49 protein-coding genes and 1 other RNA gene (1 of these 50 running past the window's edge) are annotated in these 57671 nt (G+C 58.0%); 17 read left to right on the plus strand and 33 right to left on the minus strand.

The window, feature by feature from the left end:
• Window positions 1-340: 340 nt before the first annotated feature.
• Entirely contained in the window at window positions 341-1621 is a 1281-nt protein-coding gene (locus tag AD948_RS10070; RefSeq protein WP_061471799.1) for an SGNH/GDSL hydrolase family protein, read from the minus strand.
• Window positions 1622-1722: 101 nt separating this feature from the next.
• Here AD948_RS10070 and AD948_RS10075 point away from each other — a divergent pair, with 101 nt between their 5' ends.
• Window positions 1723-2148 carry an AAA family ATPase gene (locus AD948_RS10075; protein WP_061471801.1) on the plus strand — a complete coding sequence of 142 codons (426 nt, stop codon included), beginning with the start codon at window positions 1723-1725 and terminating at the stop codon, window positions 2146-2148.
• A 404-nt stretch (window positions 2149-2552) separates the two neighbouring features.
• Here AD948_RS10075 and rpsI read toward each other — a convergent pair whose 3' ends face one another.
• Both rpsI and rplM read right to left on the minus strand, forming a co-directional pair.
• Window positions 2553-3038, minus strand: a complete 486-nt coding sequence (gene rpsI / locus AD948_RS10080) for a 30S ribosomal protein S9 (RefSeq protein WP_006560058.1) — start codon at window positions 3036-3038, stop codon at window positions 2553-2555.
• Window positions 3039-3043: 5 nt separating this feature from the next.
• Window positions 3044-3520 carry a 50S ribosomal protein L13 gene (gene rplM, locus AD948_RS10085; protein WP_006560057.1) on the minus strand — a complete coding sequence of 159 codons (477 nt, stop codon included), beginning with the start codon at window positions 3518-3520 and terminating at the stop codon, window positions 3044-3046.
• Between the two features lie 219 nt (window positions 3521-3739).
• Here rplM and AD948_RS10090 point away from each other — a divergent pair, with 219 nt between their 5' ends.
• Together AD948_RS10090 and AD948_RS10095 are read left to right on the plus strand one after the other, a co-directional pair.
• Window positions 3740-5089, plus strand: a complete 1350-nt coding sequence (locus AD948_RS10090) for a hypothetical protein (protein WP_061471803.1) — start codon at window positions 3740-3742, stop codon at window positions 5087-5089.
• Window positions 5090-5224: 135 nt separating this feature from the next.
• Window positions 5225-6067 carry an SDR family oxidoreductase gene (locus AD948_RS10095; RefSeq protein WP_061471832.1) on the plus strand — a complete coding sequence of 281 codons (843 nt, stop codon included), beginning with the start codon at window positions 5225-5227 and terminating at the stop codon, window positions 6065-6067.
• 529 nt (window positions 6068-6596) lie between these two features.
• On the opposite strand, the gene AD948_RS10100 is transcribed toward AD948_RS10095, so the two are convergent.
• The 6 genes from AD948_RS10100 to pstC all read right to left on the minus strand — a co-directional run bounded on the left by AD948_RS10100 (window position 6597) and on the right by pstC (window position 14585).
• The gene (locus AD948_RS10100; protein WP_082782391.1) at window positions 6597-9683 is read right to left on the minus strand and encodes a Hint domain-containing protein; all 3087 of its coding nucleotides are present in this window, start codon (window positions 9681-9683) and stop codon (window positions 6597-6599) included.
• Between the two features lie 493 nt (window positions 9684-10176).
• The gene (locus AD948_RS10105) at window positions 10177-11127 is read right to left on the minus strand and encodes a retroviral-like aspartic protease family protein (RefSeq protein ID WP_061471805.1); all 951 of its coding nucleotides are present in this window, start codon (window positions 11125-11127) and stop codon (window positions 10177-10179) included.
• Window positions 11128-11171: 44 nt separating this feature from the next.
• Complete coding sequence (gene phoU, locus AD948_RS10110) at window positions 11172-11876, minus strand: phosphate signaling complex protein PhoU (protein WP_006560290.1); 705 nt, start codon at window positions 11874-11876, stop codon at window positions 11172-11174.
• Window positions 11877-11893: 17 nt separating this feature from the next.
• A complete protein-coding gene (pstB, locus tag AD948_RS10115; protein ID WP_058987393.1) occupies window positions 11894-12697 on the minus strand; it encodes a phosphate ABC transporter ATP-binding protein PstB in 804 nt (267 codons plus the stop codon).
• A gap of 23 nt (window positions 12698-12720) precedes the next feature.
• Entirely contained in the window at window positions 12721-13599 is an 879-nt protein-coding gene (gene pstA / locus AD948_RS10120; RefSeq protein ID WP_006559568.1) for a phosphate ABC transporter permease PstA, read from the minus strand.
• Window positions 13596-14585, minus strand: coding sequence for a phosphate ABC transporter permease subunit PstC (gene pstC, locus AD948_RS10125; RefSeq protein WP_039905138.1), 990 nt, complete (start codon window positions 14583-14585; stop codon window positions 13596-13598). Before pstC ends, pstA begins: the two co-directional genes overlap by 4 nt.
• Window positions 14586-14869: 284 nt before the next feature.
• On the opposite strand from pstC, the gene ilvD reads away from it, so the two are divergent.
• Window positions 14870-16738, plus strand: a complete 1869-nt coding sequence (ilvD, locus tag AD948_RS10130; RefSeq protein WP_006559570.1) for a dihydroxy-acid dehydratase — start codon at window positions 14870-14872, stop codon at window positions 16736-16738.
• A gap of 331 nt (window positions 16739-17069) precedes the next feature.
• Here ilvD and AD948_RS10135 read toward each other — a convergent pair whose 3' ends face one another.
• The 8 genes from AD948_RS10135 to AD948_RS10180 all read right to left on the minus strand — a co-directional run bounded on the left by AD948_RS10135 (window position 17070) and on the right by AD948_RS10180 (window position 26959).
• Window positions 17070-17315: a hypothetical protein gene (locus AD948_RS10135; protein WP_006559571.1), complete on the minus strand. Its 246-nt coding sequence runs from the start codon at window positions 17313-17315 to the stop codon at window positions 17070-17072.
• 158 nt (window positions 17316-17473) lie between these two features.
• Window positions 17474-18199, minus strand: coding sequence for a hypothetical protein (locus AD948_RS10140; RefSeq protein WP_061471807.1), 726 nt, complete (start codon window positions 18197-18199; stop codon window positions 17474-17476).
• A gap of 251 nt (window positions 18200-18450) precedes the next feature.
• The gene (locus AD948_RS10150; RefSeq protein ID WP_408736066.1) at window positions 18451-19698 is read right to left on the minus strand and encodes an autotransporter strand-loop-strand O-heptosyltransferase; all 1248 of its coding nucleotides are present in this window, start codon (window positions 19696-19698) and stop codon (window positions 18451-18453) included.
• Window positions 19699-20217: 519 nt separating this feature from the next.
• Window positions 20218-21207 (minus strand): quinone oxidoreductase family protein, encoded by a 990-nt coding sequence (locus AD948_RS10155; RefSeq protein ID WP_082782393.1) that lies wholly within the window; start codon window positions 21205-21207, stop codon window positions 20218-20220.
• A 512-nt stretch (window positions 21208-21719) separates the two neighbouring features.
• Entirely contained in the window at window positions 21720-22745 is a 1026-nt protein-coding gene (locus tag AD948_RS10160) for an FUSC family protein (RefSeq protein ID WP_061471811.1), read from the minus strand.
• A gap of 25 nt (window positions 22746-22770) precedes the next feature.
• On the minus strand, window positions 22771-24348 hold the full coding sequence (locus AD948_RS10165; protein WP_006559578.1) for a DegQ family serine endoprotease: 1578 nt from the start codon (window positions 24346-24348) through the stop codon (window positions 22771-22773).
• A gap of 379 nt (window positions 24349-24727) precedes the next feature.
• On the minus strand, window positions 24728-25594 hold the full coding sequence (locus AD948_RS10175; protein WP_248845990.1) for an SGNH/GDSL hydrolase family protein: 867 nt from the start codon (window positions 25592-25594) through the stop codon (window positions 24728-24730).
• Window positions 25595-25747: 153 nt separating this feature from the next.
• A complete protein-coding gene (locus AD948_RS10180; protein WP_081939048.1) occupies window positions 25748-26959 on the minus strand; it encodes an OpgC family protein in 1212 nt (403 codons plus the stop codon).
• 162 nt (window positions 26960-27121) lie between these two features.
• On the opposite strand from AD948_RS10180, the gene AD948_RS10185 reads away from it, so the two are divergent.
• Window positions 27122-28255: an Mrp/NBP35 family ATP-binding protein gene (locus AD948_RS10185; protein ID WP_061471815.1), complete on the plus strand. Its 1134-nt coding sequence runs from the start codon at window positions 27122-27124 to the stop codon at window positions 28253-28255.
• Between the two features lie 54 nt (window positions 28256-28309).
• Here AD948_RS10185 and AD948_RS10190 read toward each other — a convergent pair whose 3' ends face one another.
• Window positions 28310-28585: a hypothetical protein gene (locus AD948_RS10190; protein WP_407922294.1), complete on the minus strand. Its 276-nt coding sequence runs from the start codon at window positions 28583-28585 to the stop codon at window positions 28310-28312.
• A 288-nt stretch (window positions 28586-28873) separates the two neighbouring features.
• On the opposite strand from AD948_RS10190, the gene AD948_RS10195 reads away from it, so the two are divergent.
• Genes AD948_RS10195 through AD948_RS10205 form a run of 3 tightly spaced genes read left to right on the plus strand, consistent with a single transcriptional unit; the run spans window position 28874 to window position 31324 of the window.
• Window positions 28874-29686 carry a MetQ/NlpA family ABC transporter substrate-binding protein gene (locus AD948_RS10195; protein ID WP_006560177.1) on the plus strand — a complete coding sequence of 271 codons (813 nt, stop codon included), beginning with the start codon at window positions 28874-28876 and terminating at the stop codon, window positions 29684-29686.
• Window positions 29683-30672, plus strand: a complete 990-nt coding sequence (locus AD948_RS10200; RefSeq protein WP_061471817.1) for a methionine ABC transporter ATP-binding protein — start codon at window positions 29683-29685, stop codon at window positions 30670-30672. The genes AD948_RS10195 and AD948_RS10200 overlap by 4 nt, the downstream gene beginning before the upstream one ends.
• Complete coding sequence (locus AD948_RS10205) at window positions 30653-31324, plus strand: methionine ABC transporter permease (RefSeq protein WP_045542616.1); 672 nt, start codon at window positions 30653-30655, stop codon at window positions 31322-31324. Before AD948_RS10200 ends, AD948_RS10205 begins: the two co-directional genes overlap by 20 nt.
• A gap of 84 nt (window positions 31325-31408) precedes the next feature.
• On the opposite strand, the gene AD948_RS10210 is transcribed toward AD948_RS10205, so the two are convergent.
• The 3 genes from AD948_RS10210 to thyX all read right to left on the minus strand — a co-directional run bounded on the left by AD948_RS10210 (window position 31409) and on the right by thyX (window position 33072).
• Window positions 31409-31717, minus strand: a complete 309-nt coding sequence (locus AD948_RS10210) for an AAA family ATPase (RefSeq protein ID WP_061471819.1) — start codon at window positions 31715-31717, stop codon at window positions 31409-31411.
• Between the two features lie 141 nt (window positions 31718-31858).
• The gene (locus AD948_RS10215) at window positions 31859-32158 is read right to left on the minus strand and encodes a hypothetical protein (protein ID WP_006558915.1); all 300 of its coding nucleotides are present in this window, start codon (window positions 32156-32158) and stop codon (window positions 31859-31861) included.
• A gap of 5 nt (window positions 32159-32163) precedes the next feature.
• On the minus strand, window positions 32164-33072 hold the full coding sequence (thyX, locus tag AD948_RS10220) for an FAD-dependent thymidylate synthase (protein ID WP_006558914.1): 909 nt from the start codon (window positions 33070-33072) through the stop codon (window positions 32164-32166).
• A 265-nt stretch (window positions 33073-33337) separates the two neighbouring features.
• On the opposite strand from thyX, the gene AD948_RS10225 reads away from it, so the two are divergent.
• From AD948_RS10225 to AD948_RS10245, 5 genes are all read left to right on the plus strand, one after another.
• Window positions 33338-34042, plus strand: coding sequence for an HPP family protein (locus AD948_RS10225; protein WP_211264470.1), 705 nt, complete (start codon window positions 33338-33340; stop codon window positions 34040-34042).
• Window positions 34043-34148: 106 nt separating this feature from the next.
• Window positions 34149-34482, plus strand: a transfer-messenger RNA (tmRNA) gene (gene ssrA, locus AD948_RS10230).
• Window positions 34483-34667: 185 nt separating this feature from the next.
• A complete protein-coding gene (locus tag AD948_RS10235; protein WP_035380140.1) occupies window positions 34668-35219 on the plus strand; it encodes an SspB family protein in 552 nt (183 codons plus the stop codon).
• Between the two features lie 43 nt (window positions 35220-35262).
• On the plus strand, window positions 35263-36921 hold the full coding sequence (locus AD948_RS10240; RefSeq protein WP_061471844.1) for a fumarate hydratase: 1659 nt from the start codon (window positions 35263-35265) through the stop codon (window positions 36919-36921).
• 58 nt (window positions 36922-36979) lie between these two features.
• The gene (locus AD948_RS10245) at window positions 36980-37372 is read left to right on the plus strand and encodes a VOC family protein (protein ID WP_006558909.1); all 393 of its coding nucleotides are present in this window, start codon (window positions 36980-36982) and stop codon (window positions 37370-37372) included.
• A gap of 131 nt (window positions 37373-37503) precedes the next feature.
• Here the strand turns inward: AD948_RS10245 and AD948_RS10250 are convergent, their stop codons facing one another.
• The 3 genes from AD948_RS10250 to alr all read right to left on the minus strand — a co-directional run bounded on the left by AD948_RS10250 (window position 37504) and on the right by alr (window position 41749).
• Window positions 37504-39204, minus strand: a complete 1701-nt coding sequence (locus tag AD948_RS10250; protein WP_248845991.1) for a glucoamylase family protein — start codon at window positions 39202-39204, stop codon at window positions 37504-37506.
• 113 nt (window positions 39205-39317) lie between these two features.
• Complete coding sequence (locus AD948_RS10255) at window positions 39318-40574, minus strand: D-amino acid dehydrogenase (protein WP_006558907.1); 1257 nt, start codon at window positions 40572-40574, stop codon at window positions 39318-39320.
• 41 nt (window positions 40575-40615) lie between these two features.
• Window positions 40616-41749: an alanine racemase gene (alr, locus tag AD948_RS10260; protein ID WP_061471821.1), complete on the minus strand. Its 1134-nt coding sequence runs from the start codon at window positions 41747-41749 to the stop codon at window positions 40616-40618.
• Between the two features lie 138 nt (window positions 41750-41887).
• On the opposite strand from alr, the gene AD948_RS10265 reads away from it, so the two are divergent.
• The gene (locus tag AD948_RS10265; protein ID WP_006558905.1) at window positions 41888-42340 is read left to right on the plus strand and encodes an Lrp/AsnC family transcriptional regulator; all 453 of its coding nucleotides are present in this window, start codon (window positions 41888-41890) and stop codon (window positions 42338-42340) included.
• A gap of 24 nt (window positions 42341-42364) precedes the next feature.
• Here AD948_RS10265 and rbfA read toward each other — a convergent pair whose 3' ends face one another.
• The 5 genes from rbfA to rimP are packed head-to-tail and all read right to left on the minus strand — an operon-like array spanning window position 42365 to window position 48360.
• Window positions 42365-42847: a 30S ribosome-binding factor RbfA gene (gene rbfA / locus AD948_RS10270; RefSeq protein WP_035380149.1), complete on the minus strand. Its 483-nt coding sequence runs from the start codon at window positions 42845-42847 to the stop codon at window positions 42365-42367.
• Entirely contained in the window at window positions 42844-45528 is a 2685-nt protein-coding gene (gene infB, locus AD948_RS10275; RefSeq protein WP_006558903.1) for a translation initiation factor IF-2, read from the minus strand. Before infB ends, rbfA begins: the two co-directional genes overlap by 4 nt.
• Window positions 45525-46181 (minus strand): RNA-binding protein, encoded by a 657-nt coding sequence (locus AD948_RS10280; protein WP_006558902.1) that lies wholly within the window; start codon window positions 46179-46181, stop codon window positions 45525-45527. Before AD948_RS10280 ends, infB begins: the two co-directional genes overlap by 4 nt.
• Window positions 46182-46215: 34 nt before the next feature.
• Window positions 46216-47742, minus strand: a complete 1527-nt coding sequence (nusA, locus tag AD948_RS10285) for a transcription termination factor NusA (RefSeq protein ID WP_035380151.1) — start codon at window positions 47740-47742, stop codon at window positions 46216-46218.
• Window positions 47743-47772: 30 nt separating this feature from the next.
• Complete coding sequence (gene rimP / locus AD948_RS10290; protein ID WP_006558900.1) at window positions 47773-48360, minus strand: ribosome maturation factor RimP; 588 nt, start codon at window positions 48358-48360, stop codon at window positions 47773-47775.
• Window positions 48361-48586: 226 nt separating this feature from the next.
• Between rimP and AD948_RS10295 the strand changes: the two genes are divergently transcribed.
• The 3 genes from AD948_RS10295 (at window position 48587) to AD948_RS10305 (ending at window position 51492) form a co-directional block, all read left to right on the plus strand.
• Window positions 48587-49183, plus strand: a complete 597-nt coding sequence (locus tag AD948_RS10295; protein WP_058987403.1) for a hypothetical protein — start codon at window positions 48587-48589, stop codon at window positions 49181-49183.
• Window positions 49180-50463: an AAA family ATPase gene (locus AD948_RS10300; protein ID WP_035380153.1), complete on the plus strand. Its 1284-nt coding sequence runs from the start codon at window positions 49180-49182 to the stop codon at window positions 50461-50463. The genes AD948_RS10295 and AD948_RS10300 overlap by 4 nt, the downstream gene beginning before the upstream one ends.
• Window positions 50464-50535: 72 nt before the next feature.
• Complete coding sequence (locus tag AD948_RS10305; protein WP_006558896.1) at window positions 50536-51492, plus strand: hypothetical protein; 957 nt, start codon at window positions 50536-50538, stop codon at window positions 51490-51492.
• Window positions 51493-52002: 510 nt separating this feature from the next.
• Here AD948_RS10305 and AD948_RS10310 read toward each other — a convergent pair.
• The 4 genes from AD948_RS10310 to acnA all read right to left on the minus strand — a co-directional run.
• A complete protein-coding gene (locus AD948_RS10310; protein WP_045542610.1) occupies window positions 52003-52908 on the minus strand; it encodes a LysR family transcriptional regulator in 906 nt (301 codons plus the stop codon).
• Between the two features lie 480 nt (window positions 52909-53388).
• Window positions 53389-54906: an ABC transporter substrate-binding protein/permease gene (locus tag AD948_RS10320; protein WP_061471846.1), complete on the minus strand. Its 1518-nt coding sequence runs from the start codon at window positions 54904-54906 to the stop codon at window positions 53389-53391.
• Between the two features lie 35 nt (window positions 54907-54941).
• The gene (locus AD948_RS10325) at window positions 54942-55670 is read right to left on the minus strand and encodes an amino acid ABC transporter ATP-binding protein (protein WP_006560151.1); all 729 of its coding nucleotides are present in this window, start codon (window positions 55668-55670) and stop codon (window positions 54942-54944) included.
• A gap of 100 nt (window positions 55671-55770) precedes the next feature.
• Window positions 55771-57671, minus strand: the 3' portion of a protein-coding gene (gene acnA / locus AD948_RS10330) for an aconitate hydratase AcnA (RefSeq protein ID WP_006560152.1). Its footprint extends 793 nt past the window's final position; only the last 1901 of its 2694 coding nucleotides appear in the window; its start codon lies off the right edge, out of view; the stop codon is at window positions 55771-55773.

A 57671-nucleotide genomic window follows, 5' to 3' on the forward strand; every position in this document is an offset into this window, starting at 1 on the left:
CGGCTCAGGGCTCAGGGCTCAGGGCTCAGGGCTCAGGGCTCAGGGCTCAGGGCTCAGGGCTCAGGGCTCAGGGCTCAGGGCTCAGGGCTCAGGGCTCAGGGCTCAGGGTGTGGCGATACGCCATACTCTGACAAGGGTTTTCTCCTTTTTATTGAACGTCGTTTGAGAACCAGCCTTACAGGCTTGCAAAAGAGTTCCGGGCTGGCCAAGGGGAAAAAGATGCCCCCTGCCAAGCCCTTGAAGCGCAGAGAAACCGCTGCTCCCGCCTGTGTTCCGCTCACAGGCCCTTCCGAACGTGCTGCCATCTTCCCCAACACGCCCGCATCTCCGCAATGAACGGCTAAGGGGCTTGTAGCAGAGAGAGGGACACGGCATCGGCCATGTGATGGTATCCCTCGGCATTGGGGTGCAAATGGTCCCCGCTGTCATATGCTGGGAGCATATGGTCCGGGTGGGCCGGGTCACGTAAGGCGGCATCCATGTCCACCACGCCATCAAACGCGCGGCCAGTCCGAATCCATTGATTGACGGCCTGCCGTTTGGCTTCCCCGGCTGGTGAGTAATAGCCGGGAAAAATGGTACCCGCGAAAGGCGTCAATGTTGCGCCAATAACGCGCAAACCATGCTGATGGGCCCGCAGAACAAGCTGTTGCAGCCCGGCGATGAGATCTTCCGTGCTGACCGCCTGCTCCGCCAACCCCTGCGCGCCGGGATGCCCGATATCATTGATGGATTCCATGATGATCACCGTCCGCACACCGGGCACGGACAGCACATCACGATCAAACCGGGACACAGCGCTTGGGCCGCTTTCCGCCAAAGGCAGATCGTGCTGCACGCGATTGCCGCTGATGCCTGCATTCACAACCGATACAGCCATTCCTGCCCGGATCAACCGTTGGCTGAGATCATCTGGCCAGCGCTGGTTGGCATCCACCGGAGAGCGCAGACCATCTGTAATGGAATCCCCAAGGGCGACGACTGCCTGCCCACCATGGCGCACCACGCTCACACCCGAAAGAAACAGCCGGGCCTGTGTTGTGGTGGCGTTTGGCAGGATGGAAGCCGTGCTGGCATCTGGCCCGCGGGACACATAGGTTGTAGCGAGCCCGAGCGGATGCGTGGCTACCGGCCCGGTAGAACGGGACACATAAAAACTGATGACCACATCCTGCCCGGCAGAAGTCGGTACCGGCGCAACATCACTGATAGCAACGCCACCGGCAGGAATGACAATGCCCTTGCGGCCACCAAACGTAAGGGCATGATCACTTGCGGGGTCAATACTGCCTTTCTGTGCACCGGGCAGCGCTACATGCGCGGCCTCAATCACCAGCGGCGCCTGCCCCATCTCATTGCTCAGACGGATGGAAACACCCTCACCACCCAGAGAAAGCCGCACTGTCTGGCGGATCGTGCTGGCCACAACGGCGGGGCTTGTCGGGAAGGCCGGTGCGGCTCCCCACACGCCCACCGTTATGGAAGGTACATTCTGAGCCTCCTGAGGCGCTGCGTGCACAGGGCAGGCTGTAGCAACTGCAGCAAAGGCCGCACCCAGCAGCACCGGAAGAATATCTGCAACGCTTCGCTTTCTGTTTCTTTCAGGCACGGCAGCAACCACGGCACATAACTCCCTGTTCCGGAACGCGCGTTGCGCTATCCTCTTCGCTCAACCATGCACCCACCGAAGGGCTGGCGTATAGCCCCCTGAGAAGGCCCCTTATGCCCGTTCCGCATCGTATTCTGATTCTGGGAAATAGTGGTTCTGGAAAGACCTGGCTGGCCCAGACACTGGCGCACCGCCTGCAAAGCACCGCGATTGAACTGGACACGCTGCACTGGCTGCCGGGAGGTTTTCAGCAAAGACGACCGCCTGAGGCTGCCAAAAGCGCAGTGCGGGACCATGCTCTAGCTGAAAAATGGGTGATTGAGGGCGTTTTCGGCTGGCTGGTCGCCGAGGCGATACCCAGAACACAGCAGTTGATCTGGCTTGTTTTGCCGGAAGAAGAGTGCGTGAGAAACCTGGAATCTCACCCCACCAAAAGCGGGGAAGATGATGCCTCCCGCTCAGCCCTGTTCCAATGGTGCCGGGAATATAGAACCCGTCAGAATGCCAACGCCTTTGCTGGCTCATCAGGGCCTGTATGACCAGTTCACGGGCGAAAAACACATTCTTGGCAGCAGGCAGGAGATTGCCCGTTTCCTGTCGGAATTTCCCTGACGCGACTGTCAAAAACGGCAGGCAAAGCAGGCGAGGACTATGTGACGCTGCAAAGGGGGAAGATTTTATCGCCACGCCCCATGCCGTCCCATCAGAATGAAACAGCCCTCTTCACGCTCCAGCCAAAACAAAAAAGAGCCGCCAAACCGATCTGGCAGCCTTTTTGAACACTCATTTTGAAAGAACTCCTGAGCGCACCATTTCCCGAAGCGGAAACAGCCGCGTAAAACACCAAGCGGCCAGACTGCGCTGCCCCACAGGCACAAAAAAAGGCGGAAGAGGAAACCCTCTCCCGCCCTTTTCGGCGTTGCAAAAGCAGCGTTCCGGTAGATCAGCGCTTGCTGAACTGGAAGGAACGACGGGCTTTGGCGCGACCGTATTTCTTACGTTCAACCTGACGGGAGTCACGGGTCAGGAAGCCAGCAGCCTTCAGGATGCTGCGCAGGCCGGGTTCATAGTGCGTGAGCGCACGGCTGATGCCGTGACGGACAGCGCCAGCCTGACCGGACAGACCACCACCAACAACCGTGCAGACAACGTCAAACTGGTTGTAGCGGTCAGCCACAAGGAAAGGCTGTGTCAGCAGCATACGCAGCACGGGGCGGGCAAAGTAGGTGCCAACCGGGCGGCCGTTAACCGTGATATCGCCTTTGCCGGGCTTGATCCATACGCGGGCCACGGCATCCTTACGGCGGCCGGTTGCGTAGGAGCGACCCTGCGCATCGCGCTTGGCTTCATAAACAGGGGCTTCTGGAGCTGTGGGAACAACGCCCTTCAGATCAGCCAGCGTGCCTGTACGTTCCTGAGTTTCAGACATGTTGCTCAGCCTTTCTGCGCGTTAACAACGTTTTTGCGGTTCAGCGCCGCAACATCCAGCACCTGCGGCTTCTGGCCATCATGCGGATGGTTCGGGCCAGCATAAACATGCAGGCTGCGCATCTGTTCACGCTGCAGCGGGCCACGGGTGATCATGCGTTCAACAGCCTTCACCACAACGTGGTCAGGGTTCTTGCCACCCAGACGCTGCGCAATGGTGCGGGTCTTGATTCCGCCCGGATAACCGGTGTGGTAGTGGAACAGCTTCTGGCCGGCTTTGTTGCCCGTCAGCGCCACCTTTTCCGCATTGATGACAACAACGTGGTCGCCACAATCAACATGCGGGGTGAACTGGGGTTTGTGCTTGCCGCGCAGACGGTTTGCGATGATGACGGCCAGACGACCAAGACCGAGGCCTTCGGCATCGATCAGGATCCAGTTCTTCGTCACCTCCGCGGGTTTCAGCGAGAGGGTGGTCTTCATAGAGTATGATTCCGTTAAGACTGTATGCTTAAAGATGCTGCCTTATGAGCATGCGTACCCGCTTCGTCAAGAGAAATTGGCGTTCATGACCGTTATTTCAACGGTTTTTCTTCAGGTAACATGTTACCGTATCCTGACTTGCTCTCCGCCCCCGCAGTGCACTAAAGGAGAAGAAGCGTTGAAGAGTTTCTTGTAAAAAACAGGCAGGATTTCCGGCTGGTGAAGAAAAAAGTTCTTGTAACTATAGGCAGTGTTGCCGCCGTTGCCTGCCTTGGCTGGCTGGCGGCCCGTCATGCCGAACATGTCATGCTGGACAAGAGCATTGACAGTTTCCGCCAGACTCTGGGCCCGGATGCCTCCTTCACCTATCAGAAAGCATGGCCCGGCCTGCTGGGCCGCAGCGTGAAGTTCACCGGCCTTGTCTTCCGGCAGGGGCCGGAAACCATTACGGCGGATGATGCGGAAATCTCCAAGATCGCCGCAGCTGGCGAGGATGCACGCCGAATCGGGCGGCTAACGTTCCGCAATTTCCAGTTGGCAGACCCGGCAGGCAGCCTGCATCTGGATACGCTGGCGCTGGACGATGTAACCATGCCCACCAAGGCGGACGAGCAGCACGGCACCCCGGCGCAGGCGCTTGAAATTCGCCATGCGGAAGCGGGCAAGCTGCATGGGTTTGTCAGCAGCCTGCAATCTGATCTCTCGGCCCGCTCTCTTATTGTAGATGATTATGGCCCCAACGAGGCCTCCCGCTTGGAAGCGCACGAAGCCGGGCTTTCAACTGATGTTGCGCCCCAACGCCATATCAAGGCGGCCTCCATCATTCTGGATGGGCTTGATCTGGCGGGGCTGTACGCCAGCCTTTCCTCCGGCACGCCCTACACACAGCATAACGGCACGCGCGATATCCAGATTGAAAAGCTGAGCATCGATGGCACCACCCCGCTGCTGCGGGTTGGCGCGCTGCATTCTCACGCCACCCGTACGGACGCGAATGAAAAGGAAGTCTCCAGCCTGCAGGGGCTGGAACTGTGGCCGGATGTGCCCAACCTCTCCATGCTGCCTGCGCTGGGCTATGACCGCTTTCGGGGGTCACTGGTCCTGAACGACACGCATGACTTCAAGGCCTCCAAGCTGCATGTGGAAGAATTCAGTCTGGATGCGCCGGGCATGGGCCGCCTGCATCTGGATGGAGATTTCAGCCAGACCAGCACCACCACCCTGCTTTCTGCTGGCGCGGCAGACATGCAGGTGCAGAGCCTGAACATCACCTACACAGATCACGGGCTGGTGCCCCGCGCGCTTGGGGCGGCAGCCAAGGCACGCGGCGTAAAGCCGGAAGAACTGAATGCCGCGCTGCAGGCCCAACTGGCCCCGCAGGGATCAGACCCCAAGGCCGTCATGCCGCAGATTGCCACCTATCTGCGCCAGCCGGGCAAAGGACCGCTGACCATTACCATCCGGCCACCACAGCCCTTGCCGGTGATGGCTATTGCCGCTGCCATGAGCATGCTGACCACCACCCCCCAGATGGCCCAGCAGATTGGCCTGAGCATCAAGGCCCCATAAGCGAGGCCCAGGGAGACAAACGCCGTGAGCCAGCCCTCGGACGCAGAAAAGGCCGAAGGGCCAGCCTCTTCCCAGCAGCCACAACCGGCAACTGGGCAAGCGGGAGCACCCGGCCAGACAGGCAGCAGAGAGCCGGTGCATGTCATCGGTGCCTCTGGCCGGTCTGGGCAGGCTGTCTATAAGGCACTCAGGGCACAGGGCACGCCTGTTGTGCCTCTTATCCGTAACCCGGCGTTTGCCTCCGGCCTGCCGGGAGCGCGCCTGATTGATCTGACGGGCCCCACAGGCCAGCTTCGCGCTGCGCTGGCGGATGCCACGGCCATTGTCTGCACCGCCCATGCCCGGAACATTCCCGCCCTGCTGGCCGCAGCGCCCCCGAATGCCAAGCTGATCTGTCTTGGCAGCACCCGCAAGTTCACCCGCTGGCCAGATGCCCACGGGCAAGGCGTGTTACGGGGAGAAAAGGCGCTGATGGCGTCCGGCCGCACCGGCATTATCCTTCACCCCACCATGATTTATGGCGCACAGGGGGAAAATAATGTGCAGCGGCTGGCAGCCCTGCTGCGCTTTATGCCCGTTGTCCCGTTGCCTGCTGGCGGCAAGGCACTGGTGCAGCCCATCTGGCAGGGGGATGTCACGGCTTCCATTCTCGCCGCACTGGACCGTCACTGGCAGGGGTCAAAATCTCTGGTTATTGCCGGGGCACGGGCTGTTTCCTACCGGCATTTCATTGAACTTGTCTGTCAGGCAGCCGGATTGAAGCCGCGCCCCGTCCTCCCCGTGCCAGCGGCCCTGCTTATGGCGTTAGCGCGGCTGACGCCCTTCCTGCCCGGCATCCCCCGCATTGACCCTGCGGAAATACGCCGCCTGCTGGAAGACAAGAATTTTGACATCACTCCCATGCAAACCTTTCTGGGCATAAAGCCGGTTCCGCTGGAAAAAGGCTTGGCCACCTTATGGCCAACACCAGCCCCCTGATCTGCTCGAATTGCTTTCAAGGCAAAGGGTTTTCCAAAACACCTCGCCTAAGGATTGTTTGAAAACCCTGCTTGATCGGTCTGGCGGGTCTTTTATGGTCGAATATGTTGGATACTCGTCCTGATAGCCCCGCATCGCGCTGTCAAATCCGCCGTTCCACTCTCCGCCCCCCCCGTTACCTGCTGGCATCTGAGGGCTGAAAAAGCGGTTTCGCCGCCGCAGCATAATGTCATTAAGACGAAAAAATACCGTCTTCAGGCATAGAAGGGAATGTCACACAGATCTGGATTATTTTTGAAACGTCCTTTTAAAAATGAAACTCTAAAAAAGAATCTTTTTTATGGAAGTGCCAGCCAGCATTACGGTTGACGTGGCTTTACCCAACACCACGCCATTTCCTGAAAAAATTCAGGAAACGCATTTCTTTTAAAAGTGCTTTTGCGGAACACAGCACAAAAAAAAGCCGGACATTCCAGAGGAACATCCGGCCTTCTCACAGCATGATGCGGCTTTTAAACAGCCACCCTTCTTATTTCTGCATGATACGACGGCAGGTTTCCGCAGCGTCCTGCTTTACGTCATACGGTCCTGCGGCGAGGATTTGCAGTGTAAGCATGCTCACACCCTGCGTTGGCGCATCACCCAGCGGAAGAACGGCGTTACCGTTTGTCCAGCGTACGCCACCCTGCTCAAGACCATGCCAGCCGGACAGATCTGCATCGGTCAGATGCGTTGTTACCGGCTGCATCTGGTTGGCATGCAGCACCATCACGCTACCGACCAGCACCCCAAGCGTGCGGCGATCATCCACAAACGGGCCAATCACATCACACGGACGGCTTGCGCGAGAGACAAGGCGCACGGTGCTTACACCCGCAGGCACCATGAAGGACACCATCTGCCCTTTGGTCTGCCGCACCGGACGGATGAAGCTCCCGGCCTCAGTCAGCAAGGACAGTTCAGCGTCCTGCGTCACATGCCGGCCCTGCGCGTCTGGTGCGGTACCTGCCACCACACCTGCGCGCTCTGCCAACGCCCGGAACAGTGGCTCAACAAAATCAGCACGCACTTCCAGCGGGGCAGCAGCATCAGCCGCCCAGGTCTTTCCGCGAGAATGGAGGGACACAACATTACTGTCAGACACAAAGGAAGAACGGTTTCCTGTATCCAGATAGCTTTCTGTCAAAACGCCATCTGCCACCAGCACGGAATGATCTTCCGTCTCAACGTGATAATACTCATAGGTGGTGAGGGTACGATCGTAAAAGATGCTTGTGCCGTTTACCAGCATCCGCACAGGAACAAACCTGCCATCCATCAACAGGCAATGTTCTGATGTTACCAGCATGTCCTGATATGGCACGCCTTCCGCCAAAGCATCTTTCAGAACGCGTACAGGATAACCCGCTTCGTCATCAGGAAGACCGGCAGAGACAATTTTCCGGTTTTTACCAACCCATACAACAGGCTTTTCACACTCACGCCCATCATGCTGAACCAGAAGCATATCCCCTTTGCGGATATCTTCCACAGATACGTCACCAGACACCGTGCGCAGCTTCACGCCCGTCAGGAAGCAGGCTGCCGGGGTAGTGTCTTCAATCAGCCAGCCGGTCGTGCCATCCGTCACAATGGTTGTCTGGGCCGGGGGTGCATAACCGGCAGCCATGTTCACGGTTGGGTAGGTAATGCTTCGTCCGTTAGTCAGTTTGATAACCAACGTGTAGGAGCCATCATCATTTTTGGTGTAATTGGCTGAAGCTGGCTCGGAGGACGTACCCAGAATACCAAAATGCGTGTTGCCAGAAACATTGTTGATCACCGCGCCCTGCACGTTACCATCATTGTTGGCGTATCTGTCATTCACGTAAATGGTATTAACGGTATTGGGGTCCACGTTGATGGTTGCACTTTCCCCCCACAGATTGGCAAGAATGGTGCTGCCCTGCTGAAGGTTGACCGTACCGCCGCTGACTGTAATGGGGGTATCGGTGGTGCCCAGTGTGGCGTTGATCAGATTGACCGTGCCACCACCATTATTAACCTGCCCGTTATCAAAAACCACGTTGCCATCATTGTTCATGATGGTCAGTGTGCCGGACTGCGAATTGATACCACCCAGTTCAACCTTGGCTGATGTATCAACAATAATCGTGCCGTAATTTTCAAAACCGGCAGACGCGAAAACATAGCCGTCACTACTGCCGTTCTGATAATTGGCCGTGATCTTTAAGGTGCTGTCCTGCCAGACGCTTAGGCTACGAAGCTGATTATAGTATGGCGCATTGACCACAACCGTACTCGGCGTTGTACTGCCCGAGTAGCCAACATTGACATCCGCATTCTGTTCGGCCTGCGGGATGGCGGGAGAACCCGTGATGTCCTCGGTAGGGATACGGTTGTTGGAGCTATCATAAAGCGCCCAGTTGTTCGGATCAGACCAGTCTCCACCACTGGTCGGCCCAACCCAGCGCCAGGAACCATCATGCTCATGATAGTTGTGCCCGTCACTGCTTGCGGTAATGCCTGCGCCGGTCGTGTCAGTATCCGTCGCAATCTGAGCAAGGGTCTGGTGTGTGGTGTCATCCGTGTAGGAAGAGCCAGGAACCGTTGATTTATCTTCAATCAGCCAGCCTGTGGTGCCATCCGCCACAATCTCGGCATGGGCAGGCGGGGTGTAGCCACTCGCCATGTTGACTGTGGGATAGGTAATGCTACGCCCATCCTCCAGGGAGATAACCAGCTTGTAGGACCCATCCGAATTCTGCGTGTAATCAGCAGCAACAGGTTCGGATGACGTACCCAGAATGCCAAAATGCGTGTTTTCCGAAACACCGTTGATGGTCGTGCCCTGCGCGTTACCATCATTGTTGGCGTATCTGTCATTTACATAAATGGTATTAACGGTGCTGGGGTCTACATTGATGGTTGTGCCCTCGCCCCACAGATTAGCCACCAGGGTGCTGTTCTGCTGAAGGTTGACCGTACCGCCAGCGACTGTGATGGGATTGGCAGTAGTACCCAATGAGGCATTGATCAGATTGATGGTGCCACCATTGTTCACCTGATCATTATCAAAAACCACGTTGCCATCATTGTTCTTGATGGTCAGCGTGCCGCCCTGCGAATTGATGCCGCCCAATTCAACCTTGGCGGCTGTATCGACAAGAATGGTGCCATAGTTTTCAAAACCGGCAGTGGCGAAAACATAGCCGTTGGTATCACCATTCTGATAATTGGCGGTGATTTTCAGCGTGCTGTTCTGCCAGACACTCAGGCTGCGGATCTGGTTGTAATAAGGGGCGTTGACCACAACCGTCATAGGGGTTGTGTTGCCATAATACCCGACATTGGCGTCCGCGTTCTGCTCGCTCTGCGGTACGGCAGGAGACCCGGTAATGTCTGAAATGCTGTTGCCGCGGGGGTCCTGAAGTTCCCAGTTCGCCGGGTCTGACCAGTCACCCCCCGTAGCCGGGCCTACCCATCGCCACGCATTGTCGTGCTGATGGAAATTGTGGCCGTCGCTGCTGTACTGAGACGTATCCCCGCCTGCTGCTGCGGCATCCGCCGCTATTTGTGCAAGCTCCTCGGGACTGACGGCGTTGTTGTTGGACATCGCGTGTTCTCCTGATTTGTCATCGCGAGTTTTTCCAACCCAACCGACGTCTAGCGACTCGAATGTTTTGAAAAAACTATCAGAAGAGTCATAAAGGGAAAAATTCGTTAATCAAATGTTAATTAAAGATGTACAATTTACGAATATTATATGCGATGACTCGTTGCGATAAATTTATTCAAATAATTAAAATATGGGATTTCCCATCCATACATTTTTTTCTCTTCTTATTTTCATATGTTCTGCAATGATTTATTTTTTATACTATAGAACAAATATTATTGAATATTAACAAACTAAATATTGCGTCATGTTCTGTTCATGTCAATTGAGGACTCAGGAACATCATCCATATTTTGAATGATATCGTGCCTCAGAAATCAGAGAACACAGAGGTATTTTATGCAAAAAGTTTATAAAAGATTTTGCACCGCGTCAGGCAATTTTTTCTTTTATTCTGTCCCGCTGGCCCAAAAACGGAAGGAAACAGTCCTTACGGCTGCATCATTTCCGGCTCAAAGGTCGGGTCTTTGCGGGGTGGCGGCACCAGACGCTGAATGTAGATTTTCTCATTCTGATTGGAGACCCACACACGGTTGTGGCGCAGAAAATCCGCCCCCAGCAGGGCTTCTCCCTCTGTCTGCATCGCACCTACAGCCAGAACAGGATTGATAAAAACCTCTTCCCCTACCTTCAACTGCTCAAAACGATGCAGACGAACCTGCAAGACGTTTCGGTCAATGCCTCTGGAAGGAAAAGAAACGTCGGTTTTCAGTTGTTCCTCATGCACACCGGCATGGTGCGCCTGCCGTGGCAGAATGACCGTCATGCTTGAGCCACTATCCAGCACCGCATCAATCTTGTGGCCGTTCAGTTCAAGCGGAACCTCGATATGTGATCGGCCTATCCGCTGAAAGGAGAGACTGGAAACCGGCCCGTCCCACATGGGGGTGGGAGAAGAACAGCCATTTATCTGATAGAGATTGATGGTATGCGCGGGCAGATCAAACACGACCTCGTACTGTTTCAGGAAATCTCCACCGAACAAACCCACAACAGGCACGGTGTTGATGTACCCGAACACACGAGGGGTATCGACCAGCACCACGTTCCGCGCTTTGGCGGAGCCCAATCCCATGGAAGGAACCTGAAACAGGGAGGACTGAACAAGACCACCCACACCCTGAATGGATACATCGCCTGAAAGTGCTGTCAGTTTGTAATCGTGCGCCGCCTTGCGCGAGACTATGGAGACACTGGCCCCGGTATCCACAATCATCGCGGCTTTCTGGCCGTTGAGTGTGACTTCCACAATGGGAGAACCGGTGGCATTCAGCACCGGCAACGTGCCAAGCGTTGCCACCTGACACCCGGCGGGGGTTTGCGCGCACCCTGCCACGCCCGCCAGAAGGGCCAGATAAACTGCCCGAAGCGTCTGCTTCATTCCCGCTCTCCTTCTCTATGGAGCGGGAATGAGAAACCTGTTTCTCAGCCGCCCTTTCTGGCAGCGCCCCCACGCGGGCGCACAGCCGGAAGCATCTCTCCGGTTACCGCGTAATAGACACGCTCCGCAATATTGGTGGCGTGATCCCCAATACGCTCCAGATTCTTGGCCACAAACAGCAGGTGAATACAGGGCCCGATCTTGCGCGGATCTTCCATCATGTATGTTACAAGTTCACGGAACATGGTTGTGTAGAGTTCGTCTACCACCGTATCCGCATTCCAGACTTCCATGGCGCGGGTGCTGTCATTCTTGGCCATGGCCTCGATGGCCTTGTTCAGGTTTTCCTGCACAAGGCGACCCATGCTGCGGAGCGCCCCGAAGGACAACGCACCATCCAGCGGTTCCACCTTCATGGCGCGCCGGGCGATGCTTGAGGCATAATCCCCAATGCGTTCCAGATCACCGGTTATTTTCAGCACGGCCACAATCAGGCGCAGATCAACCGCCATGGGCGCGCGCAGGGCCAGAATACGGATGGCCAGACTCTCGGCATCCCGTTCAAGCGCATCCACCTCAACATCCAGTTCAGGTGGCTCTACTGCGGCTTCTTCATTCTGATCCACCACGGCGGCAATGGCCTGTGCGGTCTGGCGTTCCACAAGGCCGCCCATCCGGGCCACAATACCCCGCAGGCGGTCCAGTTCCTGATCATAGCGGGTGACGGTATGTGCGGGTTCGTTTCCCATCGGTCTGCCCTCCCTGTTCAGCCAAAGCGGCCGGTAATGTAGTCCTGTGTACGGCTTTCACGCGGGTTGGTGAACATGCGGGCTGTGCTGTCCACTTCCACCAGTTCCCCCAGATAGAAAAACGCAACCTGATCAGCACAACGCGCAGCCTGCTGCATATTGTGCGTTACAATCGCAATAGTGAACTCGGTTTTCAGTTCATCAAGCAGTTCTTCAATGCGGGCGGTAGAAACCGGATCAAGCGCTGATGTGGGTTCATCAAGCAAAATCACTTCCGGGCGGGTGGCAATGGTACGGGCAATGCACAACCGCTGCTGCTGACCGCCAGACATGGCGGTAGCGGAAGCCTGAAGGCGGTCTTTCACTTCCCCCCACAGCGCCACGCGGCGCAGGGCATCTTCTACCCGGCCATCCATTTCAGACCGGCTGACGCGTTCATGCAGGCGGATACCAAAAGCGATGTTGTCATAAATGGACATGGGGAACGGCGTTGGTTTCTGAAACACCATGCCAATGCGCGACCGCAGCAGGTTGAGATCAACCCCCGGCGCCAGAATGTTCTGACCATCATACAGCACTTCCCCGGTAGCCTTCTGGCCGGGGTAGAGATCATACATACGGTTGAGCACACGCAGCAGGGTAGATTTGCCACAGCCGGAAGGCCCGATCATGCCTGTTACGCTACGTTCGGGAAAATCGAGCGAGATATCATGTAGCGCGCGTGTTTTGCCGTAATAGAAGTCCAGATTCCGCACCTGAATGGCCAGCGGACGCGATGCCTCCGCCACATCCTGCCCTGCCGTGATCGTATCCGCCTGCATGGGGCTGCTCCTGGTGTCTCCGTTCATGTCCGTCCTCCGCGGATGCCCACCCGCACCACAATATTGATAATCAGAACACCCATTGTCACCAGAAGCGCGCCGGTCCACGCCTGCTGCATCCAGTCCTGATAGGCGGAGCCCGCATACTGGTAGATGGCAACAGGCAGGCTGGCCATGGGCCGCTGCATGTCCAGAGACCACTCGGAATTCCCCAGCGAGGTAAACAGCAGCGGCGCTGTTTCACCCGCCACGCGGGCAATGGCCAGCAGCACACCCGTCATGATCCCGCCCCGTGCGGCCCGCACGCAGATAAACAGGGTGACACGCCATTTTGGTGCGCCAAGTGCAATGCCCGCCTCACGCATGGCAACAGGCACCAGCCGCAACATGTCTTCCGTGGTACGCACCATGATGGGCATGGCCAGAATGGCCAGCGCCACGGAGCCCGCATAGCCAGAGAAATGCCCCAGCGGCGCCACCAGAACCATGTAGATGAACAGGCCGATCAGAATGGACGGGGCGGACAGCAGCATGTCTGATACAAAACGCACGGTACGGGCCAGTGCACTGTCAGCCCCATATTCCGCCAGATAGATGCCGGTCAGCAGCCCTGCGGGCGCCCCCAGCAGAATGGCCAGCCCTGTCTGCAACAGGCTGCCAACAATGGCGTTGGCCAGCCCCCCGCCCGCACCCGGTGCGCCCATGGAGTGGGTAAACAGGGTGAGAGACAGACCGGGCAGACCGTTTTTGATCAGTGTCCACAAAATGGAGCCGAGCACGAACACCACAATAAAGGTGGCGCACCAGCTCATGCCCGTGGCCAGATGATCCATCACCCGGCGCTGCACTGCGCGGGAGCGGGATTTTCCGGAAACCGGACGGGTAAGGCTTTGCGGGCTCATGAGCGCTTCCCTGCCTGTGCTTCTCCTCGCGCCAGCAGAACGCGGGAGCACCAGAGTGTGACAAAGGAAATGGCCATCAGAATAGCCCCCAGCGCCATGAGAGACGCCAGCTTGAGGCTACCGGCCGGGCTTTCCGGAAATTCCAACGCAATAAGGGAAGCAATGGTGTTGGCAGGCGCAAACAGGGACCAGCCAATGTGGTTACTATCCCCGATCACAAAGGTCACGGCCATGGTTTCTCCCATGGCGCGGCCCATACCCAGCACAATGCCGCCCACAACGCCCTGACGGGACCATGGCAGCACCACCTGGCGCATCACTTCCCACCGGGTGGCGCCCAGACCGTAGGCGCTCTCACGCAGTACGGTCGGCATGGAGGTAAACACGTCACGCATGACGGCGGTAATAGAAGGCATGATCATGATGGCAAGCACCAGCCCCGCCGTCAGCAGCCCTGTGCCAAACGGCGCGCCGGAAACCAGCGCTGACAGGCCGGGCACATGCCCGAACAGATGCCGCGCCATGGGCTGCACGTAATGCGCCATGGGGGGCACCAGCACAAAGAACCCCCACATGCCGAAAATGATGGAGGGCACAGCCGCCAGAAGCTGCACGGCCATGCCAATAACAGAAGCGAGCATTGGCGGCGCAAGCGCAGTCAGCCAGAAGGCGGTGCCAAATGCCAGCGGCACGGCAATAATCAGGCCAAGCGCACTGCTGGCCAGGGTGCCAAAAACCGGAGCCGCCGCCCCGAAATGCTGTGTAACGGGATTCCAGACTGCCGTGATCAGAAAACGGAGGCCAAACGCCTTGAACGCAGGTATCCCGCCAATGCTCATGACAGCAATAATCGCCCCCAGCACCAGCAGGACGCCAATGCCTGTTGCGACCACCAGCGCCTTGAAGAGAGGGTCCCCCGTAAACCGCGTGCCAGCGCGGGGTTTCACGCCATCCACTGGGACGGGCTGCGTTGCGGATACGTTCATCTGCACTCCGTTCCGATCTGCAATCGGGCGATGCGAGCAATACTGAACCGCCCGCCCTCCTGCAACCACAGGAGCACGGAAAGCCAGATAAAGTCTCATTTTGTCATGAAACTGTAGTATTTACGGCGCACGCTGCCCACATGCACAGATGCCACCTGACAGAAACGCCTTTCTGCCGTATAAGGTGCGCCCCATATGCTGGCCCCCTGCCACGCATTTCTCCTGATATCGTCCTCTCCCTGATATCAGAGCCCTGTGAACCATGACCAGAGAGACCCGCAATAATGGCCGGTTATCGCTCCCGCACCACCACCCACGGCCGCAACATGGCAGGCGCGCGCAGCCTGTGGCGCGCTACAGGCATGAAGGATTCAGACTTCGGCAAACCTATCATTGCCGTTGCCAACTCCTTCACCCAGTTTGTGCCCGGCCATGTTCACCTTAAAGACCTAGGCCAGCTTGTGTGCGAGTCCATTGCGGAAGCAGGTGGTATTGGCCGTGAATTCAACACCATTGCGGTGGATGATGGCATTGCCATGGGTCATGGCGGCATGCTGTACAGCCTGCCCTCCCGCGAGCTGATTGCCGATGCCGTTGAATATATGGTCAACGCCCACTGCGCGGATGCGCTGGTGTGCATCAGCAACTGTGACAAAATTACCCCCGGCATGCTGATGGCCGCCATGCGGCTGAACATTCCCACCATTTTTGTTTCTGGTGGGCCGATGGAAGCCGGGCGCGTCACGCTGAACGATATTGAACAGCGCGCGGACCTTGTGACCTCCATGGTGGCTGCGGCCAACCCAAGCGTGAGTGAAGCGGATTCGGAAACCATTGAACGGTCCGCCTGCCCCACCTGCGGCTCCTGCTCCGGCATGTTCACCGCCAATTCCATGAACTGCCTGACCGAGGCACTGGGTCTGTCCCTGCCCGGCAATGGCAGCCTTGTGGCCACTCACTCCGCCCGGCGTGAGCTGTTTGTGGAAGCAGGCCGCCGCATTGTGGATCTGGCCCGCCGCCATTACGAGCAGGAAGACGCCAGTGTGCTGCCCCGCAGCATTGCCACCATGCAGGCGTTTGAAAACGCAATGTCGGTTGATATTGCCATGGGTGGTTCAACCAACACCGTGCTGCATCTTCTGGCAGCCGCGCATGAAGGCAATGTGCCCTTCACCATGAAGGACATTGACCAACTTTCCCGCCGGGTGCCCAACCTGTGCAAGGTCTCTCCTTCCCGCCCGGATGTACATATGGAAGATGTGCACCGCGCCGGCGGTATTCCCGCCATTATGGGTGAGTTGGACCGGCTGGGCCTGCTGCATAACGATATCCCGATGGTCCACGCCCCCTCCGTTACGGACGCGCTGGCCAAATGGGATATCCGCGCGGCCGATGGTGCACCAAAACCGGAAGCGGAAACCTTCTTCCGCTCCGCACCGGGGGGTATCCGCACGACGCAGGCGTTCTCGCAGTCCAGCGTGTACAAGGAACTGGACAAGGACCAGAGCACAGGTGCCATCCGTGACGCCGCCCACGCCTATAGCAAGGATGGCGGGCTGGCCGTGCTGTACGGCAACATTGCCGAAGACGGCGCGATTGTGAAAACCGCCGGGGTGGCTGCCGGGCTTGAAACGTTCTCTGGCCCTGCCCGCATATTTGAAAGCCAGGATGCGGCTGTTTCCGCCATTCTGGGTGACAAAATCAAACCCGGTGATGTGGTGCTGATCCGTTATGAAGGCCCCAAAGGTGGCCCCGGCATGCAGGAAATGCTCTACCCCACCAGCTATCTGAAGTCCAAAGGGCTGGCAGAAAAATGCGCCCTGATTACGGATGGCCGCTTCTCTGGCGGAAGCTCCGGCCTTTCCATTGGCCATATCTCGCCTGAAGCAGGGGAAGGTGGCACCATCGGGCTGGTGGAAGAAGGTGATATTATTGAAATTGATATCCCCAACCGCCGTCTGGCCGTAGCCGTTGCGGACAGCGAACTTTCCGCACGCCGCGAAAAGATGGATGACAAGGGCGATCAGGCTTGGCAGCCGCAGCGTGACCGCGTTGTCTCCAATGCGCTCAAGGCCTATGCCGCCCTGACCACCAGCGCAGCGCGGGGCGCTGTGCGCGATGTCAGCCAGTTGACACGCCGCACTCCCCGCTGACGCAAAAGACGCCATGCTATAAAAAACCGGGCCTCTCGCCCGGTTTTTTTATGCGCCCGCCCCGATATGCAAGAAATCTGAGAAGTCTGATGGAGGGTTCGCAAAACCCCGTTCAGATTTTTCCGCGTGTTGACTTATCACTGCGTTATGCTTGTCGCACTATCAGGGACGAAGGGTGTTCGGCCCCTTCAGCGTATCAACGCGGCCCGGACATTCTTGATCACGGAAGACAGACAGGTGTTGTCCGGTTTTGCACATGACAGACTTTATACGGGCCAGTCGGACTACTTTGTGAAACGCTATCGCTTTAGCTGCGACCGGAAACGACCGTTCAGCGACCTTTCCAGAGCCAGAGAATGAACAATGGCAGGAAGAAATAAGCCGCAACAGCCACAATCAAAATACGCAAAACGTAGGTAAGTTCTATGTGCAGGCCAAACCGGCAGATGAGGTTGGCCAGACCAAGCGTACACCCCACGCACACAAAACCAAACAGATTGGCCAGAAAAGAGCGGCCATCATTCACCTGTTCCAGCTTTTCCAGAAAAGCAGAGCCTGACCTGTTTTGAGAGTTCATACGCTGTTCTTCCTTCTGGCTGGAAAAGAAAGCGCATGGCTGCGGGAGCAGAAAACGCCACCCCGCAGACAACACGCCTTGAAAAACCAGATCAGAAGGTGGTCAGGCTGCCCTGCTTCACCCTCTGATCTTGGCCCTATGCCTGACGGCTGATGTCTTTATTGCGCCGGAGCAACAGGAGCCGTCGGAACCGTAGCGGGCTGCGGGGCTGTGGCAGGCACCGGAGCACCCGGCGCGGATGCTGCACCAGCAGCGGCTGCAGCATTCGCTGCGTCCTGAGCGGCTTCCGTTTGTTCGTTCAGGATGACGTAGGAGATGGATTCCATACGGGTGATATCAATCACATCACCCACCTTCAGCGTTTTCAGGAAATCCTGCATGGCCTGCGTGCGCAGAACCGCAACGTGGGAGGACCCATCTTCCGTAGAGAAGGAAACGGTGTGGGTTGGCAGATCAATGCTGTCAATCTTGGCGCGTTCGCGGCGGAAAGACGCAATCACACCACGCGGATGGCCATGCACGTATCCGCGTGCGGTGGTCAGCGTGGATTCCGGCAGCGGGCTGCCCGGAGGCGCCAGATCAGCGCCCAGCGTTTCCACAAAGGAGATGCTCAGCTTGTCGCCTGCGTTTACATGCGGCAGATCACGCACGGCGGAGCCATATTCAATGGTGATCAGATGCCCGTTGGCTTCACGCAGCAGCAGTTCACGCGCATCGTGATCGACTGTTTCCACCACAGCCTTGGCAGACTGATGTTTGAGAAGCACAGAAGCCTGCGCGTGCGCTTCTGAAGGCAGACCTGCAACCACCCCGCCCAAGGCGAGGGCGCATACCGCCGCGGAACCGGCAGCCAGAGAAGCGAGACGAGAAACAACAGGATGCAACGCCCTTATCCTTTCTGAAATCAGTCTGAAAAACGCGGGGCTTCAGACAGCAGTTATTTGGGTAATCTGATACAGCGCTCCCACCATAACACAACCCGCCAGCTTCGCATTGCTCTGCCTCAAGAAGCGCGTTCTTGGCAGACAAGGCCATCCGGCCAGACTGGCGGGCCTCCGCGCGACATACATGGGCGCTGTGCCAATCCCCCGGCGTGCGCCCTTTCCCATGTGAATGTTCATGGAAAAAAGCCTGTTCAGGCCCCGACTATTTTCTTGACCTCGTTGATCACCTGAGCGCCCGTGATCAGCCGTGAGCATTCAAACTGGCGGGGGGTATTCTCATGCCGGGGGCACCACAGGAAATTGTGATGGTCAAACCGCACCTGCACATCATTCCAGCAGGAATTACATGTGTGCCAGTTAATCACCCGGTAAGGCGTTGAGAATTCGTTGGTGGGATGCGTAAAGCCGGAGACCAGCACAACCTTCGTGCCCGCCGCCCAAGCCAGCCACGCCAGCCCGGAACTGGTGCCAATAAAGGCCGCCGCGTGCCGCAACCAGCGGGCCCGTTCTGCCAGAGGGCGATTCCCGGTCTGATCTTCCGCTCCGTGGGGGATATGGTTCCAGACGATCCCGGCTCCATGCACCGGTTTCTGGTCAATACAGATAACCCGGTAGCCTTTCCCTTTCAGAAAAGAGATTACCTCATGCCATCCGGTGGGGTTGTTCCAGTATTTGCACTGGGTACTGGCCTGCACGGCAATACAGACGTAAGGCTCCGGGATGGGCCTGCTTTCATCCTGCAGCGCCAGACAGGGGGCTTCCTCCTCGGGCGACACCCCCAGAATATAGGCCGCTGTGCGATGCAGGCCGACAAAACGAAAATCCGTGGGCTGCTGAACACATTCCGCATCATCAAAAAACAGGCCGATGCAGTAGGTGGCGTAAGCCTTGCTGCATACGCCCTCCTTTCGGGCATCCTCGGGTGTTATCAATCGCAGGGTGGGATAGGCATCTTTCAGAAGTGGCAGAATCAGGCCGGAAAGCAGGCATGTCACCCGTGCCCCACGCTCTTCCGCAAAGCGCGCCACGTAGGGAAACCACGCCAGTGTGTCCCCCAAAGTGCCAACCGGCAACTGAATGATCACCTCCTGGTCACGGGCATTATATTCATGCTGGAAAACAAGGGTTTCCTCGCCTGCCGCGTTGATATCCACCACTTCCACACCAAAGCGCACGTAATAGCGCTTGGCGGAAGAAATGAAGGCCCCCGTGTTTTCATTTTGAAAAAGAATGTTCGCGGTATCCAGATCCCGCAACGTGACCCGCCATTTTCCTTCCTGCCGTTGCGGCAGCAGAATGCGTGCACCACAATTAAAATCATAAAAAATACCGTTGCCGCCATCCAGAACCGGTTTTTCGGCAGGTGCGACATAGGCAGGCGGTGCTTTGGCTTTTTCTTCCGGCTTTGCGCCCTGCGGCGCAGCGGCTGCGGAGGAGATCTCTTCCCCTTTACCGGACAGACCCTGTTCAGCTGTTTCGATTACGGTCACGTCTTTCTCCTGAACAATGGGTCTGCAATTCGCATATTTAACGCAAGAATAGCGCGAAAGTCGATCAGACGGTCAACTGCGGATGACCCCATATAAAAAAACCCGCCCGGTTTCCCGATGCGGGTTTTTGTTATCCTGCCCTGTCTTGCAACAAGGTCAGACCCTTTTTTAGCCGCAGCACTTCTTCTTGCGGAAGAAATAGACCACAGACGCAATCAACCCAACCAGCATCAGGCCGCGTACGCAGGGAGATTTCGGGCATTTTGACAAACAGTTTGCCATATCAGACTATCCTTGCATTCTTTCTGCCTTCCAGAGGTCTGGAACGCTGAGAGGCAGAGTATCCCATAAACCCTACGCCGTCATGCCATCAGAAGCATATTCCTGCTCTGTCACATGCCAGAGCCGCGCAATATGCCTCTCTACGTGCAAGGGTTTCAAATGGCCTGAAGGGACCGTCCGATGGCGTTAGGGCAGCAGAATGGTGCTCCCCGTGGTTTTGCGAGATTCCAGCGCACTATGCGCCTTAGCGGCATCCTTTAGCGCAAATTTCTGGCCGATACTGGGTTTCAGCACGCCCTTTGCCAGCAGATCAAACAACACACTGGCGGAAGCCTGCAACTCCTCCGGTTTGGCAATGTATGATCCAAGAGAAGGCCGCGTGAGGTAAAGGCTGCCATGGGCTGCTAAGGTGCCCACCGCCACGCCTGTCACCGGGCCGGACGCATTGCCATAGCTGACCATCAGCCCACGGGGCGCCAGACAGTTCAGACTGGTTTCAAACGTGTCCCGGCCAATGCTGTCATACACCACGGGCACCATGGCCCCTTCTGTCAGATCCCGCACACGGTCGGCCAGATTATCCGTGCCCACCAGCACGTCCGCCGCCCCGCAGGACTTAGCCAGTTCCGCCTTTTCCGGTGTGGAGGTTACGCCAATCACATGCGCCCCCAGATGCTTACCCCACTGGCACATCAACTGACCGACCCCGCCGGCCGCGGCATATACCAGAATGAACTGCCCTTTTTTAACATCATATACCTGCCGCAGCAGCATGTGGGCGGAAAGCCCGCGTAACGTGACTGCGGCTGCGGTTTCAAAACTCACAGGCTCAGGCAGGGCCACCAGACGGTCTGCTGCAATAGTGCGATAGCGGGCATAGCCCCCCAGAACACTGGCATAAGCCACCCGCATGCCGGGCGAGACACTGTTCACCCCTTCCCCCACAGCTTCAACCACCCCCGCCCCTTCCACACCCGGCACGGCGGGCAAAGAAGGGTAGGGATACAGACCAGAGCGAAAATACGTATCAATGAAATTTACGCCCATGGCTTCCTGCCGCAGCAGCACTTCCCCCTTGGCGGGTTTAGGGACAGGCAGGGTTTCAAGCTGAAGCACCTCTGGGCCGCCTGTTTTATGAACCCGTATCGCTGTGTTGGTTTCCGTCACCATAACCATCAGACTCCTGTGTTGTGCATTCGCGCCACGCGCTACCCTGCCAGAAAAACGCACCAAAACCGCAAACGATCAGGCCATGAAAAAAGAGGTCTGCCTCGCGGAGGATCGCCTATGGGAATAACGCCTGCCCGCTCCTCATGACCGGCGGCACCCATCCGAAGCAAAGGGCCATGTCTGTGTGAAACATCTGGTCGGTCTAGCGAGGGTCTTATTGAGGCTGAACGCGAAAATTTTCATCTCGGCAGGCCCGCGTCACCCATGCGGAAAAGCGTCAGTTTCAAAAAATGTAGTGTTGAGCGTTGGCAGACCGTTTTTACGGCGGAAAAGCCGGTCCTGCCGTCACGATGCAGTGAGATCAGAGCCAGCAGGCACCGTATTCAGGCGCAGAAAGAACCTGAGATAGAGGATGGTGCGACGTTTGAAACCGCTATTCAAAAGCGACTACACCCGAACATATGCGGCCCAGCAGATGGGTATGGCTGTTCTCAGCACGCCTGTTGAAGCAACTGCTCTCAGGAGCGATCCGCGTCATCTTCTCCCAAAAGGCGGATAAGGAAGATCAGGTCCGTGCGCAGAATATGCACGGCAAAGCGGATGATCTCATCATCTATCCCCTCTTCCGTGGGCAGGGCGGTAATCACCCCTGCGGCCACACGGTATTCCTCACCAGAGCGGGTCACAGCCTCGCTCTCGCACCGGATGATAATCCACTCAAAGCCGCGCATCATGCCAGCGCTCAGGGCTGCCGCGGTCTCACGGGAGACGGTCGTGTTTTGCCCGCCAGCCCGCAGAATGGCGCGGGCTACCACCAGCGTATCCATCTGCAACTGCCGCAATGCCTTGGGCAGAGCCGCCAGCATGGGGTCACGCTGCTCAAGGGGCCGCCAGCGCTCGCGCCGGGCTTCCTCAACCGCAGCCTGCACCTTGCGCAAGGCGGCTGCGCCCTCATCATTCAGGTCCTGAATACCCAGCCAGTCAATGTCCCTGTTACGGGCGTGGTCAAGAATATCCACAATCTTGCGCACGGTGGCCGCCGCATTGCGGAAGGCATCCCGCCGAGCCTGCTCATGCAGCACAACATAAGAAACCAGCATGGAGACACCCACGCCAATCAGAATGGACAACACACGCTCCACGGGCCGCAGGTAGGGATCATCCTGCGTGGGGAAGAGTGTTGCGATCATGAGCGTGACCACCGCCATGCGCGTGTTGGGCCGCCAGGAGGCAAGCACCGCCAACGGCACAAACGCAACCGCGAACGATTGCCACAACGGCCAATGGAACATCAGCAGGGTAATAGGCAGAATGCTGACAGCCGCGCCAATCAGCGTGCCCACCATCTGGTAGCGCCCGCTGGAGAGCGTTTCCGTAATGCTGCTCTGGGTAACAATCACGGATGTGATCAGCGCCCAGCCCGGTTCCTGAAGGTTGGTCAGCCACGCCACCAGCCCGGAAAGCCCGACCGAAACCAGCAGCCGGATGGTCTGCCGCGCCGTGGGATTATTCAGCCACGGCGCGGCAAAAAGAAATGACGCCATACGCGGAGGACCTAAACCTTACGGCTCAAGGCGTATCATCACCCGTCAGCGGGAAAGGAACCCAGCGCAGGCCATCGGCATCATGCACCAGAAGCAGGATGGATTTCTTCTTGGCTTTCTGCGCTGCCTCTATCCGTTTTTTCAGGTCGGCCGGGCTGGTGACTTCCGCCTGCTGCACTTCCGTCACCACATCGCCTTCCTTCAGGCCACGGTCAGACGCAAGACCACCATCCTTGACGGACGTAACCACCACACCTTTCTGGGCGGCGGGCAAATTGTATTTCTGGCGCGCAGCCGCATCCAGCGCGCCCACGGCAAACCCGAGCGTGGACAGGCTGACTTCTGCACTGCTTTTGGTGGCGGGGGCCGGTTTCTTTTCCGGCTCAGCCGCGGGCTCGGGCAACGCGCCAATAGTCACGGGCACATCAATGGTCTTGCCATGACGCCACACACCCAGATGCGCCACCGTGCCAACCGGCAACTGGGCGGAAAGCCGAGGCAGCGCTTTGCCTTCAATGGGGTGGCCATCAAGGGATTGAATAACATCACCCGTCTGCAGCTTGGCTTTGGCGGCGGGGCCATCCTTTTCCACCCCGGCCACCAGCGCGCCACGGGCGGGGGTCAGGTTCAGGCCATCCGCAATGTCCTGCGTCACGTTCTGAATGCGTACCCCCAGCCAGCCACGGGAGACTTTGCCGGTCTTGCGCAGTTGCTCGATAATGCCCTGTGCCTCACTGGCCGGAATGGAGAACCCGATCCCGACAGAGCCGCCGGAGGGCGAATAGATGGCGGTGTTCACGCCAATCACGTTGCCATCCATATCAAACAGCGGACCACCGGAGTTACCCTTGTTGATAGGCGCATCCGTCTGGATGAAATCATCATACGGGCCCTGATCAATATTCCGCCCGCGTGAGGAAATGATCCCCGCCGTCACCGTGCCGGAAAGACCGAACGGGTTGCCAATCGCCAGCACCCAGTCCCCCACGCGGCGTTTGTCACTATCGCCAAAATGCACGGCGGGCAGCGGCTTCTTGCTATCCACTTTCAGCAGGGCCAGATCGGTCCGGTCATCATGCCCCACGGCACGGGCGGTCAGCACCGTATTGTCCTGCAAGGTGACGGTAATCTTGTCCGCATGGCGGATCACATGGTTGTTGGTCACAATGTAACCGGCGGGATCAATAATAAAGCCGGACCCCAGCGCCTGCATGCGGCGCGGCGGCGCATCCGGGCTGTTCTGCCGGTTCATGAAATCATGAAAAAATTTCTCGAACGGGGAGCCCTGCGGAAAATTGGGCATCTGGGGAAGCTGGTCTTCTCCATCGCCGTCCTCATCATCGTCATCATCGCCGCTCTTGACCGTCTGGGTTGTGGAAACATTCACAACCGCAGGCAGCAGGCGGGCAGCAAGATCTGCAAAGCTGTCTGGCACCCCGCGCGCCACGCCCGCCACGGCGGAGGGTGCTGCGGGAGCAGGTGCTGGCACACTGGCTGGCACGGCAGCAGACCCTGCGGCCCATGCGGAGGCCGAGCCGGAAACCCCGGCCAGCAGCAGGCAGGAGAGAGAACCGGCACAAAGGAGATGAACGGGCAGACGCATGGGCGAAGTCACTCTCAATAGTCAGAAAAACAGAGCAGAGTATTGCTCTATCGCACGATCACGGCGGAACGTCAGCCTGTTTCACAAAAGCGGCCAGAGCACGGCAGAGGGCGCCACATTCTCAAGAAAACGCTGGTGAGAGTCTGTTTGAAGGGGCAGCAGATAACGCTGGCAGCGAATGTCTCAGACAGACACGGCATGTTTGCAAGCATACCGAGAAAGCAGGACGTGAAAATCCAGCATCTTCTTTTCACCCAAAGACTTGCCACACCGCCCTGACAGGCTTTTCAAACGGCCTCTCAGGCCAGCACTCCCCTGCCACGCACACCCCTCATCCCGGCGGGAACCTGTGGCTCTATGGCTCTATGGCTCTATGGCTCTATGGCTCTATGGCTCGGGTCTGCGCAATACCGGCGAGCGTCAAGACCCAGTCCGCCACCGCCTGCCCCAGCAGCCGGTATCCGAAATCATACATATGCACCCCATCAGGCGACAGATCCTCCCGCCCTACGCCAAGCTCTTTTCCCCACGCATGCATGCGGGCCAGACGGGGGAACACAGGCAGATGCAACGCCTGCCCCATGGCATGCACCGCCGCCTGAAACGCTGGGGCGGCAGGACATTCATCCAGCAGGCGGCACCATTGCAGGTCCATCAGCGCAACATCCGCGCCAGTGGCACAGATTGCCTGCAAATCCTGCCGGGTCATGTCCTCAAAGCGAGGCAACGGCACGCCGGTTAACGGATCATTCACACCGCCCTGCCAGATCACCAGATCGGGCTGATCCGCCAGAACAGCGGGCAACCGGGCCTGCATTTCCGCCGCTCCCTGCCCGCCAATACCACGATTGATCACCGTAAGGCCGCCAGAAGCGTACGGCCGGATGCAGGTTTCAAACACCCCGGCATAGCTGGTGGCGGGTGAGGAAGCCCCCACGCCTTCTGTTGTGGACGAACCGAAGAGCGTCACCCGCAGCGGCTCCGCCGCCAGCAGCTTTTGACGGACACGAGGCAACCGCACCGCTGCTACCCCTTCCTCGCTAGGGGAAGCGCCGCCGGAAAATGCCATCCGCTCTCTCTGAGACGCTTCATGCGCTGGGCCTCCGGGTTTTCCCTCGCCCAGGCCGGAAACACCACCAGAGCGGCCTTGCGCATCCCTTTTGGTATCCGGGCTCGTCTGCCCCTTCACCTGCCCGACCACATCTCCGGCTGGCAGCCCGTCTCTATGGTTCTCATGCTGCGCCATCAGATCTGTCCCTTCTTCTCGCGGCTTATGTCTGCCCCATCCTTAGACGTATCTGTTCGTGTTGCTGTCTATATCTGCACAGCCTTCAGTTGAGCCCCTTTCTGGTGCGGCATTTCCCACCTGATGTGTCGGAGCGTCTGCGCGCATCGTGCTTCAGGCTTTGGCAGCGGCCAGTTTCTTGGCTTTGCGGTAATTATCCAGCCATGCAGCCAATGCGAACAGAATGCTCAGCCCGGTCACGTTCACCACCACCTGCAACAGCCAGCCATCGCCAAAGGTGTTGAAGATCAGCCGCGCATACAGATCGAGCAGCGTGCCCACCACGAAGATTTCCAGAGAATGGCGGCCTACGCGGGCCAGCAACTGTCCGGTTGTGGAGTCCGCCGCCCATTTACGGGCCCTGGGGGAAGACTGCACCAGATAGAAAATAGCCATCACATCCAGCAACCGGAACGGAGACAGCCAGCTTTTTTCCGGCATGATCATGCTGCCAAAGGGGCGCAGGTCCGGCAGGTGCCATTGCGCCCACGGAAACGCCTGCAGGGCGGAGAAGACCAGATACAGGATGCAGCATCCTGCCAGCAGGTCCAGCCGTGGAAAATCCGCGCCACGCCGCTCTGTCTCCGCCGAGGCCGAAACCCCCAGCGCAAACAGGAACTGCCATGCAAACGGATTGAAATACCAGCCATCCGGGTCCAGCCAGTTGGGAAAGTTCAGGCCGGGGTCCAGATTGACCAGCATCCACAACGCCCCGGAGAGCAGCAACGCCAGAGAACGGTGCACCCGCATGAGCAGGTAAAACACCGGGAAGCCCCCCAGCAACACAATGTAAAGCGGCAGAATGTTCAGGTTGCTGGGCAGCGCATCAAACATCATGACACGCCACACCCAGTTGAGCCCGTGCGCCAGTTCAGGCTCCAGAAAATCCACGGGCACAGGCGTATAATGCCGCCACATGCGGATGCTGAGCACGGACACCACCACCATGAGGGTCTGCCCGATATAAAGCTGCACACACCGGCGGAAAATGCGCTTGAGGCACCCCACTGTGCCATATTTTCGGAACCCGCGCCCGTAGGCCAGCCAGGATGCATATCCTGCCAGCAGCACGAACACCTCCGCCGCATCGGCAAAGCCGATATTACGCATGGTGAAGCGATTGAGCAGGCTTTGAGGAATGTGATCCACAAACATCATCAGCAAAGCCACACCGCGCATGGCGTCAATCCGGTGATCCCGCCCAGCACTTATTCCTGATGCGGGGCGGGCTGGTTTGATGGCCGGTGCTGCTGGTGTCTGCTCTGCGCCCTGAGTGTCCGGCTGTGCAGTCATGGTAAGGAAGCTGGCCCCTTTAATGCGGATCATGATAAAGCCAGTATGGTCAGGTGGCCTTTCTTCCTGCCTTCTTTACGCGTTCTGCCTTGCAGAACAAAGCGCCAAAGCCACTTTATCCCCTTGACGGACCCTGCGCGTTGCTGTTGCCAACACGGCACGCACCGCTTCTTGTTGCAGATCAGGACAAAACCATTGGCACAGACTCCCTCCTCGCCTCATCATGATGACATCGCCCGGGTTCTGGATTCGGTGTGCAGCCCGCAGACTGGCCATTCCCTGCTGGCCGTTGGAAAATTTGAGGGGTTCCGGCTGGAACAGGGCAAGCTGTCCGTGGCACTTGCCGTTGACCGCGAGCAAGCCCAGCACCTTGCCCCTTTGTGTGATGAAGCCGCCACACGCCTGAAAACGCTGCCCGGCGTGCAGGACGCCACGGTTATCCTGACCGCGCATCGCCCCGCTGCACCACCCAAGCCCGCAGCCCCCCGCGGCGCGGCGGCCGGTGGCCACCGGCCCTTTGGCGGTACCCCGCCAGAACCGAACGCGCCCGTGCTGCCCGGTGTCAAAGCCGTTATTGCCGTGGCCTCCGGCAAGGGTGGTGTTGGCAAATCCACCACCGCTACCAATCTGGCCGTAGGGCTGGCGCAGGAAGGGTTGAGCGTGGGGCTGATGGATGCGGATATTCACGGCCCCTCCCTTCACCGCATGCTGGGGGCGGCGGGCAAGCCGGAAGTGATCAATGGTCGCCTTCAGCCTATTCCGGTCTGGGGAATCCGCGCGGTGTCCATCGGTATGCTGGTGGAAGAAAAGCAGGCCATGATCTGGCGTGGCCCCATGGTGATGGGGGCCATCACCCAGTTTCTGACAGATGTGGACTGGGGCACACTGGATGTTCTGGTGGTGGACATGCCGCCCGGCACGGGGGATGCCCAGCTTTCCCTGATGCAGAAGGTGCCGCTGGCCGGGGCCGTTATTGTCTCCACCCCGCAGGATATTGCCCTGATTGACGCCCGGCGCGGCGTGAGCATGTTCGAGAAAATGAAGGTGCCCGTTCTGGGGCTGGTTGAGAACATGTCCTATTTCTGCTGCCCCAATTGCGGGCACAATACGGAACTGTTCGGCCATGGCGGGGCCCGGAAGGAAGCCGAAGCCATGGGTGTGCCATTTCTGGGCGAAGTGCCGCTTCTGGCCGCCATCCGCGCCAGTGGCGATGAAGGCGCTCCCATTGTCGCCAGCGCACCGGAGAGCGAAGCCGCGCAGGCCTTCCGTCGCATTGCCCGCACCACAGCACAGGCGCTGCACCGTCAAGCCGGCGCCACATCTGCATGATTGGCTGATACTGTCTGGCTGCCGTTTCAGATCATCCTCAGGCAGCCCGGCACGTTATTTTTTGCTCGCAGGCTTTTTCTTGGCGGTCCCTTTATCAAAGAACGCGCGGCATTTGGGGCTCAGCTTGTCCTTTTTCTTTTCCATGCAGGCCGTAATCTTGTTCTCATTGGGAATGTAAAGACCGCACAGCTTGATCGCATCGCCCTTGCACGCGGCTGTCTGTTTCTCCCGCTCACTTTCGGCATGGGCAGGGGTCATCACCCCCACCAGAGCCGTAGCGGAAAGCACCAGACACATTTTCTGAAAAACTGACCGTTTCAAATTAGGCACTCCTTTAATTCCTCACGTCCCAAATACTCTTTGCTCCTGTCATGGCAGGAACACCCACCATGACATCTCAGATTAAGTGAGAAAGTCCAGCGCCGGTTGCGCATGCAGCCCCTCATGGCAAATATGTGACAGATGCAAACAAGAGCAGACACACTCAAATTCCGTTTTTGTTTCGTATTATAATTTACCCATCACCTAAGCACACTTGACATCGTACTTATATTCCATTCAATCATCCCTTTCTGTTATATTCCTTCCTCGTCTCTCAGCTTTCAGGTGCGGCATATTATGTCTTTTTCCGCTCTTTCCCGCCGGTCTGCTCTGGCCCTGTTGGGCAGTGCGCCTTTTCTGGGCCGTGCCGCATATGCCGCCGCACCCCAGACCCTGCGCGTTGGCATCATGTCTGGTGAGGATGAGGATATCTGGCGCATTGTGACGGAAAACGCGGCCAAAGCGGGCCTGACCCTCAAGATCACCACGTTTTCCGACTATAACGGCCCGAATGAAGCCCTGTTCGAGCATGAACTGGATGCCAATGCCTTCCAGCACGGCCCGTTTCTGGCAGCGCAGAACAGCGCCAGCAACTTCCATATCGTGCCGGTGGGCAATACCTATTTTGCCCCCATCGGGCTGTATGCCACCCGTTGGAAATCCGTGGCCGACCTGCCCAAAAACGCCACCATTGGCGTGCCAAATGACCCCAGTAATGAGGGCCGCGCCCTCAAACTGCTGCAAACGCTGGGGCTGATCAAAGTGTCAGACAGCGCGGGCCTGACACCCACAGCACTGGATATTACGGAGAACCCCCGCAACATCACCATTCGGGAGCTGGATGCTGGTGTGGTGGGCCGCGCCCTGCCTGATCTGGATGCGGCAGTGGTCAACACGGAATGGGCCAGAAAAGCCGGTATTGATGTTGAAAAGCAGCGTATTGGGCAGGAATCCCTGCAAAACAACCCTTACGTGTGCTTCATTGCCGTGAACGAGGCTGACCATACCGCGCCATGGGTTGCACCGCTGGTTGCGGCCTATCAGCAGCCCAACGTGCGGCAGGCCCTACTGGATGTGTATCATGGAGCCATTGTTCCGGCGTGGTCATGACACTTCTTCAGGTCGAGCATGTCAGCCGTGCCTTTGGTGCGCAAACAGCGTTGCAGGACATCAGCTTTTCCGTTTCCAAAGGGGATAGTGTCGGCATTATCGGGCGGTCAGGTGCTGGCAAATCCACCCTGCTGCGGTGCCTGAACGGGCTGGAGCGCCCCCAAGCCGGCCGTATCCTGCTTGAGGGCGAAGACCTCGCCACCCTGCCCGAAGACCGTCTGGTGACACTGCGCCGCCGGATTGGCGTGGTGTTTCAGCATTTCAACCTTCTCAATGCCCGCACGGTGGCCGCCAATGTGGCGTTGCCGCTTGAAATTGCTGGTGTCGCCAAGGAACAGCGTACCCGCCGCGTGACTGAACTGCTGGAACTGGTTGGGCTGGCTGATCACGCCCGCAAATATCCGGCCCTGCTCTCCGGCGGGCAGAAGCAGCGTGTTGGCATTGCCCGTGCCTTAGCAGCCAACCCCAGCCTGTTGCTGTGTGATGAAGCGACCTCCGCGCTGGACCCGGAGACAACAGCCTCCATTCTGACGCTGCTGGCGGATATCAACCGCACGCTGGGCCTGACCATTGTGTTCATCACGCATGAAATGGATGTGGTGCGGCAACTGGCCCACCATGTGCTGGTGCTGGATAAAGGCCGCATTGTCGCCCGAGGCACACCAGCGGATATTCTGGACGCCGCCGAACAGACATCCGAACCTGCCCTGCCAGCAGGTTTTTCCACCATTCACACGCCCAACGCCCAGACGGTGCTGAGGCTTGGCCTGAGCACACAGGATCTGGTGAGCCAGTTGCTTGCCCAACTCGCCCACCAGCACCAGACCAACGCCACGGTTCTGGCCACGCGGCTTCACGCACACCAGAGCGTGCCCGAACTGGACGTGCTTGTGCAGATTGCCAACCCATCTGAAGAAAGCCTCACTTTTCTGAAAAATGCGAGCCAGTCCGTGGAGGTGGTAGGGTATGTCCCGGCTGATTCTTGAGCTTCTGCTACAGGCTACAGGCCAGACGCTGGAAATGGTGCTGGCTTCTGGTCTGATCGCCGTGGCAGGTGGCCTGCCGCTGGCTGTGCTTATGGTGCTGACAGGCCCCTCCGGCCTCTGCCGCATGCCGTTGCTGGCCCGCATTCTTGGATTGATGATTGACGCCGTGCGGGCTGTGCCGTTCATTATTCTGCTGGTGCTGCTTATTCCCGTAACGCGGCTGATTGCGGGCACCGCACTGGGCACCACGGCGGCCATTGTGCCGCTCTCCATTGCGGCCATTCCCTATTTTGCCCGCATCGCCGAGGTCTCGCTGCGCGAAGTGGACCCCGGACTGATAGACGCCGTGCGCGCCATGGGCGGCACACGCTGGATGGTGGTGCGCTATGTGCTGCTGCCCGAAAGCCTGCCTAGTCTGATCTCCGGTTTTACCGTCACACTGGTCACGCTGGTTGGCGCTTCCGCCATGGCGGGTGTTATCGGCGCAGGTGGGTTGGGAGATCTGGCCATCCGCTACGGGTACCAACGCTTCAATACACCCGTCATGCTGGGGGTAGTGGCCGTGCTGATTGTGCTGGTGACGGGGCTACAGGGCGTAGGCAATCTACTCTCCCGCCGCCTGCGGCATGGGGCTGCCACGCACGCGGCGTAACACCACCTAGCAGGAATACTGCAAATCCATATTTACGAAAGACAGTTACAATAAAAAAATTTTTCAGAAAATATTTATCCCCTTTCATTCGTCGAAAATTGTATTCATGAAGCCCTCAGGGGCCTTGTAAAATTCACTGAGAACCTGAAAATGTTCTGTCTGCTGAAAAGAACGCTCCATTAAACCGAAAGGCGTCAGATACAGCAGGGTCGCGCCCGGATAGGCCATGACAAAAGGGGAATGGGTCGCGATAACAAACTGCGCGTCCCCCCGTTTTTCCGCTTCCCGCACGCTTTGGAGACATTCGATCTGACGCACCGGGGAAAGCGCTGCCTCAGGCTCATCAAACGGATAGACTCCCCGACCGGAAAGCCTGTTGCGAAACAGCGCCATATAGCCTTCACCATGAGAGCGCTGTGATTCAGGCGCGCTGCCAAAATAGGATAAAAATCCGGGGTCTTCTTTAAGAAGATTGTGCTTTCAAACGTAAATGAAGGAAGCGCAGACTAATCTGCATGCCTTTTGAAGCGCCCTTTAATGCAGGCAGAGGGCTTTGTGGCTTTCCGGCCCTCCGGTCTCGCAAATATGCAGATGTTGGGGCTTTGTGTTTTTGGGAGCCGTAAGAAACAGCGCCAGCCAGATGCCAACCAGCACAACAGCCGCCACCACAAACGGCGTAAAACGCGGCAGACGGAAGCTAGAGGGGGGGGCAGGCAGATGCTCACCCCGTTGCCTTTCCAGCCCCTCCAGAAACACGGCGTCCAGATCAGAGTCCGGCACAGAGGAAGGCACTGGGGCAACCGGCTTATTGTTCTGCTGCACACCCTGCCCCATTGTTCTCAGCCTTTCAGGCTGGCCATCATTTCATCCCACTCCCGCTTGCTCAGGCCGGAGCCTTCGCGCTCAACGCTCTCACCAGCCAGCATCCGGCGCACCACCTTCATCATGCTGGCGGAGAATGTCACCGCGCCACGGCGATACTCTTCAAAGGCGGTAGCAGTCTGGGGCACCCACGCATGCAGCACTTTCAGCATCACTTCCGCATAGGCGCGGATTTCGTACTGCGCGTGCGGGTCAAGCCGCAGGGCAAGGAAGTGCATCAGGTTATGCAGATCAATCTTCCAGTACCATTGCGTGTAGGTGTTCAGCGTCAGGTTGATACGGGCCAGTTCACGCGCCAGACCGTAGCCTTCGTCCGTATTCAGCATTTTTTCATAATTACTGTAGGTGCGCATGGCGTCATTGCGCAGAATATCCAGCACCTCCGCCGCGGCCTCGCCTTCCAGCACGGCCCCACGGCCCTGCCGGTTGATTTCGCTCTGCGCCGCCATGTGTTCAGGCGCGGGCAAATAGAACTCACTGTCCAGAATGGAATAGCGGGCAGAATATTCGTTCACGCTGGCCATACGGTGGCGAATCCACTGCCGGGCAATGAAGATGGGCAGTTTGACGTGAAACTTGATCTCACACATCTCAAACGGTGAGGAATGGCGGTGCCGCATCAGGTAGCGGATCAGCCCGGCATCTTCAGAAACCTTGCGGGTGCCCCGGCCGTAGGAAACGCGTGCTGCCTGCACAATGGCGGAATCGTCCCCCATGTAATCAATCACGCGCAGGAATCCGTGATCCAGAACCTCCTGCGGTTCATACAGCATGGCCTCCAGCGCGGGCACGGTTGGCCGGCGGGTGGGGGTGGTTTCTTTGGCGTGCGCGGCGATTTCCGCCCGCTGGGCATCGGTCAGTGACATGCTGTTCCCCGGAACTGTTTGGAGGCATCGCATACACTACAGAAGCGGGAAACTGAACCCAATCCCTTCATACGCCCTCCGTCAAGCACGTCAGCCCCGCGAGGTGAGCGGCCTTTTCCCCGCCACCAGCCCCGTATTTCAGCACTCTTCATTGGACACACCTGAGCAGACGTGTCAGAAAAAATCCTGCCCCCAGAAAGTAATTTTGAAACCGTTACAAAAAACTCGTCAACTTCTCTCCGCCCTTCCGGCAGATCTCTCCTCCATGAAGAAACATGTCTCTTTTCTGCCCTCCGGCATGACTCTTATCCGGCCAAAGCCCTCACCCGTGTTGATCGGACTTGGAGGTGTATGCGGAATCCTGACCAGCATGCTGGTGACAGGATGCGTCACCCCGGCCTCCCTGCCCGCTCTTGTTGCGCCCATAGGGGCGTCCTCCGTTCTGGTGTTCGCCTTGCCTGCCAGCCCATTGGCCTCCCCTCGGGCCGTGATCGGCGGAAACATGATCTCCGCCATGGTTGGGGTGCTGGTCAGTCTGGTGGTCAGTAACCCCATGCCAGCGGCAGGGCTGGCCGTGGGGCTTGCTATTCTGGTCATGAGTCTGACCCGCACCCTCCACCCACCCGGCGGCGCGGCGGCGCTTACCTCCGTGCTCATGCATCCCTCTTCTGCCGGGCTTGGGGCCGCCTTCCTGTTTCCCATTGTTCCGGTTGGCCTGAACTCAGTTTTGCTCGTGGGGGTGGGGGTCGCCTTTCACCACCTGACAGGACACACCTATCCTCATCAGGCTCTTCCTGCCCCGCCCCAGAAAACAGGCGTGCAGCGGGAGGATATTCTGGCGGCCCTGAGCAAAACAGACGAAACATTTGATATTGAGGTGGACGATCTGGAACGCCTGCTGGTTCTGGCCGAAAGCCACGCACACCAACGGCAGGCACCGCCGCCCCGGCCCGCTGCCGCCCCGCAATAACCCGCTCCACCGTCATACCGCAGGGGCCACACGGCCACCCGCAGGCGCGGCCCGAGTCCTCCACCAGACCCAGGCACACCGCTGGCATCACACCACCCGCAGCGTGCCTCTTGCAAAAAGCCCATGTGCTCCTTATGTTCAGCAGTGCAGGAGGGGCTTGCCCCTTGGCTATGGCGATAAACGGAACGTGGAATAAGCGTAGTGGACCCGGGGGCAGTACCCGGCGTCTCCACCATAAAAATCCGGCCTTTACGGGCATGGACAGATGGGGACGAAACAGGCTCGACACGCGTGGTAAAGACCTTCCTTTTGCCCGGCATTGTACCACCGTTATCGGGCTAAACTTACAAGTGCCAACGATAACTCAGAGGTGCTCGCTGTTGCTGCATAAGCGATAAGCGCGGTTCGGGAGGGCACCGGGCAACAGAAGCCCTCCCACTTTTTTTCTCCTCATCGCTGTTTATTTTTACGCTCTCAGGCGTTTTGCATTTTGCATGGCTGCCTGCCGTGGCAGAGAATCATGCGCCACTGCCTTGCGCTCGCCACACCTTTCCCGCATGGCTGACGGCAGAGTGATCAAAAGGACGCCGGAGCCCCCATACCGGCGCAGAACAGGAGAGCCGCCATGACTGATGACCACGATAACACACCGGAAAACGGCGCTTTTCCCCCTGAAAGCCTGCTGCCTTATGAACGCTGGCTGGAAGACGCCTACCGGGGTGTGATGTTGAGTGCGCTCGAATATGTGAGCCGTGAAGGGCTTGCAGGCGAGCACCATTTCTATCTGACTTTCCGGACTGACTTCCCCGGCGTGGACATTCCGGCCCGTCTCCGCGCCCAGTATCCGCATGAGATGACCATAGTGCTGCAACACCAGTTCTGGGACCTGAAGGTAGATCGCCCGGCAGGCATTGTGTCTGTCGGTCTGTCCTTTGGCGGCATTGGCAGCACGCTGGTCATTCCCGTGCGCGCCTTTACCGGCTTTGCTGATCCTTCCATCCATCTCAGCCTGCATTTCATGGCAGAAGAACCGGATGAAGCCGAAACCACGGACACGCCCGTGGTGGATGCAAACGCCGCGGACCAGCAGGAAGCCAGCGGAACAGCAGAAAGTGATTCATCTCCGCAGGTGGTGAGCCTTGACGCTTTTCGCAAGAAAGGGCCATCACCCGCCTGATGGCCCCGGCAGAGGGGCCAAGGCCACGGAGATCACGCACACCATGAATAGCCAGCCCCCCCGCCCGCCTGTGCCTGCCTTTGCTTACTCCCCCATCTTTCCGTTGGGGGAAGACACCACCACCTATCGCAAGGTGGATATCAAGGGGGGTGTCAGCACCTCTCAGTGTGGTGGCAAGACCGTTCTGCACATCACACCCGAAGCGCTGACAGAATTCACGGCGCAGGCGTTCCATGAAGTGGCCCACTACCTGCGGCCCAAACATCTGGAACAGCTCTCCAGCATCCTCAAAGACCCTGAAGCCTCGGACAATGACCGCTTTGTGGCGCTTGATCTGCTGAAGAACGCCTGCATTGCCGCAGGGGGTGTGCTGCCCATGTGTCAGGATACCGGCACCGCCATTGTCTTCGGCAAGAAAGGCCAGCGTGTGTGGGTTGAGGGCGATGAGGAAGTCGCGTTCTCCAAAGGGGTGTATGAAACTTACACCCGCACCAATCTGCGCTATTCACAGATGGCGCCTCTGTCCATGTTCGAAGAAAAGAACACCGGCACCAACCTGCCCGTGCAGTGCGATATCTTCGCCAGTCCCGCCACGCATCATGATGAACAGTTTGATCTGATGTTTGTGGCCAAGGGCGGCGGCTCCGCCAACAAGACCTTCCTGTTTCAGGAAACCCGCGCCCTGCTGGGGTCTGAACAGAAACTGCTGGACTGGCTGGACACCAAGATCAAAACGCTGGGCACCTCCGCCTGCCCGCCTTACCATCTGGCCATTGTGATTGGCGGCATGTCTGCCGAGCAGACGCTGAAAACCGTCAAGCTGGCTTCCACCCACTGGTATGACAGCCTGCCCACCAGCGGCAGCCCCACCGGCCACGCCTTCCGTGATGTGGAAATGGAACAGAAAATTCTGGGCCTTACCCGCAAGCTGGGCATTGGCGCGCAGTTTGGCGGCAAGTATTTCTGCCACGATGTGCGGGTGATCCGCCTGCCGCGCCATGGGGCCTCCCTGCCGGTTGGCATGGGCGTTTCCTGCTCTGCTGACCGCCAGATCAAGGCCCGCATCACGGCGGATGGCTTTTTTCTGGAACAGCTTGAGCATGACCCCGCCCGCTTCCTGCCTGAAACCACGGACGAGCATCTGGGTGGAGACGCCATCAAGATTAACCTCAACCGCCCCATGGATGAGATCCGCAAGGAACTCTCGCAATATCCTGTCAAAACCCGTCTGGCACTGACCGGCACCGTGGTTGTGGCGCGCGATATTGCCCACGCCAAGTTCAAGGAACGGCTGGACCGGGGTGAAGGTCTGCCGCAATACCTGAAAGACCACCCCGTTTATTACGCAGGCCCTGCCAAAACACCCACTGGCATGGCCACTGGCTCCTTTGGCCCGACAACGGCCGGGCGTATGGATTCGTATGTGGCGGAACTTCAGGCCAATGGCGGCTCCTTTGTCATGCTGGCCAAGGGCAACCGCTCCAAAGCCGTGAAGGACGCCTGCCAGAAATATGGCGGCTTCTATCTGGGCTCCGTTGGCGGCCCCGCAGCCCGGCTGGCGCAGGACTGCATCCGCAAGGTGGAAGTGCTTGAGTATCCCGAACTGGGCATGGAAGCTGTGTGGAAAATTGAGGTCGAGGACTTCCCGGCGTTTATTGTTATCGACGATAAGGGCAATGACTTCTACGCTGAGTTAAGCTGAGCCATTCAGCCGCCCGCCTTACGGGAAGGCGGGCCAGCCAGAGGAGCCGTGCCGTTTCATGCGCTTTACCGTTGACCGGATGGACCATGCTGTCCTGACTGTAAGAGACCTCGAAATTTCAGCATCCTGGTACCAGCGGGTATTAGGGATGGAGCGGGAGGAATACGGGCGCAACAACCGCACGGCCCTGCGTTTTGGTGGCCAGAAGCTCAACCTGCGCCCACAGGGCACCGAGGGATGGGAAACCGCCGTCCACGCGCTGCCGGGAGGGAATGACCTATGCTTTGTCACCGCCGTCACCAGTGACGATGTGGTCGAACATCTGGAAAAATGTGGCGTGAGCATTGTGGAAGGCCCCGTGGCGCGCCTGGGGGCACTTGGGCCGATCACATCCGTTTATTGTCATGATCCGGACCAGAACCTGATTGAAATTGCCTCCTATCAGGGCTGATCAAAAAAGCGCCGTTCAGTCTGATCTGAACGGCGCTTTTTATATGAGAGACAATAAACGCGTCTGAGGAAGCAACGCAGGGGTAGCCCCCTGCCCTGCCTCGTCCTCAGCCTCGCATTAGGCCAAATGTCTTACCCGGCCTGATTGGTCCGCACGGCACTTTTCTGCTCGGCCGGTGCAGTGTCAGACGCAGAAGACGTGCCAAGCCAGCCGCCCCGGAAACCGGCACGCAGCAATCCCTGCCGAATAACCGGATTGCTTTTCATCACGTTCCACACAAACCCACTGCGGCGGTTTTCCAGCATCAGCAGAATGGGCCCCTGATCAATGCCCAGATAAGCGGTGTCAGACCAGAAAGGCGTATTGCCCTTGTGGTAGCTGGGGTTGAACGCATCCACAAAGCCGTAGCGGCCATAAATGTGGCTGCCATATCGCTTTTTCATTTCCCGCAGGGCAGGCACCGCAATTTCAGGCGCAAAGGCAACGGACCCACCTGCCGCTGTGGGGGCAATGGTGCCATCATCCTGCGTGTAATCCAGCCCCGCCCCTCGTGCGGAATAGGAGAAGAAGTGGCGCGTCTGCCCGTTGACGGTTTCCGTCACTTCACCGGGGCCGTCACTTGCTGTCAGCCCCCATACATCCGGCCCGTAATCCTGCCACTTGCCGGGGTTGGCCATGGCATAGGACCGCTGCGCATAGGCCGCACGACGGCTGTTTTCAAAATAATCGATGCCTTTTTCACGGTTCCAGTCATCCTGAATGCCCCGGAAATCAATCCAGGAATGGGTGTACTGGTGCCCGAAAAGCGGTGCGAAATTCAGCAGCGTCTGCCCGCTATATTCCCCCCAGCGTTTGTCATTGGTGGCCAGCCACGCCTGCCAGGATGCCGGCTGCAACGGGTGCGTGGCAGATCCCAGCGCCAGCACATAGGCCATCATGCCTTCACTGTAGCCTTCCCAATAATTGGGCAGGAACTGATGTTCTGGCGACCACCCCATACTCAGGCGCTGATCAGGCCGGCGCATCCACGGCCAATCCACATTCTGAAAAAGCCTGTTGGCCAATGTGCGGATTTCACGCTCCTGCGGCGTATCCTGAGTGTAATAGCTTTCTGTAAACAGCACACCCTGCATCAGCAACGCGGTATCAATGCTGGACAGCTCGATATCCTTGTTGAAGCGTAGGCCGGTTTTATGATCCAGAAAATGATAGAAAAACCCGTGATAGCCAGAAGCATCGTCCGCACTGGCGTTCTGCGGCAGGCGAGAAAGATAACGCAGGGTATTCAACGTACGCGTAATGGCCTGAGCCCGCGTAATATAGCCACGTTCCGCGCCAATGCCGTAAGCCGTAAGCCCAAACCCGATGGACGCCACGCTGGCCTGTGTCTGATCAGACGGATAACGGTCAGGCACCAGCCCGGTCTGCGGGTCTCCGGACTCCCAGAACCATTGGAAGGTGCGGTGTTCCAGATCTTCCAGCAGCGCCTGATCTGCCGCATTGGGCTTGAACGGAGCCGCTGCCGTTGAAACAGTCTTTTGGGAAACAGCCGGAGAAGAAATACTGGCCTCGGCAGCGTGCGTCACGGTAGGGGCCAGCCCCCCACCGGCAGCCGCAAAAAGCCCGACGCCAAGAGAAAGAACAACCCGAAAACCAACACCCGGACGCGCACCCTGCCGCCTTTTCCGGCGCAGAGAACCCTGCCCTGAAAACCGCTTATCCACCATATCGACTGTAGCCCACCCCTTATTTCCCAATGCCGGAACACCACGCTTTTCCGGCAGACGCAGGTAAGGAACCACCCAAAACAGGCATATCCATGTCACTGCCATGACAGTAACAGGACACAGTTTTGAAAAAACCACGATATGCGAATAAGAGACTTTAAAGTTTTGTTAAAGAAACGATAGAAACGCCGCCCTCCCAAAAGAAGGCGGAGCGAATTTTACTGACCGTAACGGAAGACGTTCAGATCTTCATAAGCTATATCAGGCTTCTTTCCAGACATGATATCGGCCAGAACCCGGCCTGAACCACAGGCCATGGTCCAGCCCAACGTGCCATGCCCCGTGTTCAGGAACAGGTTTTCATATCCTGTGCGGCCAATAATGGGTGTGCCGTCCGGCGTCATGGGCCGCAGGCCGGTCCAGAACGTGGCGCCGGGTACATCACAGCAGTTGGCAAACAGGTCCGTCACGGAATGTTCCAGTGTCTCCCGGCGCGGTGCACGCAGGCGGCGGCTGAACCCAGCCAGTTCTGCCGTGCCCCCCACCCGCACGCGGTCTCCCAGACGGGTAATGCCGATCTTGAACGTTTCATCCATGATGGTGGAAACCGGCGCACGGGCTGCATCCGTAATGGCAGCGGTCAGGGAATATCCCTTCACCGGATAGATGGGCAGATCAAGCCCAAGCGGACGGACAACTCCCGGCGAGAAACTGCCCAGAGACAACACATAGGAATCGGCCGTCAGCACGCCGCCACTGGTTTCCACACCAGTAATGCGGCCACCATCTGCCAGAATCTGCTTGATCTTGGTGTTGTACAGAAAAGTTACGCCCGCTTTTGCAGCCATGCTGGCCAGTGTCTGCGTAAACTTGAACGCATCGCCCGTTTCATCACCCGGCAGACGCAGACCACCCACAATTTTATGCGCGGCATCGGCAAGCCCGGGTTCAGCCTTCACACAGGCATCACGGTCCAGCACCTCATAAGGCACCTGGTATTGTTTGAGCACGGCAATATCCAGTGCCGCGCCATCAAGCTGCTTCTGGGTGCGGAACACCTGCAAGGTGCCCTGTTGGCGGTCATCATAGGTAATGCCGGTTTCCTTGCGCAGGTCCCCCAGCACATCCCGGCTGTATTCTGCCAGCCGCACCATACGGCCCTTGTTCCGATCATACGCAGGGGTGGTGCAGTTTTCCAGCATCTGCCACAGCCATTTCCACAAATGCGGGTCCGGCAGAGGCCAGAACACAAACGGACGATGCGCCATCATGAGCCAGCGTATGGATTTAAGCGGCACACCCGGCCCGGCCCATGGGGCGGAATAACCGGGCGACACCTGGCCTGCATTGGCAAAGCTGGTTTCCATCCCGGCTTCGGGCTGACGGTCCACAACGGTTACTTCATGCCCGGCCTGCGCCAGATACCATGCGGAGGTCACCCCAACCACGCCACCGCCCAGAACAAGAACTTTCATAATGCGTCGCCCTTAATGTGTTCAGAAAATATCTGATGTTTTCACGCGTGATTCTGGTAAACGCGGTGATACCGCCGCCCCAGAGACGTTAGAACCTCATAGCCGATGGTCCCTTCCGCAGAGGCAACATCATCCACGCCATATTGTGCGTTCAGCAGATCCACCAGTGCATCAGCCGCCAGTTCCGCCTCGGGAATGGCAGAGACATCCACCGTCATGGAATCCATGGAAATCCGGCCCAGAATGGGCAATTTCTGCCCCTTGAACCACGCACAGCCCGTGCTGGCGCCCTGACGGGCAAAACCATCCGCATAGCCTGTGGCAAGGGTCGCCACCCGGCATGGCCCCTCGGCCTGCCATGTCAGCCCGTATCCCACCCTGTCTCCTTTTGAGAGCGTGCGGGTTTGCAGCACACGCGCCTGCAAACGCACCACCTGCTTCAGGGGGTTGGGGCCAGAGGCATTGGGGGCCACGCCATAAAGTGCTGCACCAGGGCGCACCAGATCCTGATGATGCGCAGCACCCAGAAAAATACCGGATGATGCCGCGAGGCTGAGCGGTGCCGGAGGCAACTGGGCGGCATACTGTTTCAACCGCTCCAACTGCTGGGCATTAGCCGGGTTCTCCGGCGTATCCGCACAGGCCAGATGGCTCATGATCAGGCTGAGAGATATCCCTTTCAGCAGAGCAGGGTTTTCAAAAAGCTGCTGAACATCGCTTGCAGAAAGCCCGAAACGGGACATGCCTGTGTCCAACTGCAAGACAGCATCAAGCGCCTTGCCCTTCCGCTCAGCCAGTGCGCGTAACTGCGCAATCTGTTCCATGCTGTTGAGCACAGGGCGCAGCCCGCTTTCCACACATTCCGCTAAAGCGTCCGGCCGGGCCCCGTGTAGAACGGTAATCCGCGCGTGTGGCGAAAGAGAGGGTCTCAGAGCCAGCCCTTCATCCACATGCGCAACAAAAAACTCTTTTGCGCCAGCCTTTTGCAAAGCAGGCGCCACATGCGCCGCGCCAAGCCCATAGGCATCCGCTTTGACCACCGCAGCACACACCGCACCGGCAGTGCGCTGAACAAGCTGGCGATAATTGTCCACTATGGCTCCCAGATCCACCGTCAACACGGCACCTGCCCGGGTAGCAGCCCAGTCAGCACGCGGAAGAGAACAGGAAGACATGGTGCCAGAACTCCACACTGTTTCGATATGACAATTTTAGCAAAGAGTGTGTGGCATATCTTGCCGTTTTGTCGCATAAAATTCTGACAAAGATGATTTTTATCGCATAACATGCGGCAATAGACAGGAAGTAGATACATGATCTTCGACCGCATGACAGACGCCATTCTGCGCCACCTGCAACATGATGGACGGCTGAGCAATGCGGATCTGGCCCAGCGCGTGGGTCTTTCGCCCTCAGCGTGCCTGCGCCGTGTTAAACTTCTGGAAAAAAACGGAATTATTCAGGGCTATCGCGCCATTATTGATCGCAATGCCACACGCACCATGGCGACGGTGATTGTACAGATCACACTGGAGCGTCAGACAGAAGACTGCCTGCGCCGCTTTGAAAGCCGTGTGCGGGATTGCCCCGATGTAAAGGAATGTTACCTGATGACAGGCGATGCGGACTATCTGCTGCGCGTAGAAGCGCAGGATATGTCAGATTACGAACGCATTCATAAAGAAGAACTATCCCGCATGCCGGGTGTTGTGCGGATTCAAAGCAATTTTGCTATCCGCCCCGTTGTGCAGACATGGAAGAACTAGGAAAGCCCCAAAAGGTGGCCTTTCTCAGTTCTCCGAATCGTCTTTCTTGTCTGCGTCCGGTTCGTCTTCTTCATCCAGATCACGCTTCACATCTGGAGATTTCAGCAGACTATCCATATGCATGGCGTAATCCAGCGTTGTATCTGGCTGGAAATGCAATTCCGGCGCTACACGCAGCCGCAGCTTATGCGACATCTGGGTACGCAACCATGGGGCTACCCGCTTGAGCGCAGGCAGCAGCGCATCAATATCGCTCCGGCCCAGACGCGCCACAAATACGGTGGCATGTTTGAAATCCGGAGAAAGACGCACTTCCGTCACCGTAACCGTGGCGTCTGCCAGATCAGGATCACGAAAAGTGGTCCGCGCAAAAAGTTCAGCCAGCACACGACGAACTTCTTCGCCCACCCGTAACTGGCGCTGAGACGGCCCTAAAGGAGAAAGACCGGCGAGATACCCCGCCGGTCCTTTCATTCCAGGCCTGTCTGATCCGTTCCGACGGCTCATGCAGGCACCAACTCACTTTCAAAACATTCGACCACATCGCCTTCGCGCAGGTCATTGTATCCAGCAAAGGAAAGACCGCACTCATAACCACGGGCCACTTCCTTGACATCGTCCTTGAAGCGCTTGAGCTGGCTGAGGTCACCTTCATGGATAACCACACCATCACGCAGCAGACGCACGCCACAGCCGCGTTTGACAACGCCTTCCGTAACGTAACAGCCAGCCACCTTGCCCACTTTGGTAATTTCGAAAACCTTGCGGATTTCGGCATACCCAAGGAACTTTTCGCGATGCTTGGGCGCAATCTTGCCACGCACCAGCTGCTCCACATCATCAGCTACCTGATAGATGATGGAGTAGTAGCGGATTTCCACACCTTCGCGCTGGGCGAGGGTACGGGCCTGCGCTGTGGCACGCACGTTAAAGGCAATGATAACGGCATCAGACGCCTTGGCGAACTGCACATCACTTTCCGTGATCTGCCCCACCGTTGCGTTAAGCACGCGCACTGCAACTTCTTCATGCGCCAGCTTGAGCACTGTGGTCTGGATGGCCTCGGCAGATCCCTGAACGTCCGCCTTGATGAGAACCGCCACTTCCTTCTGCTCACCCGCCTGAATACGGGCCAGCATCTGGTCCAGCGTGCCGCGAGCCGCAACCTGACCTGCAACCTGATGTTCCTTCAGCTTACGCTGACGGAATTCAGAAATTTCGCGGGCACGGTTTTCGTTCTCGACCACAACAAACGGAGCACCTGCAGAAGGAACGCCTGTCAGGCCAAGAATTTCAACCGGCATGGACGGCGTTGCATCCGCAACCTGACGGCCACGGTCATCAACCAGCGCACGCACACGGCCCCATTCCGCACCAGCGACAACAATGTCACCCTTATGCAGGGTGCCCTTCTGCACCAGCACGGAGGCCACGGACCCACGGCCACGGTCCAGACGGCTTTCGATCACCGCACCTTCTGCCGTCCGGTTCGGATTGGCTTTCAGGTCCAGAATTTCGGCCTGCAGAAGAATGGCTTCTTCCAGCTTGTCCAGTCCTTCACGCTTCAGCGCAGAGACTTCAACGTCCTGCACGTCACCGCTCATGGATTCCACAACAATCTCGTGGCTCAGCAGTTCCTGACGCACGCGGTCAGGGTTGGCACCGGGCTTGTCGATCTTGTTGATTGCCACAATGATCGGCGCATTGGCTGCCTTGGCGTGTTTGATGGCCTCAATGGTCTGAGGCATCACACCATCATCAGCCGCCACAACCAGCACCACCACGTCCGTAATGGAGGCACCACGGGCACGCATGGCGGTAAACGCCTCATGTCCGGGCGTATCCAGGAACGTGATCTTGGCACCGGATGCCAGCGTCACCTGATAGGCACCGATATGCTGGGTAATGCCCCCGGCTTCACCTGCCGCAACGTCTGTGGTGCGCAGGGCATCCAGCAGAGAGGTCTTACCATGGTCAACATGGCCCATGATGGTCACAACTGGCGGACGCGGCTGCAGATCTTCCGGTGCGTCCTCAATGCCTTCAATGCCCAGCTCAACGTCGCTTTCAGACACACGGCGCACACGGTGGCCGAATTCTTCAACGATCAGTTCAGCCGTATCGGCATCAATGGTCTGGGTCACCGTTGCCATGACGCCGTTTTTCATCAGCGCCTTGATCACTTCACCCTGACGGGCGGCCATACGGTTGGCCAGTTCCTGAACCGTGATGGTTTCAGGCAGCACAACATCACGCACCACCCGGACCTGATCGGCACGGAGACGTTCCAGTTCGGCCTGACGGCGTTCACGTTCACGCTGACGACGCACAGAAGCGAGTGAACGCGTCTTGTCGTCATCCCCTTCAATCGCGGCCTGAATATCAATCCGGCCTGCGCGGCGACCACTGTCACCCTTACGGGCACCACCGGGGCTCTTGCGCGGAGGCGCACTGCCACCCGGACGACGTGCAGGGCTGCCACGGCGGGGCTGATCATCATCCCCTTCCGCACCACGACCACGCAGACGCAGGGTCTGGGCAGCAGCCGCAGCACCATCAGCCGCAGCGGCTGGCGCTGCCTGCGGACGCGGAGCAGCAGGCTTAAGCGGCTTGGCCGGCATGATGGCCCGCTCAGCCAGAGGCTTCAGGCGCCCAACAGGCGGAGCCAGCGTGACTTCACCCGGAATGGGCACAGCAGAAACCACCGGCCCTTTGGCTTCAATCGGCTTGATGGAGTCGATGCGTGCCTTGCGTTCCGCTTCCTCAGCTTCAGCCTTGGCTACAGCTTCTTCTTCAGCGGCACGCTTTTCATCTTCTTCACGACGGCGGGCTTCTTCAGCGGCGGAAAGAATCTGGATCTTTTCCTGCTCGCGCCGTTCAGCCTCACGCCGTTCGGCTTCTTCAGCCGCTTTCTTCTGTTCCTGCAACACGCGCTGGCGCATTGCCAGCTCGGCAGCCGTCAGGGTACGGCCACCTCCTGCACGACCGCCCGCACCACGGCCACCAGCTCCGCCTGCAGCGCCGGGGCCACGCTTCTTGCGCACCTCAACCTGCACGACCTTGGAGCGGCCATGGCTGAAACTCTGCCGCACGGACCCGGCATCAACCGTCCGTCCGACTTCCGAACGACCCGCCGGCCGAAGGGACAAACGTCCCTTACCCTGATCCTGATCCTTGCCTTCGCTCATTGACCCGCCTGTTCACACCCATCCGCCGGAAAGGTCCGGCGAACCCGGGAGCCGCCTTGAGCAACCCCCGAAAAACGCTCATTCTCACAACACAGACGGGAGGCAAGACCTCCGTGCGCCAATGCTGCGTTTACAACCCGCTCACGCCCGAAAACCCTTGCAAGGTCTTCAGCCGAAAGCGCCTCAATCACAGGTAAGTTCCTGGCACCCGACAGGAGCCGATCCAGTTCATCCCTGCTTCCATCAGATGCATGAATGATCACTGCGGCCTCACGCCGCATCACCCACTCCCGCACCTTCATGAAACCACTGGTAGACTGCCCGGCACGCCGGGCCAGCCCCAGAAGTTCCACCATGCGCCGACGCAGACCGGCCTCAACCTGAACAGCCAGATCTTCGGGCACCGTTACCTGCCGCCGTGCCGCCCGCGCGAACACGCCGCGCTTGCGGGCCTGTTCTATCACATCCCGCTGGGCGCTCAACCATATTCCCCGTCCGGGCAGTCGCGCGTCCAGGTCAGGCACAACAACAGATGAGGGTGATACCACAAAACGCAACATCAAGGCTGGTTTTTCCTGCTGCCGTGTTACTGCACAGCGCCGCAGGGGGCCTTTTTCGTCTTCATCCGCTTCGGGCAAAAAATCACCACTCATTGTTTGTCAGGCTTTTCAGCAGCCAGACCCGTTCTTACTCCTGCTCGGCGCTTTTGCCGTCTTCCTCGTCAAACCAGTGAGCACGCGCCGCCATGATGATTTCATTGGCAGCATCTTCCTCAATAGCGTCAGTACCGAGAATTTCGACAAGCTCATCACCAGCCAGATCAGCAAGGTCGTCCAGAGTTTTTACACCCTTTTCACCCAGTGTCACAAGCATCTGGTTGGTAAACACGCCCATATCGGCAATGTCATCAGACACACCGAGCTCGCGCCGCTTGGTATCCAGGTTTTCTTCCTGTTTGACCAGATAGGCTTCGGCGCGCTGCACCAGTTCACTTACCACCGATTCGTCAAAACCTTCAATGCCAATCAGTTCATCCGGGTCGGCATAGGCCAGTTCTTCAATGGTATGGAAGCCTTCCGTCACCAGAAGACCGGCAATCACATCATCAACATCCAGCGCTTCAACAAACAGGTTGGTGCGGCGACGGAATTCTTCTTGGCGGCGTTCGGATTCTTCAGCTTCGGTCAGGATATCAATATCCCAACGCGTCAACTGGCTGGCCAGACGCACGTTCTGCCCACGGCGGCCAATGGCCAGCGAAAGCTGCTCGTCCGGCACCACCACTTCAACGCGGCCCGCTTCTTCATCCATCACCACTTTGGAGACTTCAGCCGGGGCCAGTGCGTTCACCACAAAGGTCGCGGCCTGCGGGCTCCACGGAATGATATCAATTTTTTCGCCCTGCAGTTCGGCCACAACCGCCTGCACGCGAGACCCACGCATACCCACGCAGGCGCCAACCGGATCAATGGACGCATCACGGGAGATCACGGCCATCTTTGCACGGGAACCCGGGTCACGCGCCACAGCCTTGATCTCAATGATCCCATCATAGATTTCAGGCACTTCCTGCGCGAACAGCTTGGCCAGGAAGGCCGGATGCGTGCGGGAGAGGAAGATCTGCGGGCCACGGGGTTCATCACGCACATCATAGATGTAGGCGCGCACGCGGTCGGAGTTGCGGAAGGATTCACGCGGAATCAGCTCATCCCGGCGCAGCAGCGCCTCGGCAGAGCCGATTTCCACCATCAGGTTGCCGTATTCGGTCCGTTTGACAGTGCCGTTGACGATCTCGCCTACGCGGTCCTTGAATTCGTTATACTGGCGCTTGCGCTCATATTCCCGCACGCGCTGGACAATCACCTGCTTGGCGGTCTGGGCGGCAATGCGGCCAAAATCGATAGGCGGCAGCGGATCAACCAGATATTCGCCAGCCTTGATTTCCGGCTGGAACTTGCGGGCAATGGCCAGCGGAATCTGGGTTTCCTCGTTCTCTACCTGCTCGACAACTTCCGTCCAGCGGGAGAGACGCACTTCACCCGTCCGGCGATCAATGGTCGCGCGGATATCTTTTTCATGCCCGTATTTGGCACGTCCGGCCTTCTGGATAGCCTGCTCCATGGCTTCCAGCACTTCTTCGCGTTCGATTCCCTTCTCGCGCGAAACAGCATCTGCAACCAGCAGCAGTTCAGGACGGGAAACAGAGGTATCCATACTCTCAGCTCTCCAAAGCAGGCGACGTGATCAGTGTAACTTGCGCCCGGCCGGTTTTTCTTCCCCGGCCTTGCTCTTTTCATTCTCGCCCTCATCATCGGCAGGGCGCGCCATCTGCGCACTCGCCTCAATCAGGGCATCCGTCAATACCAGTTTTGCCCGGCGGATTTCCGCCAGCGGCAAACGGGCCTCAGTTCCATCATCCAGCCGGAGTCGGCCGGTTTCTGCATCCGCCCCCAGGACAACACCGGAAAACCGGCGCCGACCATCAACCGGAACCAGAACTTCCACCTTGGCCTGATGGCCGGTGAAGCGGTTCCAGTCCTTGGCGCGCGTCAACGGACGATCAATTCCGGCGGAGGACACCTCAAGCGTCCAGGCACCGGGAATAGGATCTTCCACATCCAGCACAGCGCCCACGGCATGGCTGATGCGCTCACAATCTTCCACATTGATGAGCGAGCCATCCTTGCGGTCCGCCATGATCTGCACTGTCGGGCTTTCACGCCCCAGCACCGCCACGCGAACAATCTCATAGCCAAGATCATCCAGCGTTGGCGCCACAAGGGCGACAAGGCGGGCTTCCAGGCCGGAATGGATGGGCAGATCAGCGTCCAATGCAAAAAAGGCGGCCCGTCAAGGCCACCCCCCAAAATTCTGATAAAATGAAAGGATGATGTTTCATGTAGGGGATACCAGACCATGCTGCAAGAGTTGAAACCCCTGTTGCCCTTCTTTTCCCACCCCCCATAAAAAAGAAATTAGTCGTGCGGGGCTCTTTTCGGGGCTTTCCTGCGTTTTCAGAACTTGCACACTCCCACCCGGATATGTCTGATTACATTTCATGAACGATCTGCCTGACCCCGTGTATAAAGCGCAGCCGGAGAAAGAGGAGAAACCCTCCCATTTCCGCACCGTGCTTGTCGCTCTGGCAACCTGCACCCTGCTGGCCGGTGCCGGGGTCCATTTCATGGGCTCGGGCAACAACACCTCCACCACTCCGGCAGCAGCGGGAAGCGGAGATAACCAGAGTGCGGATGCATCGCAGCAGCGCACGGGCATTCAGCTTTCCCTGATTGCCCCCGACAAGGCAGCCGAAGCCCTTGCCTCCTCCGGTTATTCTGAAAAAGAACAGGCTGACATTCTGGCAGGCGTGAAGCGGCGCGATCTGCGTCTGGTTGCCATGCCCATTTTTGATGCCACAGGCACGGGGGGCACTGTGTCTGTCATATCAGGCACCATGCACCGTACCGTTGCCCTGCAAACAAACCCCACCGTATTGATTCTCCCCATTACGGTTGCCGGAAATGTTGATATCCTTCCCGTGTCTGATCCGGGCATAGTAGGAATAGGAAGCGGCGTGATAACCATGTTCGGCCCACAGGTTCTGCCTGTTATGCATCAGGGTGACTCTCTTGGCCTGACGGTGATTGCCCAATGAAAGGCCTGCTACCAGCCCTTAACCGGCTGATGCCGTTGATGATGGTGATTTTTCTGGTGCTGGCCAGCATCCAGATGGCCATCAGTCTGCACCTTTCACTGGCCTCGCTCACCCATTTCATGGAATGGTGTGCACCGGCATGGCCCATAATTGCCGCAGTCAGCGGCTTGTTGACCATAGGCGGGCTGCTGTTCGAAACACGCGCCGAGCGGCTTGCACGCAAAGGCTTATTACGCCGACGGGGGTGGATGATGGACGTTCTTGCCAGACTGACCAACCGCAACGCGCTTGAAGAAATGCTGGCGCGGGAACAGCGGGAAACAACAATTGATGCCGAAGAACTGGCCGCCAACCTGCGCGCCCGCGTGATTGGCCAGGATCAGGTATGTGAAGATATTGCCGTGCAGTTGCGCCGCAGGCTGGCCCTGCAGGTTCGCGGCAAGCCGGTTGGTATCTTCCTGCTGGCAGGCCCACCCGGCACCGGTAAAACCTATCTTGCCAAACAGATGGCCCGCCAGCTTGAGCGCCCTCTGCTGCATTTTGATATGACGCAGATGAGCAGCCCGCACGCAGCCACCCAGCTTTTTGGCTCCCCCAAAGGGTATGTGGGTTCTGATACCTACGGCAAGTTGACCGGCGGCCTGAAGGAAAAGCCCGATGCCGTGGTGCTTCTGGATGAAATTGAAAAAGCCCATCCGGACGTATTCAAGAAATTCCTGACCGCGTGGAATGATGGTCATATTACCGAGGCCTCCACCGGGCAGCAGATTTCCACCGTTCGCGCCATTTTTGTGCTGACATCCAACATCGCAACCGATGCGCTGACGGAAATTGCGGATCGCCTGCATGATGATCCGGACCGGATGCGCGCCGAGTCGGTTGAAGCACTGCGTCAGGCTGGTTTTGCCCCGGAAGTGCTCAACCGTCTGGACCGTATCTTTGTATTCCGTGCGCTGAAGGGGCTGGATATTGCCCGCGTTTCCGCACTGGAAATCGAAACCATGATCGAAAGCTACGGGCTGAAGGTGGAAACCGGCGGTATCGATGCGTCCCTGCTGATGGATGTGATGCGCCGCCAGAGCCGTATGGGCGATGCCGCATCGGCCCGCGATCTTGTGCGCTCCATTGAAGACATGATCAGCGAATCGCTGATTGTGGCGCGCCAGCAGGGTGCCTCCATGATTCGCATCTCCCGCGATGAGGACGGCACCGTGACAGCCAAAATAGCCGACAATAACGGTGACAACAGTGAGAGCATGCACGCTCGCCTGACCCCATAAGCGCACGGGGCCTGCCGGTGGGTAGGCCCCAGTTTTTTCACACCTGATACCGTCTGGACCGAGCATTACGGCATGTCCGCTTTTACCCGCCTTTGGCAACGTGCCCCCCTGTGGCGCACGGTTCTGATTTCCACCAGTGCATGCGGCATTTTTTCCGTGCTGTTTCCCGCCCCCTGGCTGACGGCCCGCCTGCCCTACTACCAGACGGTAACGGACAAGGTTGGCCACATGCTTGGCCGAAGCTCCGCCGCGCAGACCAACAATGCCGAAGGGGAAGGACGCCGCATGGTTTCCCAACCCCCGCTGGATGCACAGTTTGAAGGCGTGATCCCTTTTGCCGGGCGTCAACTTCCGCTCCCGGCTGGCAAATGGCACCCTGTTTTAAACTATCAGGATGATGTTTCGCATGGGGAGATTCTGACCTCCATTTTCGTGCGGTCAGAACGCGGTGTGGTCACGGGCTTCATCATCGCGCAGGCCACCACACAATCCCTCCCGTCCTCTGATACCCAGATGTTGCAGGATATGTGCCATAGCGGCTTCAACTTTACAGTTGGAGACCTGCCGCAAGATGGCACCCACACGGAATGCTGGCTGACATCCCCCATACGGGTGGTGAACAACCTGTTCCTCACTTCCAATCAGGCCTTGCAGGGCCTTCTGAGCAGCCCGCTGTTCATTCCGCCCGCATTGCAGCGGCTTGGCATGATGGGCTTTGACCTTCCCCCCATTCTGGTGGATGCGGGATGGACCCATATTGAGAAAAGCAAATCTGGCACCGGAGTCGATTTTGCGACCATCCACACGCTGCTCAGCCCGGCGGAAGCAGGGCAACGTGCCGTGCCGGGTGCTCCGGAAGACTGGTCCCGCGCGGGCATGAACAATTCCCCCATGGTGGCGGATTTTGTGAAACGCAGCGATACGTGGTTGAAAAACTGGCTGCCTTACCTGCGCAAAGGGTACAACAGCACCCTGGAAGGCGGCCCGCTCCCCGCTGCTGCAGCCACAGACCCCGGTTTCCACGGTTAAAACCTGCGTTCTTACCGTGTGACCCGATGCAGAGGCAGGTTGCCGGGAAAAACGTTTCTCCCCGCGAAATCAAAGCCTCGGTCATGAAGAGGAGAGGCCCTGAGGTGGGAGGAGCGGCCGCCTAGCGTCTGCTCTCCTCTGCGTCACGGAAGAAATGCCGCAACGGGAGAGATCATCTCCCGCCCCTCCGACGCCCCCGCACCAAAAACACATTCACTGTCGTTGGGCGCAAAATGTCCCACTCTTGCACAAGCAGACAGTCAGAAGACGCTTTTGCTACCTTCACGACCTCGCGCCAAAAAGCTGGCGAGGATTTTGTAAGGCCGAGACGCTACTTGAAGAGTCCGAAAATCTAAGCCGCGAGAGATTAGTCACGCAGGAAAGCTGGAGTCTGAAGCCTACAAACAAGATGCCCCAGTGATGAAAGAACGCAGGACAAAACCCCACGCTTTTCGGCACCAACAAAAGGCGTGGCATATTAGTCCACCAGATTTTTCAAGTAATCTCTCTTCAGGATTTAGGCGTTTCCCTCAGGACATCGGAGGAAACCTCAATCAGGAAATCGAGCACCGTACGCGTCCGCAGTGGCAGGGTGCGCGGGCCCGTATGCACTGCGTAGAATGGCAGAGAGGGAATGTTCCAATCTGCAAACAGGCGTACCAGTTTTCCCTCTTCTACGGCTTCCCGCACCAGGAACTCTGGCAGCAGACCAATGCCGATGCTGGCGGAAACAGCATAGAAAACGGCCTCACTACTATTGGCCCGGAACACCGTTGAGGGCGCGATAACGCTTTCTTCTTCTTCCCGGTAAAAATGCCAGTCATTCCGGCCACCGCCATAGTTGTAAACAATGGCAGGATATTCTGGCAGGTCACGCGGATGTTCTGGGGTGCCGCACCGTTTCAGGCAGTCTGGAGAAACAACCAGCCATTTGCGCACCACGCCCAGCTTGCGGGCAATCAGGGAGCCTTCGGCAATTTCCCCTACGCGCACGGCCAGATCCAGCCCTTCTTCCACCAGATCTCCAAACGAGTCGCGCATCACGATCTCGACTGAAAGATCAGGGTGACGCTCCAGCAGCTCCCCCAGTCGTCTGGTCAGATAGAGGCCAAACGCCGTGGTCACCCCCAACCGCACCAGACCGGAGACAGACGCACGCCGTCGCCCCAGAACGGTTTCAGCCGTTTCCAGAATTTCCAGAACTTCATAGGCATGGGGCAGAAGGCTGCGGCCGTCTTCTGTCATCATCAGGCTGCGCGTGGTGCGGGCAAACAGCGTGGTGCCGTAATGCGCTTCCAGCAAGGCGATATGCCGTGAAATAGTGGGCTGACTGACACCTGTCTCACGCGAGACAGCCGAAAAAGAGCCTGTGGCCGCCACGCGGACAAAGCTGTGAAGAGCAGAAAGAAGGTCCATCAGGTTCCGGAACACATGTGCTGAGACGCTGAAACGCCCTGCCCTGCCTTTTCAGCAGACCGCTTGGTACGGTTCCGGGCACCGCACCGCACAGACCACCGTCAGACCCGGCTAGAGTATAGCTGTAATCATACGACTATCGTATTTATATCTGACTCATACTTATTTTATACACAATTGACGGGAGCACTCTTCCGCCATGCCTCAGGCGCATTTGATGTGCCAACGCCTTACTGCTTCCGGCCCCACAAGAGGGCCGGTGCCAAGTCTGGTAGGCCGGGCGGGCGGGATTTTTGACAGCAACATGCACCGTTTTTTGCCGCCCGTAGGCCCCAGCACCGTGACCCTGAGCTTGGTCTTGGTCTTGGTCTTGGTCTTGGTCTTGGTCTTGGTCTTGGTAGCTGAAAGCCCTGCTGTTCAATCTCACAACTGCCTTGCCAGCCTCACGCGCTGATCTTTCACACCTTCTTGGCGGCAGCCTTAACGGCGGCGTGTGTGAGGCTGCGCCAGTTTCTTTTCCGCCATACGCGCCAAACGCACAAACGGCAGCCCCAGCAGCAGATAAGCACCGCCCACCATCAAACCCGTGCCAAAATAGTCAAAATAGGTGGAAGACAGGCGAATATAGGTCTGGGTGAGTTCTGTGAGCGTAATCACACTGACCAGCGATGAGTCTTTCAGCAGAGAAATGAAATCATTGGTCATGACGGGCATCACCAGCCGGAACGCCTGTGGCACAACCACAAACCGCAACGCCTGAATATGCGTCATGTTCAGGGCCAGCGCGGCTTCCATCTGACCACGGGCCACGGATTGCAGTCCCGCGCGATAGTTCTCGGCCTCATAGGCTGCGTAGTTAAGCCCCAACCCCATCACCCCGGCCAGAAACGGGCCAAGATTGATACCAAACTGCGGCAGGCCATAGAAAATGAACAGAATCTGGATCAGCAGTGGCGTGCCACGGACTATTTCCACATACAGCCCGGCGAGAGACGCCATCCACGGTGCGCCATACAAACGCAGCAGAGCCAGTGACAACCCAAGAGCCACTGCCAACACCATGGCACACAAGGAAACGGCAAGGGTAAGAACTGCCCCTTTGGCCAGCAAAGGCAGAAACCCGACATAACGCCGCAACCGTTCCGTCCAGCCAGCGCCGCCCTGTTGCGCCGCGACATAAGACTGCCACTCGGTAGGGGCGATATCAGGTGTGGAAAAATCCTGCGCGAACTGCGCCATTTCAGGCGTCCACAAATTCCAGCGTGCCAGAATGGTGTGCAGGCTGCCATCCTTGAGCATGGCGGCCAGAGCCGTGTTGACCTGCTCCCGCAGCGCCGCGTTCTGGCCTTTGGCAAAAGCAATGCCGTAAGCCACGCGCCCAATGGGTTCGCCCGTTATCTGCAAGGCGGGATTGGTTGCGCCGTAATACTGAGCAATGGGGCCATCAATCAGGATGGCCTCTGTGCGGCCATTCACAAGATCCATGAACACATTGGTTTCTTCATCATAGGTGCGCACCTGCACCTTGGGATGCCCGGCTAAAATCCGCTCTGCCTGAGTAGCCTTGATGGTACCCACCACGTGCCCATCCAGATCCTCCAGCCGGGAGAATTGCGGGCCGTCCCTGCGCACCACAATCCGCTCGGATGTCACGTAATAGGGGCTGCTGAAATCTATGCCTTCCGCATGCTCCGGTGTGATCTCGATCCCGCAGATCACCATGGCGTACAGACCGCGTTTCAGGCCGGGAATCAGGCCATCCCAGTCATTCTGAACGAACGCCAGATCCCGGCCCATGTGGCGGCCCAGTTCCTGCATCAGTTCATATTCATACCCCGTAAGGCGCGACTGATCTTTCAGGTCATGAAAAGTGTAGGGCACATCTGCTGAAGCATCAGCCGCCCACCGCAAAGGTTCGGCCGCGAACCCCGCCTTTGGCGCGGACAGACCAAAGGCGGCCACCAACGCCAACACTGCAAGAAGCCCAGACCGAACCATGACAAACCGTGACAGAAAATGCCGCAGGCCGTGCTTCACAGAACTGTCCTTAAAAAACGTCGGGTGCGCTCATCCACAGGATTCACGCACAGGGTTTCCGGTGGTCCGGCCTCTATAATGTGTCCACCATCCATGTAAACAATGATGTCAGACGCCACCTGGGCAAAACGCATGTCATGCGTCACCACAATCTGGGTCATGCCCTCATTGTCCAGCGTACGCATCACGCCCAGCACTTCCTCCGCCACCAGCGGGTCCAGTGCGGATGTAGGTTCATCATACAGCATGATCTCCGGCCGCATGGCCAAGGCGCGGGCAATGGCCGCGCGCTGCTGCTGCCCGCCAGAGAGAGAAAGAGGATAGCGCTGCGCCACCTTGCCAAGCCCCACCTTTTCCAGCAGGGCCATGGCCTCATCCCGTTCTTCCACGCCGCCTTCGCCCTTCACCACGCGCGGGGCCAGCAGAACGTTATCCAGAACCGTCAGGTGCGGGAAAAGATTAAAACTCTGAAACACCATACCCACATGGGTGCGCAGCTTATGGGCCATATGCTCGTCAGCGCGCCGCCAGGGGCCACCTTGGCGTTCTATCGTAACGCCCATGGCGGTTACGGTCCCGCTATCCGGTATTTCCAGAAAATTCATACACCGCAGGAAGGTTGATTTCCCGCAGCCGGATGGGCCGATCACAGAGATCAGTTCCCCCTTGCGCACTTCAAGGGAAACGCCGCTCAGAATCGCGCCCTCCCCAAAGCTTTTGTGCACATTCAGCGCACTTAGAACGATGGGGTCTTCTTCAACGCAAAAAGCCGACCCGGAGTGATCCGGGTCGGCAATGTCGTGTCCGCTAGGAACAAAACGGTTATCAGGCAGCTTTGGTCATCCCACGCAACACATACTGAAGGATGCCACCATGCCGGTAATACTCAACTTCGTCCAGTGTATCGACACGGCAAAGAAGCGGAACATCCTGCTTGGAACCATCAGCACGCGTAATGGTCATGGTCACATCCATGCGCGGCGTGATTTTTTCCAGCCCCGTGATGGTGATGGTTTCATCACCCTTCAGGTCCAGGGTCTTGCGGGTTGTGCCTTCCTTGAACAGCAGCGGCAGAACGCCCATGCCCACAAGGTTGGAACGGTGAATACGTTCAAAGCTTTCAGCAATGACTGCCTTGATCCCCAGCAGCAGGGTGCCTTTGGCAGCCCAGTCACGGGAAGACCCCATGCCGTATTCCTTACCACCAAAGACCACAAGCGGAACGCCTTCCTTCTTGTATTCCATGGCGACATCGTAAATGAAGCCTTCCTTGCCATCAGGATAGTGCTTGGAAAGCCCACCTTCCGTGCCCGGCAGCATTTCATTCTTGATGCGGATGTTGGCAAAGGTGCCACGCACCATCACGCGGTCATTCCCGCGGCGAGACCCGTAGGAGTTGAAGTCACGCGGTTCCACACCATGCTCGATCAGATAACGCCCGGCAGGGGAGTCCTTCTTGATCGCACCGGCAGGTGAGATGTGGTCAGTCGTGATGTTGTCACCCAGCAGGGCCAGGATACGGGCGTTTTCAATGCCACCACGCGGCTTGGGTTCCGGTGTGATGTCCTTGAAGTACGGCGGATCCTGAACATAGGTGGATTTTGCATCCCACGCGTAGGTTTCAGACCCGGTGGCAACCTTCAGGTCCTGCCATTCCTTGGTGCCCTTGGACACGTGCTTGTAGCGCTTGATAAACTCTTCACGGTTGATGGAAGAACCGATCAGGTCAGCAATTTCCTTATTGGAAGGCCAGACATCTTTCAGATAGACCGGCTTGCCATCCTTGGAGGTGCCCAGCGGTTCGGTTGTGATATCCTTCCGCATGGTGCCCAGAATGGAGTAGGCAACCACCAGCGGCGGGCTGGCAAGATAGTTTGCCCGCACGTTCGGAGAGATACGGCCTTCAAAGTTACGGTTACCGGACAGCACGGAAACAGCAACCAGGTTGTTGTTTTCAATGGCATCCACAATGTGCGGCGGCAGCGGACCGGAGTTACCGATACAGGTTGTGCAGCCATACCCGACCGTGTTGAAGCCCAGCGCATCCAGATCTTCAGACAGCTTGGAGCGGTCCAGATAATCGGTCACAACCTGAGAGCCGGGAGCCAGTGAGGTCTTGACCCAGGGTTTGGGTTTCAGGCCCAGAGCACGCGCCTTGCGGGCCACCAGACCAGCCGCAATCAGCACCGCCGGGTTGGAGGTGTTGGTGCAGGAGGTAATGGCGGCGATCACAATATCGCCCTGACCGATTTCATAGTTGGTGCCAGCAACCGGAACCCTCTTGTTGGCATCGTTCGCGGGGACGCCAAGGGAAGAGGTCAGTTCTTTTTCAAACGCGGTCTTGGCTTCCGTCAGAACAACGCGGTCCTGCGGGCGCTTCGGACCGGAGATGGACGGCACAACCGTGCTCAGATCCAGTTCCAGAACATCCGTAAACACAGGTTCCGGCGTTTCAGCGGTGCGGAACATTTCCTGCGCCCGCAGATATTCTTCGGTCAGCTTGATGCGGTGTTCATCACGGCCGGTTTCACGCAGGAAGTCCAGCGTCAGGGCATCAACCGGGAAGAAGCCGCAGGTTGCGCCATATTCCGGAGCCATGTTGGCAATGGTTGCGCGGTCAGCCACCGGCAGGTGATCAAGAGCAGGACCAAAGAATTCAACAAACTTGCCCACAACGCCCTTTTTACGGAGCATCTGGGTCACGGTCAGCACCAGATCGGTCGCCG

The organism is Acetobacter senegalensis (assembly GCF_001580995.1).
GTDB classification, from domain to species: Bacteria; Pseudomonadota; Alphaproteobacteria; order Acetobacterales; family Acetobacteraceae; genus Acetobacter; species Acetobacter senegalensis.

Bases quoted from the DNA above. Each gene is read 5' to 3' on its own strand.
- AD948_RS10295 (WP_058987403.1), top strand. From the start codon at position 48,587: ATGAACGATCTGCCTGACCCCGTGTATAAAGCGCAGCCGGAGAAAGAG.
- AD948_RS10165 (WP_006559578.1), bottom strand. From the start codon at position 24,348: ATGCGTCTGCCCGTTCATCTCCTTTGTGCCGGTTCTCTCTCCTGCCTG.
- AD948_RS10180 (WP_081939048.1), bottom strand. From the start codon at position 26,959: ATGATCCGCATTAAAGGGGCCAGCTTCCTTACCATGACTGCACAGCCG.
- nusA (WP_035380151.1), bottom strand. From the start codon at position 47,742: ATGGATACCTCTGTTTCCCGTCCTGAACTGCTGCTGGTTGCAGATGCT.
- ilvD (WP_006559570.1), top strand. From the start codon at position 14,870: ATGGCCGGTTATCGCTCCCGCACCACCACCCACGGCCGCAACATGGCA.
- AD948_RS10160 (WP_061471811.1), bottom strand. From the start codon at position 22,745: ATGGCGTCATTTCTTTTTGCCGCGCCGTGGCTGAATAATCCCACGGCG.
- AD948_RS10200 (WP_061471817.1), top strand. From the start codon at position 29,683: ATGACACTTCTTCAGGTCGAGCATGTCAGCCGTGCCTTTGGTGCGCAA.
- AD948_RS10195 (WP_006560177.1), top strand. From the start codon at position 28,874: ATGTCTTTTTCCGCTCTTTCCCGCCGGTCTGCTCTGGCCCTGTTGGGC.
- AD948_RS10105 (WP_061471805.1), bottom strand. From the start codon at position 11,127: ATGAAGCAGACGCTTCGGGCAGTTTATCTGGCCCTTCTGGCGGGCGTG.
- phoU (WP_006560290.1), bottom strand. From the start codon at position 11,876: ATGGGAAACGAACCCGCACATACCGTCACCCGCTATGATCAGGAACTG.
- alr (WP_061471821.1), bottom strand. From the start codon at position 41,749: ATGTCTTCCTGTTCTCTTCCGCGTGCTGACTGGGCTGCTACCCGGGCA.
- pstC (WP_039905138.1), bottom strand. From the start codon at position 14,585: ATGAACGTATCCGCAACGCAGCCCGTCCCAGTGGATGGCGTGAAACCC.
- AD948_RS10215 (WP_006558915.1), bottom strand. From the start codon at position 32,158: ATGGGGCAGGGTGTGCAGCAGAACAATAAGCCGGTTGCCCCAGTGCCT.
- thyX (WP_006558914.1), bottom strand. From the start codon at position 33,072: ATGTCACTGACCGATGCCCAGCGGGCGGAAATCGCCGCGCACGCCAAA.
- AD948_RS10075 (WP_061471801.1), top strand. From the start codon at position 1,723: ATGCCCGTTCCGCATCGTATTCTGATTCTGGGAAATAGTGGTTCTGGA.
- rplM (WP_006560057.1), bottom strand. From the start codon at position 3,520: ATGAAGACCACCCTCTCGCTGAAACCCGCGGAGGTGACGAAGAACTGG.
- AD948_RS10310 (WP_045542610.1), bottom strand. From the start codon at position 52,908: ATGGACCTTCTTTCTGCTCTTCACAGCTTTGTCCGCGTGGCGGCCACA.
- AD948_RS10245 (WP_006558909.1), top strand. From the start codon at position 36,980: ATGCGCTTTACCGTTGACCGGATGGACCATGCTGTCCTGACTGTAAGA.
- AD948_RS10100 (WP_082782391.1), bottom strand. From the start codon at position 9,683: ATGTCCAACAACAACGCCGTCAGTCCCGAGGAGCTTGCACAAATAGCG.
- pstB (WP_058987393.1), bottom strand. From the start codon at position 12,697: ATGCAGGCGGATACGATCACGGCAGGGCAGGATGTGGCGGAGGCATCG.
- AD948_RS10300 (WP_035380153.1), top strand. From the start codon at position 49,180: ATGAAAGGCCTGCTACCAGCCCTTAACCGGCTGATGCCGTTGATGATG.
- AD948_RS10320 (WP_061471846.1), bottom strand. From the start codon at position 54,906: ATGGTTCGGTCTGGGCTTCTTGCAGTGTTGGCGTTGGTGGCCGCCTTT.
- AD948_RS10265 (WP_006558905.1), top strand. From the start codon at position 41,888: ATGATCTTCGACCGCATGACAGACGCCATTCTGCGCCACCTGCAACAT.
- AD948_RS10255 (WP_006558907.1), bottom strand. From the start codon at position 40,574: ATGAAAGTTCTTGTTCTGGGCGGTGGCGTGGTTGGGGTGACCTCCGCA.
- AD948_RS10240 (WP_061471844.1), top strand. From the start codon at position 35,263: ATGAATAGCCAGCCCCCCCGCCCGCCTGTGCCTGCCTTTGCTTACTCC.
- AD948_RS10205 (WP_045542616.1), top strand. From the start codon at position 30,653: ATGTCCCGGCTGATTCTTGAGCTTCTGCTACAGGCTACAGGCCAGACG.
- rpsI (WP_006560058.1), bottom strand. From the start codon at position 3,038: ATGTCTGAAACTCAGGAACGTACAGGCACGCTGGCTGATCTGAAGGGC.
- rbfA (WP_035380149.1), bottom strand. From the start codon at position 42,847: ATGAGCCGTCGGAACGGATCAGACAGGCCTGGAATGAAAGGACCGGCG.
- AD948_RS10155 (WP_082782393.1), bottom strand. From the start codon at position 21,207: ATGGTTATGGTGACGGAAACCAACACAGCGATACGGGTTCATAAAACA.
- AD948_RS10175 (WP_248845990.1), bottom strand. From the start codon at position 25,594: ATGGCGCAGCATGAGAACCATAGAGACGGGCTGCCAGCCGGAGATGTG.
- AD948_RS10135 (WP_006559571.1), bottom strand. From the start codon at position 17,315: ATGAACTCTCAAAACAGGTCAGGCTCTGCTTTTCTGGAAAAGCTGGAA.
- infB (WP_006558903.1), bottom strand. From the start codon at position 45,528: ATGAGCGAAGGCAAGGATCAGGATCAGGGTAAGGGACGTTTGTCCCTT.
- AD948_RS10280 (WP_006558902.1), bottom strand. From the start codon at position 46,181: ATGAGTGGTGATTTTTTGCCCGAAGCGGATGAAGACGAAAAAGGCCCC.
- AD948_RS10235 (WP_035380140.1), top strand. From the start codon at position 34,668: ATGACTGATGACCACGATAACACACCGGAAAACGGCGCTTTTCCCCCT.
- AD948_RS10250 (WP_248845991.1), bottom strand. From the start codon at position 39,204: ATGGCAGTGACATGGATATGCCTGTTTTGGGTGGTTCCTTACCTGCGT.
- AD948_RS10305 (WP_006558896.1), top strand. From the start codon at position 50,536: ATGTCCGCTTTTACCCGCCTTTGGCAACGTGCCCCCCTGTGGCGCACG.
- AD948_RS10225 (WP_211264470.1), top strand. From the start codon at position 33,338: ATGAAGAAACATGTCTCTTTTCTGCCCTCCGGCATGACTCTTATCCGG.
- AD948_RS10210 (WP_061471819.1), bottom strand. From the start codon at position 31,717: ATGGCGCTGTTTCGCAACAGGCTTTCCGGTCGGGGAGTCTATCCGTTT.
- pstA (WP_006559568.1), bottom strand. From the start codon at position 13,599: ATGAGCCCGCAAAGCCTTACCCGTCCGGTTTCCGGAAAATCCCGCTCC.